General features: G+C 71.7%; 47 protein-coding genes and 1 pseudogene (1 of these 48 running past the window's edge). 36 read left to right on the top strand and 12 right to left on the bottom strand.

Features of this window, described 5'->3' with window-relative positions; all coding sequences use genetic code 11:
- Positions 1-911, top strand: partial view of a flavin reductase gene (locus IEX37_RS06710; RefSeq protein WP_188755494.1) — the 3' portion only. It extends 253 nt beyond the left edge of the window; 911 of the gene's 1,164 nt are visible here — the last part of the coding sequence; its start codon lies beyond the left edge, outside the window; the stop codon is at positions 909-911.
- A gap of 17 nt (positions 912-928) precedes the next feature.
- Here IEX37_RS06710 and IEX37_RS06705 read toward each other — a convergent pair whose 3' ends face one another.
- Together IEX37_RS06705 and IEX37_RS06700 are read right to left on the bottom strand one after the other, a co-directional pair.
- Positions 929-1,861 carry a Ppx/GppA phosphatase family protein gene (locus tag IEX37_RS06705; RefSeq protein WP_188755493.1) on the bottom strand — a complete coding sequence of 311 codons (933 nt, stop codon included), beginning with the start codon at positions 1,859-1,861 and terminating at the stop codon, positions 929-931.
- Between the two features lie 140 nt (positions 1,862-2,001).
- The gene (locus tag IEX37_RS06700; protein ID WP_188755492.1) at positions 2,002-2,562 is read right to left on the bottom strand and encodes a flavin reductase family protein; all 561 of its coding nucleotides are present in this window, start codon (positions 2,560-2,562) and stop codon (positions 2,002-2,004) included.
- 295 nt (positions 2,563-2,857) lie between these two features.
- Here IEX37_RS06700 and IEX37_RS06695 point away from each other — a divergent pair, with 295 nt between their 5' ends.
- From IEX37_RS06695 to IEX37_RS06650, 10 genes are all read left to right on the top strand, one after another.
- Positions 2,858-3,835, top strand: a complete 978-nt coding sequence (locus IEX37_RS06695; protein ID WP_188755491.1) for an ABC transporter permease — start codon at positions 2,858-2,860, stop codon at positions 3,833-3,835.
- Positions 3,832-4,749 (top strand): ABC transporter permease, encoded by a 918-nt coding sequence (locus IEX37_RS06690; RefSeq protein ID WP_188755490.1) that lies wholly within the window; start codon positions 3,832-3,834, stop codon positions 4,747-4,749. Before IEX37_RS06695 ends, IEX37_RS06690 begins: the two co-directional genes overlap by 4 nt.
- A complete protein-coding gene (locus tag IEX37_RS06685) occupies positions 4,749-5,654 on the top strand; it encodes an ABC transporter ATP-binding protein (RefSeq protein WP_188755489.1) in 906 nt (301 codons plus the stop codon). Before IEX37_RS06690 ends, IEX37_RS06685 begins: the two co-directional genes overlap by 1 nt.
- Positions 5,651-6,475, top strand: a complete 825-nt coding sequence (locus IEX37_RS06680; RefSeq protein ID WP_188755488.1) for an ABC transporter ATP-binding protein — start codon at positions 5,651-5,653, stop codon at positions 6,473-6,475. The genes IEX37_RS06685 and IEX37_RS06680 overlap by 4 nt, the downstream gene beginning before the upstream one ends.
- Before the next feature lie 65 nt (positions 6,476-6,540).
- On the top strand, positions 6,541-7,221 hold the full coding sequence (locus IEX37_RS06675; protein ID WP_188755487.1) for a helix-turn-helix domain-containing protein: 681 nt from the start codon (positions 6,541-6,543) through the stop codon (positions 7,219-7,221).
- Positions 7,222-7,375: 154 nt separating this feature from the next.
- Positions 7,376-8,962 carry an ABC transporter substrate-binding protein gene (locus IEX37_RS06670; protein ID WP_188755486.1) on the top strand — a complete coding sequence of 529 codons (1,587 nt, stop codon included), beginning with the start codon at positions 7,376-7,378 and terminating at the stop codon, positions 8,960-8,962.
- Positions 8,963-9,005: 43 nt separating this feature from the next.
- Complete coding sequence (locus IEX37_RS06665; RefSeq protein WP_188755485.1) at positions 9,006-10,145, top strand: hypothetical protein; 1,140 nt, start codon at positions 9,006-9,008, stop codon at positions 10,143-10,145.
- Between the two features lie 46 nt (positions 10,146-10,191).
- Positions 10,192-10,731: a UGSC family (seleno)protein gene (locus IEX37_RS06660; protein WP_188755484.1), complete on the top strand. Its 540-nt coding sequence runs from the start codon at positions 10,192-10,194 to the stop codon at positions 10,729-10,731.
- Positions 10,731-11,888 carry a hypothetical protein gene (locus tag IEX37_RS06655; RefSeq protein WP_188755483.1) on the top strand — a complete coding sequence of 386 codons (1,158 nt, stop codon included), beginning with the start codon at positions 10,731-10,733 and terminating at the stop codon, positions 11,886-11,888. The genes IEX37_RS06660 and IEX37_RS06655 overlap by 1 nt, the downstream gene beginning before the upstream one ends.
- Positions 11,888-12,160: a hypothetical protein gene (locus tag IEX37_RS06650; RefSeq protein WP_188755482.1), complete on the top strand. Its 273-nt coding sequence runs from the start codon at positions 11,888-11,890 to the stop codon at positions 12,158-12,160. The genes IEX37_RS06655 and IEX37_RS06650 overlap by 1 nt, the downstream gene beginning before the upstream one ends.
- A gap of 8 nt (positions 12,161-12,168) precedes the next feature.
- Here IEX37_RS06650 and IEX37_RS06645 read toward each other — a convergent pair whose 3' ends face one another.
- Positions 12,169-12,855, bottom strand: coding sequence for a helix-turn-helix domain-containing protein (locus IEX37_RS06645; RefSeq protein WP_188755481.1), 687 nt, complete (start codon positions 12,853-12,855; stop codon positions 12,169-12,171).
- Between the two features lie 173 nt (positions 12,856-13,028).
- On the opposite strand from IEX37_RS06645, the gene IEX37_RS06640 reads away from it, so the two are divergent.
- Both IEX37_RS06640 and coaA read left to right on the top strand, forming a co-directional pair.
- A complete protein-coding gene (locus IEX37_RS06640) occupies positions 13,029-14,312 on the top strand; it encodes an acyl-CoA dehydrogenase family protein (RefSeq protein ID WP_188755480.1) in 1,284 nt (427 codons plus the stop codon).
- A gap of 32 nt (positions 14,313-14,344) precedes the next feature.
- Complete coding sequence (gene coaA, locus IEX37_RS06635; protein WP_188755479.1) at positions 14,345-15,304, top strand: type I pantothenate kinase; 960 nt, start codon at positions 14,345-14,347, stop codon at positions 15,302-15,304.
- Positions 15,305-15,417: 113 nt separating this feature from the next.
- Here coaA and IEX37_RS06630 read toward each other — a convergent pair whose 3' ends face one another.
- From IEX37_RS06630 to IEX37_RS06620, 3 genes are read right to left on the bottom strand one after another with little or no spacing between them, the layout of a single operon-like run.
- Positions 15,418-16,611 (bottom strand): Dyp-type peroxidase, encoded by a 1,194-nt coding sequence (locus tag IEX37_RS06630; RefSeq protein ID WP_188755478.1) that lies wholly within the window; start codon positions 16,609-16,611, stop codon positions 15,418-15,420.
- A complete protein-coding gene (locus tag IEX37_RS06625) occupies positions 16,608-17,375 on the bottom strand; it encodes a hypothetical protein (RefSeq protein WP_188755477.1) in 768 nt (255 codons plus the stop codon). The genes IEX37_RS06630 and IEX37_RS06625 overlap by 4 nt, the downstream gene beginning before the upstream one ends.
- On the bottom strand, positions 17,372-18,715 hold the full coding sequence (locus IEX37_RS06620; protein WP_188755476.1) for a right-handed parallel beta-helix repeat-containing protein: 1,344 nt from the start codon (positions 18,713-18,715) through the stop codon (positions 17,372-17,374). The genes IEX37_RS06625 and IEX37_RS06620 overlap by 4 nt, the downstream gene beginning before the upstream one ends.
- 329 nt (positions 18,716-19,044) lie before the next feature.
- Between IEX37_RS06620 and IEX37_RS06615 the strand changes: the two genes are divergently transcribed.
- From IEX37_RS06615 to IEX37_RS06565, 11 genes and pseudogenes are all read left to right on the top strand, one after another.
- Positions 19,045-25,872 (top strand): SdrD B-like domain-containing protein, encoded by a 6,828-nt coding sequence (locus IEX37_RS06615; RefSeq protein ID WP_188755475.1) that lies wholly within the window; start codon positions 19,045-19,047, stop codon positions 25,870-25,872.
- A 180-nt stretch (positions 25,873-26,052) separates the two neighbouring features.
- Positions 26,053-28,731: a helix-turn-helix transcriptional regulator gene (locus tag IEX37_RS06610; RefSeq protein WP_188755474.1), complete on the top strand. Its 2,679-nt coding sequence runs from the start codon at positions 26,053-26,055 to the stop codon at positions 28,729-28,731.
- A gap of 2 nt (positions 28,732-28,733) precedes the next feature.
- Positions 28,734-30,017: an MFS transporter gene (locus tag IEX37_RS06605; protein ID WP_188755473.1), complete on the top strand. Its 1,284-nt coding sequence runs from the start codon at positions 28,734-28,736 to the stop codon at positions 30,015-30,017.
- 10 nt (positions 30,018-30,027) lie between these two features.
- Positions 30,028-31,881 carry a glutamine--fructose-6-phosphate transaminase (isomerizing) gene (gene glmS / locus IEX37_RS06600; protein ID WP_188755472.1) on the top strand — a complete coding sequence of 618 codons (1,854 nt, stop codon included), beginning with the start codon at positions 30,028-30,030 and terminating at the stop codon, positions 31,879-31,881.
- Positions 31,882-32,232, top strand: a pseudogene (locus IEX37_RS06595) (holo-ACP synthase); the annotation flags it as partial. It lies immediately after the preceding gene.
- A 125-nt stretch (positions 32,233-32,357) separates the two neighbouring features.
- Positions 32,358-33,464: an alanine racemase gene (gene alr, locus IEX37_RS06590; RefSeq protein WP_188755632.1), complete on the top strand. Its 1,107-nt coding sequence runs from the start codon at positions 32,358-32,360 to the stop codon at positions 33,462-33,464.
- Positions 33,461-33,940 (top strand): tRNA (adenosine(37)-N6)-threonylcarbamoyltransferase complex ATPase subunit type 1 TsaE, encoded by a 480-nt coding sequence (gene tsaE / locus IEX37_RS06585; RefSeq protein ID WP_188755470.1) that lies wholly within the window; start codon positions 33,461-33,463, stop codon positions 33,938-33,940. The genes alr and tsaE overlap by 4 nt, the downstream gene beginning before the upstream one ends.
- 86 nt (positions 33,941-34,026) lie before the next feature.
- On the top strand, positions 34,027-34,671 hold the full coding sequence (gene tsaB / locus IEX37_RS06580) for a tRNA (adenosine(37)-N6)-threonylcarbamoyltransferase complex dimerization subunit type 1 TsaB (RefSeq protein WP_188755469.1): 645 nt from the start codon (positions 34,027-34,029) through the stop codon (positions 34,669-34,671).
- Entirely contained in the window at positions 34,668-35,162 is a 495-nt protein-coding gene (gene rimI, locus IEX37_RS06575) for a ribosomal protein S18-alanine N-acetyltransferase (RefSeq protein ID WP_188755468.1), read from the top strand. The genes tsaB and rimI overlap by 4 nt, the downstream gene beginning before the upstream one ends.
- Positions 35,159-36,310, top strand: a complete 1,152-nt coding sequence (gene tsaD, locus IEX37_RS06570) for a tRNA (adenosine(37)-N6)-threonylcarbamoyltransferase complex transferase subunit TsaD (RefSeq protein WP_188755467.1) — start codon at positions 35,159-35,161, stop codon at positions 36,308-36,310. The genes rimI and tsaD overlap by 4 nt, the downstream gene beginning before the upstream one ends.
- Positions 36,307-36,765: a hypothetical protein gene (locus tag IEX37_RS06565; protein ID WP_188755466.1), complete on the top strand. Its 459-nt coding sequence runs from the start codon at positions 36,307-36,309 to the stop codon at positions 36,763-36,765. The genes tsaD and IEX37_RS06565 overlap by 4 nt, the downstream gene beginning before the upstream one ends.
- 116 nt (positions 36,766-36,881) lie before the next feature.
- Here the strand turns inward: IEX37_RS06565 and IEX37_RS06560 are convergent, their stop codons facing one another.
- On the bottom strand, positions 36,882-38,111 hold the full coding sequence (locus tag IEX37_RS06560; protein ID WP_188755465.1) for a class I SAM-dependent methyltransferase: 1,230 nt from the start codon (positions 38,109-38,111) through the stop codon (positions 36,882-36,884).
- Positions 38,112-38,323: 212 nt separating this feature from the next.
- Here IEX37_RS06560 and groES point away from each other — a divergent pair, with 212 nt between their 5' ends.
- The 3 genes from groES (at position 38,324) to IEX37_RS06545 (ending at position 41,216) form a co-directional block, all read left to right on the top strand.
- Complete coding sequence (gene groES / locus IEX37_RS06555) at positions 38,324-38,620, top strand: co-chaperone GroES (protein WP_039394204.1); 297 nt, start codon at positions 38,324-38,326, stop codon at positions 38,618-38,620.
- Positions 38,621-38,802: 182 nt separating this feature from the next.
- Complete coding sequence (gene rarD, locus IEX37_RS06550) at positions 38,803-39,729, top strand: EamA family transporter RarD (RefSeq protein WP_373286257.1); 927 nt, start codon at positions 38,803-38,805, stop codon at positions 39,727-39,729.
- 236 nt (positions 39,730-39,965) lie between these two features.
- Complete coding sequence (locus IEX37_RS06545) at positions 39,966-41,216, top strand: ABC transporter substrate-binding protein (RefSeq protein WP_188755464.1); 1,251 nt, start codon at positions 39,966-39,968, stop codon at positions 41,214-41,216.
- A gap of 91 nt (positions 41,217-41,307) precedes the next feature.
- Here the strand turns inward: IEX37_RS06545 and IEX37_RS06540 are convergent, their stop codons facing one another.
- Genes IEX37_RS06540 through IEX37_RS06525 form a run of 4 tightly spaced genes read right to left on the bottom strand, consistent with a single transcriptional unit; the run spans position 41,308 to position 45,381 of the window.
- Positions 41,308-42,078, bottom strand: coding sequence for an ABC transporter ATP-binding protein (locus tag IEX37_RS06540; RefSeq protein ID WP_188755463.1), 771 nt, complete (start codon positions 42,076-42,078; stop codon positions 41,308-41,310).
- The gene (locus IEX37_RS06535) at positions 42,075-43,058 is read right to left on the bottom strand and encodes an ABC transporter ATP-binding protein (RefSeq protein ID WP_188755462.1); all 984 of its coding nucleotides are present in this window, start codon (positions 43,056-43,058) and stop codon (positions 42,075-42,077) included. The genes IEX37_RS06540 and IEX37_RS06535 overlap by 4 nt, the downstream gene beginning before the upstream one ends.
- Positions 43,048-44,025: a branched-chain amino acid ABC transporter permease gene (locus IEX37_RS06530; RefSeq protein ID WP_188755461.1), complete on the bottom strand. Its 978-nt coding sequence runs from the start codon at positions 44,023-44,025 to the stop codon at positions 43,048-43,050. Before IEX37_RS06530 ends, IEX37_RS06535 begins: the two co-directional genes overlap by 11 nt.
- 3 nt (positions 44,026-44,028) lie before the next feature.
- The gene (locus tag IEX37_RS06525) at positions 44,029-45,381 is read right to left on the bottom strand and encodes a branched-chain amino acid ABC transporter permease (protein WP_229663120.1); all 1,353 of its coding nucleotides are present in this window, start codon (positions 45,379-45,381) and stop codon (positions 44,029-44,031) included.
- A gap of 271 nt (positions 45,382-45,652) precedes the next feature.
- Between IEX37_RS06525 and guaB the strand changes: the two genes are divergently transcribed.
- The 8 genes from guaB to IEX37_RS06485 all read left to right on the top strand — a co-directional run bounded on the left by guaB (position 45,653) and on the right by IEX37_RS06485 (position 55,394).
- On the top strand, positions 45,653-47,155 hold the full coding sequence (gene guaB, locus IEX37_RS06520) for an IMP dehydrogenase (protein ID WP_188755459.1): 1,503 nt from the start codon (positions 45,653-45,655) through the stop codon (positions 47,153-47,155).
- Between the two features lie 512 nt (positions 47,156-47,667).
- Complete coding sequence (locus tag IEX37_RS06515; RefSeq protein ID WP_188755458.1) at positions 47,668-48,783, top strand: GuaB3 family IMP dehydrogenase-related protein; 1,116 nt, start codon at positions 47,668-47,670, stop codon at positions 48,781-48,783.
- A gap of 118 nt (positions 48,784-48,901) precedes the next feature.
- Positions 48,902-49,708, top strand: a complete 807-nt coding sequence (locus tag IEX37_RS06510; protein WP_188755630.1) for an SURF1 family cytochrome oxidase biogenesis protein — start codon at positions 48,902-48,904, stop codon at positions 49,706-49,708.
- Positions 49,709-50,204: 496 nt separating this feature from the next.
- The gene (locus tag IEX37_RS06505) at positions 50,205-50,738 is read left to right on the top strand and encodes a DUF3817 domain-containing protein (protein ID WP_188755457.1); all 534 of its coding nucleotides are present in this window, start codon (positions 50,205-50,207) and stop codon (positions 50,736-50,738) included.
- Entirely contained in the window at positions 50,735-52,345 is a 1,611-nt protein-coding gene (gene guaA, locus IEX37_RS06500) for a glutamine-hydrolyzing GMP synthase (RefSeq protein ID WP_188755456.1), read from the top strand. The genes IEX37_RS06505 and guaA overlap by 4 nt, the downstream gene beginning before the upstream one ends.
- Before the next feature lie 216 nt (positions 52,346-52,561).
- The gene (locus tag IEX37_RS06495) at positions 52,562-53,833 is read left to right on the top strand and encodes a sensor histidine kinase (RefSeq protein WP_188755455.1); all 1,272 of its coding nucleotides are present in this window, start codon (positions 52,562-52,564) and stop codon (positions 53,831-53,833) included.
- On the top strand, positions 53,821-54,498 hold the full coding sequence (locus IEX37_RS06490) for a response regulator (protein WP_188755454.1): 678 nt from the start codon (positions 53,821-53,823) through the stop codon (positions 54,496-54,498). Before IEX37_RS06495 ends, IEX37_RS06490 begins: the two co-directional genes overlap by 13 nt.
- Positions 54,495-55,394: a hypothetical protein gene (locus IEX37_RS06485; protein WP_188755453.1), complete on the top strand. Its 900-nt coding sequence runs from the start codon at positions 54,495-54,497 to the stop codon at positions 55,392-55,394. Before IEX37_RS06490 ends, IEX37_RS06485 begins: the two co-directional genes overlap by 4 nt.
- A gap of 62 nt (positions 55,395-55,456) precedes the next feature.
- On the opposite strand, the gene IEX37_RS06480 is transcribed toward IEX37_RS06485, so the two are convergent.
- On the bottom strand, positions 55,457-56,374 hold the full coding sequence (locus tag IEX37_RS06480) for a Bax inhibitor-1/YccA family protein (protein ID WP_188755452.1): 918 nt from the start codon (positions 56,372-56,374) through the stop codon (positions 55,457-55,459).
- A 154-nt stretch (positions 56,375-56,528) separates the two neighbouring features.
- On the opposite strand from IEX37_RS06480, the gene IEX37_RS06475 reads away from it, so the two are divergent.
- Positions 56,529-57,554, top strand: coding sequence for a glycerophosphodiester phosphodiesterase family protein (locus tag IEX37_RS06475; RefSeq protein ID WP_188755451.1), 1,026 nt, complete (start codon positions 56,529-56,531; stop codon positions 57,552-57,554).
- Positions 57,555-57,671: the final 117 nt, after the last annotated feature.

The raw sequence follows: 57,671 nt of genomic DNA, 5'->3' as shown, positions 1-57,671 counted from the left end.
TCAACGTGCTCGCGGAGGAGCAGGCCTGGATCGCGCGCCAGTTCGCCGGCAAGGGCGACAAGTTCGCGGGCGTGTCCTACCGGCTCTGCGAGCGCACCGGCGTGCCGCTCCTCGACGGCGCCCTCTCGTCGCTGGCGTGCGAGGTGACGGAGACGACCACCGCCGGCACCCACACCGGCTTCCTCGGCACGGTCCGCGCGTCCACCGAAAGCGGGGGCCGCCCGCTCACCTACTACCGCGGATCCTTCGGTCGGTGGGAGCGGCTGCGCGAGCACAACACGTACGACCAGGTGCGCCGCTTCGTGCTGCAGCGCGAGGTGCCGCTCGGCGGAGAGCTCGACGTCGCCGCGCTCGCGGCGACGTTCGACGCCCGGCCCGACGACGTGCACAACGCGCTGATCAAGCTCACCACCGAGTCGCTCGTCGAGCGCCGCGCCGACGGCGGGTTCGAGCCGGCGCCGCTCCACCTCGACCTCATCGAGAACCTGTACGAGGCGCGCGCCAGCATCGAGATCGGCGTCGTCGCCAACCACGTCGGCCGCGTGCCGGAGGGCGTGCTCGCGCAGCTCGAGGCGATCGTGGTGCGCATGGACGCGCTGCGCCGTGCGCCGGTGCCCGACCCGGCCGAGTTCCTCTCCCTGCACACGGCGTATCACGCCGCGCTGGTGGAGCTGTCCGGATCCAGCCAGCTGATCGAGTCGTACCAGCGGCTCAGCATCGCGTGGGTGTGGCGGTCGGTGTGGGCGGAGATCGGCTGGGAACGCGTGCTCACCCCTCGCCACCTCGACGACCTCACGGTCGCCCTGCACGCCGGCGACCTGGCCGGCGCCGTGCGGGCGATCCAGCAGTACCACGAGGAGGCGAAGGAGATGGCGCGCATCGCGCTCGACCGGCGGGGCGGCGTGCTGTAGTCGCCGCCCGCGGGCGCTCAGCCCCAGCCGAGGTCCTCGATGTAGCGCAGCATGACGCCCTCCCGCAGCGCCCAGGGCGACACCTCGAGCTCCGCGACGTTCATCGCCTTCATCGTCTCGTGCAGCACGACCGCCCCCGCGGTGATCTGCACCGTGCGCTCGGGCGTGATCCCGGGAAGCTCCTTCCGCACCGCCGCGGGGATGCGTGCCAGCCGCGGGATCCACTGCCCCAGGGCCTGCCGCGGCAGCACCATCCGGGGTGTGCCCGACCAGCCCGGCCGCGGGAAGCCCGCGAGCTTCGCGAGCGAGCGGATCGTCTTGGACGATCCGACGACGTGATCCGGTCGCGGCGTGCCCTTGAGCGCCGCGCGGATCGGATCGAGGGCCTCGGCCGCGTGCGCACGCAGCGCCGCGACCGCCGCCTCCCCGGGCGGATCCTCCATGAGGTACTCGAGCGTCATCCGGCCCGCCCCCAGCGGCACCGACACGGCGTAGTCCGGCAGCTCCTCGTCGCCGGCGGCGACCTCGAGCGAGCCGCCGCCGATGTCGAACAGCAGGATGCGTCCCGCCGACCAGCCGAACCAGCGCCGCACCGCGAGGAACGTGAAGCGGGCCTCCGTCTCGCCTCCGAGCACCTGCAGCGACGCGCCCAGCGCCTCCTCGATCCGGTCGATCACCTCGGGGCCGTTGGTGGCCTCGCGCACCGCCGAGGTCGCCGTCGCGAGCAGCTCCTCCACGTTCTCGCGCTCGGCGAGATCTCGCGCGTGCACCACGGCCTCGACGAGCGCGGCGACGCCGTCCTCGGAGATCGCGCCGTCGGGTGTGAGGTAGCGCATGAGCCGCAGGACCGTGCGGTGGCTCGACGCCGCGAGGGGCCTCCCGCCCGGATGCGCGTCCGCCACGAGCAGATGCACGGTATTGGAGCCGATGTCGAGGACGCCCAGACGCACGGACCAAGGCTAGCGGGGTTGAGGCGCCGGTCCGGACGGGAGGCGTTTCGACTCGCTTCGCTCGCTCAACGAGCAGAAGGTGCTCCGCTAGCTCGGCGAGCAGAGGTGGTTCGCTCGCTCGGCGAGCAGAGGGGCGCGGGTCAGGGGAGGGGGGCGTCGGGGCCGCCCTCGACCGCCAGGCGGTGGTAGCCGCCGCGGTAGAAGACGAGGGGGTCGCCGTCGCCCGACTCCGACCACGCGGTCGCGCGGGCGACGACGAGCTCGTGGTCGCCCGCGTCCGTCATCCACTCCACCGTGGCGTCGATCCAGCCCAGCGCGTCGGCGATCACGGGGTGACCGGCGGGGCTCAGCCGCCACTCGCCGATCCCGAAGCGGTCGACGTCGCGCCGCGAGAACAGGCGCGAGACGTCCGTGTGGCAATCGCGCAGCGTCGAGATCGCGAACCCGCCGACGGGACGGATCTTCGCCCATGTCGTGCTGGTGAGCATGGGGCAGAACGACACGAGCGGCGGATCCAGCGACACCGACGTGAAGGAGTTGACCGCCATGCCGACGGGGCCGTCATCCGTCATCGCGGACACCAGGACCACGCCCGTGGGATAGCGGCCGAGGGCGTCGCGGAAGCTGCGCTGGTCGCTCGGCGCGGTGCGCTCGAGCCGCGGCCACGCGGCGCTGACGGGGCTGATCTGCGTGTCGGTCATGATGAGGCCTCACATTCCTCGGCGTCGTTACCGTGCTTCGAGCGTAAGAGCGTATCAATATAAACACAAGCCGTATTCTATGGATACGCAAACGGTGAGGGGGCGTTGCCCCGAGCGATGAACTCGGGGTTGGCGCAGCCCTCGTCCGACCGTATAGTGCTAACCAATGTGATACAGAGAGGTATCGCATTTAAACACCAACGCTGGTGGAGGCCTCCTCGATGACGACGATCCCGTCCCCCGAACCCGGGCGCGCGCAGACGCGGCCCCCGTGCCGCCGCAGCGGTGACCGCCGATGAAGGCGCTGGTTCACTACGGCAAGCTGCTCGGCTCGTCGATCCTGCTGCTGTACATCGTGATCACCGTGCTGTTCCTACTGCTCGAGCTCGCCCCCGGCGACCCCGTGCAGTCCCTGGTGGGCGAGAACCCCGTGACCGACGCGTACCGTGCCGAGCTGACCGCGACGTTCGGTCTCGACCGCCCCCTCTGGGAGCGGTACCTGATCTACGTCGGCAACGTCTTCACGGGCAACCTCGGCGTCTCCTTCGGCACGGGAACGCCCGTGCTGGAGCTCATCATGGGGCGCATCGGCAACACGCTCATCCTCGCCTTCCCGTCCTTCGTGATCTCCACGATCGGCGGCGTGCTCGTCGGGGCCATCGCGGCGCGCACCCGCAACCGCTGGCTCGACGGCTTCCTCTCGGGCGGCTCGGTCGCGCTGTTCTCGATCCCGAACTTCTGGCTCGGCATGATGCTCATCACGGTCTTCTCCGTGTCGCTCGGATGGCTCCCCTCGCAGGGCATGAGCTCCTACGGGGCGCAGGGGGTCGCGATCCAGTACCTCGTGCTGCCCGTCTTCACGATGGCCACGAGCGAGCTCGCCTACAAGGCGCGCATCATGCGCTCGTCGATGATCGAGTCGCTCGGCCAGGACTTCATCGACACCGCCCGGTCCAAGGGCGTGTCGAGCCGCCGCGTGCTGTGGCGCCACGCGATGCCCAACGCGCTCCTGCCCATGGTGACCGTCACCGGCTACAGCCTCGGCTTCGTCGTCGCCGGCTCCGTCCTCGTCGAGCGCGTCTTCGGCTGGCCGGGTATGGGCCTGCTGCTCTTCGACGCGATCCAGCGTCAGAACAACGTGGTCGTGCTCGGCATCGTCATCGTGATCACCGTCGCGATCCTCATCATCAACATCCTGACCGACGTCATCTACGGCATCGTCGACCCGCGGCTGCGGGCGCGGCTCGCCCAACCTCTGAGGAGTGCCTCATGACGATCCAGCGCGATACGGCCGTGGCGGATCCGATCGTCACGACCAACCCCACACCGCCGCCCGAGCGGGGCGCGCGCCGCCGCGCCTCGGGAGCGGTCGCGCGGGCGTTCTTCCGGAAGCCCGTCACGATCGTGTTCCTCACGCTCCTGGTGGCGATGGTGCTGCTCGCGTTCGTCGGCCCGTTCTTCGCCGGCAACCCCGTGGCGTCCGTGCACCCCGTGCTCGTCCCCCCGGGCACGGAGTTCCTGCTCGGCACCGACCCGCTCGGACGCGATTACCTGGCGCGCGTGATCCACGGCGGGCAGACCTCGCTGCTGGTGGGCTTCAGCGTCGCCCTGCTGTGCATGACCCTGGGGCTCGTCTTCGGAGGGCTCGCCGGCTTCTACGGCGGGTTCGCGGACGCGCTGCTGGTCAAGGTCGCGGAGTTCTTCCAGATCCTCCCGGGCATCGTGCTCGCGCTCGCCGCGGCCGCGCTGCTCGGCTCGAACATCGGCATCATCATCGCGATCCTCGCGATCACGATGTGGCCGGGCGTGGCGAGGATCGTCCGCGCCGAGGCGATGCGCATCAGCCAGCTGGGGTACGTGGAGTCGCAGCGGGCCGCGGGGTTCCGGGGCCTGCGCATCCTGTGGTCGGACGTCCTGCCCAACGCGATGCCGCCCGTCCTGGTCGCCACGACCATGTCGGTCGGGCGCGCGATCCTGGTCGAGTCGGGTCTGGCCTACCTCGGCATCGGCGACGCGAACCGGCCCAGCTGGGGCGCGCTGCTGAACTCCGCGCAGGAGCACATGACCTCGGGCTGGTGGCTCGCGCTGTTCCCCGGCCTGTGCATCTTCATCGTGGTGCTCGCGGTCAACATGCTCGGCGACTCCCTCAACGACGCGCTGAACCCGTCGATCGGAAAGGTCAAGTGATGACTGCCGAAGCCGAGGAGACCGCCGTCCCCCTCCTGGAGGTGCGCGATCTCGCCGTGAGCCTGCCCACCGGCGTCCGCACGGCGGTGCAGGCGGTGAACTCCGTGGACCTGCGCGTCGAACGCGGCGAGCGGGTCGGCATCGTGGGCGAGTCGGGGTCCGGGAAGTCGGTCACCGGCCGCGCGGTGGCGGGCCTGCTGCCGACGTCGCCCCGGGTGCGCGTGAGCGGCTCGATCCGCTTCTCGGGGACCGAGATGGTGGGGGCGCCGGACCGGGCGTGGGATGCGGTGCGCGCCCGCCGGGTCGGCATGATCTTCCAGGACCCGCTGACGTACCTCAACCCCGTCATGAAGATCGGCGAGCAGGTGCGCGAGTCCGTGCCGCCCGAGCGCCGCGGCACGGGCGACGAAGAGATGCTGAAGTTCCTGGATCTCGCCGGGCTGAGCGACGCGCGCGCCGTCGCCGGGAGGTTCCCGCACGAGCTCAGCGGCGGCATGCGGCAGCGAGTGCTCATCGCGATCGCGATCGCCAAGCTGCCGGAGCTGATCGTCGCCGACGAGCCCACGACCGCGCTCGACGCCACGGTGCAGCGGCGCGTGCTGGCGACGCTCGACGACACCGTGTCCCGGCTGGGGACATCGCTCATCCTCATCTCGCACGACCTCGCGGTGGTGGCGAGCATGACCGACCGGATCTACGTGATGTACGCCGGTCGCATCGTGGAGTCCGGGCCCACGCAGCAGGTGCTGTCCCGCCCGGAGCACCCGTACACGCGCGCTCTGCTGCGCAGCGTGCGCAGCCTCACCGACCCGGACCTCGAGCTCTGGGCGATCCGGCCGTCGCTGCGGCGGGAACTCGATCAGCTCGTCGCGGGCGGCGCGCGAGCGCAGGGAGGAGACCAGTGATCCTGGAAGCGCGATCGGCCGGCAAGACGTTCCGCGCCCGGCGGGGCGGGGGCGCGGTGCACGCCGTCCGCGACGCGAGCCTCACGGCCCGTCCGGGGGAGTTCATCGCGATCGTGGGAGAGAGCGGCAGCGGCAAGAGCACACTCGCGCGGATGCTCCTCGACCTCATCCCGGCCTCGTCCGGCGCCGTCGAGTTCAACGGGGTCGCGCTGAGCGAGATGAACGGGGCGCAGCGCAAGGAGTTCCGCCTCAGCGTCCAGGCGGTGCTGCAGGACCCGGCCGGGTCGCTCAACCCCCGCAAGACCGTGGGGCGCGCGATCGGCGAGATCGTCCGGCTGCACGGCGTGGCCTCCGGAGGGGCCGCCGTGCGCGGCAAAGTCATCGAGGCGCTGCAGCAGGTCGGGCTCAACCCGCCGGAGTCCTACCTCGACCGTTTCCCCCACGAGCTGAGCGGCGGGCAGCGGCAGCGCGTGCTGATCGCGCGGGCCCTCGTCCTGGACCCGCAGATCATCGTCGCTGACGAGGCCGTGTCGGCCCTCGACGCCTCGGTGAAGGCCGGCGTGCTCCGGCTGCTGAGCGACCTCAAGGAGCGACTGGGGGTCGGGTACGTCTTCATCACCCACGACCTGCCCGTCGTGAAGAAGGTCGCCGACTTCGTCTACGTGATGAAGTCGGGCGAGATCGTGGAGCGCGGGCCGAAGGAGCGCATCTTCACCGATCCGCAGCATCCGTACACCGCCCAGCTGCTCGACGCGGCCCTCGAGCTCGATCTGCCCGGCACGGCGGAAGACCTCGAGCGGGATCCGCTTCCCCTCGGGTAGAAGGGGCGTGGCTTCCCGCGCTTCGTTCACATACGGTACACATATGTACTGCATTGGTGTGTGCGATGAGGGTTGAGGGGTCGACGACGGTAGATCGGAGCGTGCGCCTGCTGTTCGAACTCGCGCAGCACCCGGAGGGGCTGACGGTCACCGAGCTGGCCCGCCGGCTCGGGACACAGCGCCCTCCGCTGTACCGGCAGCTGCGGACGCTGCTGGACGCGCGGCTGATCCGCCGCACGGAGGGCAAGCTGTACCGGCTCGGCGTGGGCGTGCTCGAGCTCGCGCGGGCGTTCTCCGATCCGCTCCTCGAGCGCGCCCGCCCGCTGCTGCAGTCCGCCGCGGACGCCACGGGCTATTCCGCGATGCTCAACGTCGCGGAGGGTGACGCGCTGGTGCTCGTGTGGTGCGCCACCCCGCGGGCGCCCGGGATGCACCTGACCACGCCCATCGGCTTCCTCTACCCAGACGGGCTCATCCCCCCGCGCGTCGCGATGATGGCGAGCCGGCCCCGTGACGCTGAGGAGCCGCTCGTGGTCACGGAGGCGCGTGAGCGCGGATACGTCGGCACGGCGACCATCGGCAGCCGCTACGGCTTCGTGGGCGTCGCGGTGCCGCTGCGCTCGCGCGGCGCCTTCGGCAGCCTCGCCCTCGCGCGGGGTGTCGGCCCCCTCGATGAGGCCGACGAGCGGTCTCTCGCGCAGGTCGCCCAGGCCGCGGCTCGCGAGATCACGGACTCGTCTCTCTGAAGCCCTCCCGGCCTGCCACGACCGGCGTCCGCGCCGGCCGTCGGCGGAGTGCGCGATAAGTACTTGTACATATGGACTACGTCTGGGTATCGTATCCGTACATCCGAATCGCCTCGACGACGAGCGCGAGGGACTACAGAGAGGTAGTGAAACGGTGCGTACACCACGACGTATCTGGAGGGCTGCGGCGCTCGCCGGGGCTGCCGTCCTGGCAGTGACGGGCTGCGCGGCCGCCGGCGGCGAGCAGGGCGACGTTGAGCGCCTCTACGTCGAGGCCATCGGCGGCGACCCGCCCATGCTCAACCCCCAGTTCACGAGCAACCCCATCACCCAGCGCGTGGCGCACAGCATGCTCGAGCCGCTGGTCGGCATCACGGGCGACCTCGAGCTGTTCCCCGTGCTCGCGGAGGAGTGGGAGTTCAGCGACGACAACCAGCAGGTCACGTTCTCGCTCCGCGAGGGCGTCACGTGGCACGACGGGGAGCCGTTCACGGCGGAGGACGTCAAGTTCAACTTCGAGGAGATCCTGCCCTTCGACGTCGTCGGCGCGGCGCTCGCCGAGCGGGTCGTGGCGGTCGAGACCCCCGACGACCACACGGTCGTCGTCGACCTCGACGGAGAGTACGGGCCGCTGCTCGAGACGCTCGCGACGCAGTTCATGCTGCCGAAGCACGTCTACGAGGGCACGGACTTCCTCACCAACCCCGCCAACCTGGCGCCCGTGGGCACCGGTCCGCTCGTGTTCGACTCCTTCACCTCCGGCGAAGAGGTCGTGGTCGTCAAGAACGAGAACTGGTGGAAGGGCCCGACCGAGGTCGACCGCGCCGTCTTCAAGGTCATCGGCGACACGAACGCCCGCGCGCTGGCGCTCTTCTCCGGTGAGCTCGACCTGTCGACCGTGCCGCCGTCCCAGCAGGACGAGGTCGAGGCGAACCCCGACACCGAGCAGCTCGTCGACGGCTACTTCCCCGTGTGGATGTACGTGTCGATGAACACCCGCAGCGGGCCCCTGGCCGATCCCGCCGTGCGCGGTCTGGTCTACTCCGCGATCGATCGCGAGCGCATCACCGAAATCGCGCTGAAGGGCATGGGCACGCCCGCGACATCCTTCATCCCGCCCGCCATGGACTGGGCGGTGCACCCGGACATCGACTTCGATGAGCTCTTCCCGCTCGACATCGACGCGATCAACGAGGGCCTGGACGAGGCCGGCTACCCCGTGCAGGGCGACGGCACCCGCTTCACGCTCGACGTGCGCGCGATCACGGGCATCGTCGACATCGATCCCGCGATCGAGATCATGCGCTCGACCATGGAGACCGTCGGCATCCGCCTCAACGTCGTCACGGGCGTCAACGCCGTGTACACGGAGTCGGTGTTCACGCAGCACGACTTCGACCTGTCGATCCAGCGCAGCACGCTCGGCGCCGATCCGAGTCTCGGGATCACCCACTGGTTCACGTGCAACCCCGACAGTGTCGCGGGACGCAACCCCACGGGCATGTGCGACGAGCAGATCGACGCCGCCGCGGAAGCGGCGCTGACGGCCGCGGACCGCGACGTACGCGCGCAGCACCTGTACGACCTGCAGGAGCGGGCCGCCGAGCTGATCTTCCACGCGCCCATCGCCTGGAGCCTGGCGACCCACCAGACGATCAACACGTCGCGCTGGCAGGGGATGGACAACCCCGATCGCGCCGCCGGGACCATCGACTGGGGCGGCATGACATGGGTGGGCTGATGAGCCCGCAGGCCCACGAAATCACGAGGAAGACGGAGGATTCATGAGCACGGTCGTCGAGGAGCTGGACGGGGTGGTGGACCCCACGGGCGCCCCCGCTGCGGCGGGGGAGGAGCCGGGCGCGCTGCGGGACGCGCGCCAGGTCGCCGAGTACTACTACCAGCGCGGCTGGACCGACGGGCTTCCGGTCGCGCCGTGCACCGAGGAGGCGATCGAGCAGTTCCTCGCGCGCACCTCGCGGGACCCGGACGAGCCGGTGCTGGTGATGGCGCACCTCAACCGGATGTGCACGGTGCGCGAGGCCGCGATCAACGCGATCATGGCCGGCTGCCTGCCCGAGTACTTCCCGGTCGTCCTCGCCGCGTGGGACTCCCTCCACGCGCTGGGGGTGGGCCCCAGCGCGCTGTGGCAGAGCACGTCCGGGAGTGCGCCGTTCCTGGTCGTGAACGGACCCGTCATCGACGAGATCGGGATCAACGCGGCCGGCAACGTGTTCGGCTCGGGGTTCCGCGCCAACGCGACGATCGGGCGCGCCATCCGCCTCGCGACGCTCAACGTCTTCCAGCTCAAGCCGCACCTGCTCGACCAGGCGACGCAGGCGTCCCCCGCCAAGTACACCTGCTGCATCGGGGAGAACGAGCCGCAGAACCCGTGGGCGCCGTTCCACGAGGAGTACGGCTTCTCGCGCGAGGACAGCACGGTCACGGCCATGCTCATCCGCGGAACGCTCTACATGGAGGCGCGCCACACGTCCGACCCGGAGCAGCTGCTCGCCGACTTCGCCGACAGCCTCTCGCGCACGGGGCGCAACGCAGGGCAGTCCTGCCTCGTGCTGAGCCCCGGCCACGCGCGGGTCCTCGCCGAGGCGGGATGGAGCAAGGCCGACGTGCGCGAGTACCTGCGCGACAACGCAGTGCGCCCCATCGCCGACATGGACCGCGCGGGGAAGGGCGGGGTGTCGCGGCAGCGCGGCTACCTGCTCCCCATCGAGCACCCGGACGCGATGAATCCCGGCGGCAAGCGCGAGCCGTACCGGTTCGTGCGCCAGCCCGAGGACGTCTTCATCGTCGTCGCGGGCGCGGACAACGCCGGCGTCTCGACGATCGTCGAGATCATCGCCCCCAACTCGACGAGCGGCACCGGCCGGCAGGCGCCGGTGCCCGTCAAGGTCGAGACCGCCTAGGCCGCCGTCGCGCGCCGAGAACGACAAGGAATCAGAGGAGAGACTGATGGCACAGATCGAGAAGCTGTTCGACCCGACGGGAGCGGCGGTCGACGTCGCGGAGGCGGCGCTCGCGCCGCGACCCACGAGCCTGAGCGGGCTGACGGTCGGTCTGCTGGACAACACCAAGCCCAACGCGACCGTGCTGCTCGAGGAGCTGGCGGAGGTGCTCAAGCGCGACCACGGCGTCGCCGCGACGAAGCTCTACACGAAGGACTACTTCGGCACGCCGATGACGACCGAGCTGCGCGATCAGCTCGCGGCCGAGTGCGATGTCGTGGTGACCGCGATCGGCGACTGCGGCTCCTGCAGCGCCGCGACGGTCGCCGACGGCATCCTGCTGGAGCGCGCGGGCAAGCCCGCCGCCAGCATCTGCACCGACTCCTTCTCGCCCAGCGGGAACGCGATGGCCGAGGTGCAGGGCTTCCCCGGGTACGACTTCGCGACCATCGCGCACCCCGTCGCGAGCCTGGACGTCGAACAGATCCGGAGCCGGGTGCAGGAGGCGCTCCCGCAGATCCTGCGCATCCTGGGCGTGGAGCGGTGATGCCCGCGCCCGTCGACACCGAGCAGGAGGCGGAGGCTGAGGCGCCGATCGACCCGGCCCGGGTGCGCGACCTGCTGGAGTCCTACTTCCAGCAGGGGCTGACCGACGGACTGCCCGTCGTGCCGATCACGGCGTCGTACGTCGAGGAGTTCCTCGCGACCGTGAGCCGGGGCCCGGGGGATGTCCTGTTCGAGATCCCGCACCTGAACCGGCGGCTGACCGTGCAGCTCGCGGCCGCCAACGCCGCCATGGCCGGGTGTCTGCCCGAGTACTTCCCCGTCGTCGTGGCGGCGTGGGAGGCGGTGGCGCAGGAGCCGTATCCGAAGGCCGGCATCTGGCAGAGCACGACCGGGCCCGCGCCGCTGTTCATCGTCAACGGGCCGATCCGAGAGCGCCTCGGCATCAACTCCGCGGGCAACGTGTTCGGTTCCGGGATCCGCCCGAACGCGACGATCGGCCGGGCGATCCGGCTCGGTGCGATCAACGCGTTCGGGCTGGCCCCGCACAAGCTGGACCAGGCCACCCAGGCGACGCCGGCCAAGTTCAGCGCGTGCTTCGGCGAGAACGAGGAGGCCAGTCCCTGGGAGCCGTTGCACGTCGAGCACGGCTTCGCGGCGACGCAGAGCACGGTCGCCGCGGCGACGATCCGCGCGGTGTCGCACATCGAGGCACGGCACACCGTCGTGCCCGAGCAGCTGGCGCGGGACCTCCTCACCACGATCACACGCAGCGGTGCGCTCATGCACGAGTTCACCAACGCGATCGTGGTGCTGAGTCCCGAGCATGCGGCGGTGTTCGCCGACGCAGGCTGGAGCAAGGCCGACCTGCGGACGCACCTGTTCGAGGGCGCCGTGGTCTCGCGCGAGGAGCTCCGCTCGCTCGGCAAGGAGGCGGTCTCGCGGCACACGCGGTGGCGGCTTCCCGCCGATCATCCGGACGCCGTGCCCGACCGTGCGGCCGAGTCCGGCGAGACGCGCGGCGTGCGCGTGCTCGAGCGGCCGGAGTCGGTCCAGGTGGTCGTCGCCGGGGCGAACAACGCCGGCGTGTCGGCGGTCGCGGACATCTTCACGTCCGGCTCGATCGACCCCGAGGTGCCGCTGTCGCTCAGTCCGGTCGACGATCGGGCCGCCACGACGAATCAGGAAGGAGCCCGCTGATGGCCGGGACCGACAACGCGGCGTCCGTCGACGAGGCGCTCAAACAGTTCACCGACATGATGGCGGCCGACGGGTACGTCCTCAGCTGGTCGCCGACGGACGAGGACCGCATCGTCGTGCGCATCGACGCGACAGCGGACGCGTGCGCCGATTGCCTCGTGCCGCAGCCCGTGATGGAGGCGATCATGGCCTCGGCGCTCGAGCCCACGCCCTATCGGCTCGACCACGTCGTGCTCCCGGGGCACGCGGGCGGGGCGTCCGGCTCGGCCTGAGGTCCCGGCTACAGCCCGGAATCGAGGATCTGTCGCGCTGCGGCGGTGGCGTGCTCGGCGAGCCGCGCTTCGTCGGCCTCGCTCTGCGGGCCCGGCCCCATGCCCGTCACGAGCGCGATGCTCCCGTGCATGCCCCGCATCTCCAGGGGCACCGCGACGCCCACGATGCCCGTGTGGGTCGGGAGGGTGAAGGTGCCGATGTAGCCCCGCGCGCGCGTGGCGGTGACGACCTCGTCCTCGTCGGGGGCCGGCGGCCGCGCGGCGAGCATCGCGACGCGCGGGGCGATCGGCCCCTCGGGGTAGACGAAGCCGACCGGGGTCGACAGGTGCATGCCCGCCGCGCGCGGCGTCGCGCTGAGCGCGAGCACGAGCGCATCCCCCTCGGCGAAGTTGAGCATCGCGGAATGTCCCGTCGCGTCCGCCGCCTGCTGCAGCGCGGGGCGGGCGCGCTCGGTGAACGGGTCGGCGAAGGCGCGCGCGAGCTCCAGCACCCCCACGCCCAGTTGGTAGAGCTTGTTCTCCGTGCGACGCACGAGGCGCGCCTCCATGAGCGAGCGCAGCTGGCGGTACAGCGGCGGGCGCTGAGTGTCGAGGCGGCGGGCGAGCTCCGAGACGGTGAGGCCGTCGGGGTGCTGAGCGAGCTCGAACAGAAGTCGGATGCTGCGGTCGACAGTGGTCGAGCTCTCTGCGGCCATGCGGGTCCTCCCTGCGCCGGGCTCACGAAAGCCCGCCAGGTACACAGATTACGGCCTCGGCCTTTGCCCCCCCGGACCCGCCCGGGTAGTATCTGTGTCAATAACGTACACACCCGTATCGCAATATTACATTTACCCGCGGTACGCTCACCCGCATCACGGAGGGGCCCCTCATGTCCATCACCGCTCCCACGTCCGAGGTGGCCCCCGAGGCCGAGTTCACGGACGCCCGCCCTCGGCTCGTCGACATCGCCCGCGGCTTCGAGGAGAAGATCCTCGCCGCGGAGGACTACCTCGAGACGGAGCGCCGCATGCCCCAGGAGCTCGCCGACGAGCTCTACGACGCGGGCATCTTCCGTGCGCTCATGCCGCGCGAGATCGGAGGGCTCGAGGTCCACCCCGTCGAGTGGCTGGAGGCCATCGAGGAGCTCTCCCGCATCAACGGCTCCGTGGGCTGGCTGGGGATGCTGCACTCGGGGGGCACCTTCGCCGCGCCCGAGGCGATGCGCAAGATCCTCGAGAAGGACCGCTGGATCACCGCGGGAAACCTCGGGCGCGCCGCGGGCCGGGCGGTCCGGGTGCCGGGCGGGTACCGCGTCACGGGCAAGTGGCCGTTCTGCAGCGGCTCACCCGAGGCGACGTGGCTGTACGGCCGCTCGATCCTCTACACGGAGGACGGCGAGCAGGTCGTCTCGCCCGTCGACGGCAACCCGTGGTACCTGGTCGGCTACTTCCCGCGCTCCGAGGTCACGCTCCACGACACGTGGGACGGCCTGGGGCTGCGCGGCACGGGCAGCGGGCATATCGAGGTGAAGGACGTCTTCATCCCGCGCGAGCTCGCGAACGAGAAGGGCATCCACTTCCGGCAGTACGACCGCCCGCTCTTCCGCGTCGGGTTCAACGTCATGGCCCATGCCGCGCACTCGCTCGGCCTCGCCAAGGCGGCCATGGAGGAGTACACGAAGCTCGTGCACCAGTCCGCGCAGCACGGATCACTGCGCCAGGCACGCCTGGGCCGCGAGCAGGTCGACCAGCTCGCGATCGGCGAGGCCGACGCTCTCGTGCGCGCCGCGCGACTGTTCGCATGGAACGCGACCGAGGAGGCGTACGAGAACGCGCACCATCAGGCCCCGATCGAGTACGAGCTGCGCGTGCGGCTCCACGAGGCCAACGCCTTCGCCGTGCACTCCGCCAAGAAGGCCGTGGACCTGATCTTCGCGCGCGCCGGATCGCCCGCCGTGTTCCGCGGCAGCCGCCTCGAGCGCATCTACCGGGACATCTCGGTCGCCGCCCAGCACACGCTCGTGTCGCACGCGTCGCTCGATCGCGTCGGCCAGTTCCTGCTCACGAAGGACATGGAGGGCGGCCCGCAGATCGACACCACCGGGACCGGGCACATCCAGGGCCCCCACCCGCAGTTCGCCGCCGCGAGGCTGCCGAAACTGCCCGAGCACTGAGAGGGGCCGCGGGGGCCGATAGCATGGGCCGGATGAGCGCCGTGTCCGTCCCGCCCGCCCCGCTCTCGCTGTACCGCGAGATCCCGCGCGACGAGTGGTCGCGGCTCGCGGCTGGCATGGACCAGCCCCTCACCGAGCCCGAGGTCGTGCAGCTGCGCGGCCTGGGCGACCGGCTGGACGTCACCGAGGTGCGCGAGGTCTACCTGCCGCTCAGCCGCCTGCTGTCGATCTACGCCCGGACGATCCGGCGGCTCAGCGAGGACATCGGCGACTTCCTCGGCATGCCCGACAAGAACGGCGATCAGGCGACGCCCTTCGTCGTGGGCGTGGCGGGATCCGTCGCCGTCGGCAAGTCGACCATCGCGCGCCTCCTGCGCGAGCTCATGAGCCGCTGGTCCGACACCCCGCGGGTCGAGCTGGTCACGACCGACGGCTTCCTCTACCCCAACGCCGAGCTCGAGCGGCGCGGGCTCATGGACCGCAAGGGCTTCCCGGAGTCGTACGACCGACGGTCGCTGGTCGAGTTCGTCACGAAGGTCAAGAGCGGCGCCGAAGAGGTGCGCGCGCCCTTCTACTCGCACATGAAGTACGACATCATGCCCGACGCGAACGTCGTCGTGCGCCGCCCGGACGTCGTGATCGTCGAGGGCCTCAACGTGCTGCAGCCGCCGCCCGCTCCCAACGACGTCGCGGTCAGCGACCTGTTCGACTTCTCGATCTACGTCGACGCCGACGCCGCCCACATCGAGCAGTGGTACATCGACCGCTTCCTCGCGCTGCGTCAGGCGGCGTTCTCGAACCCCGCGTCGCACTTCAACGTGTTCGCGCACCTCACCGATGCGGAGGCGACCGAGACCGCGCGTGGGTACTGGGACGACATCAACCTGCCCAATCTGATCGAGAACGTGCTGCCCACCAAGCACCGCGCATCCCTCGTGCTGCGCAAGGGCGCCGACCACTCGGTCGAGAGCGTCCTGCTCCGCAAGCTGTGACGGCGCGACCTAGGTAGACCGGTATACTGCTCGGGTGGCGCACCCCCCGCCGCCACGCGAACAGCCCTCACGCACGGACCCGTCCGTGGCGTGGGGGCTGTTCACCTGGCGCGTCAGAACAGCGCGGCGCCCAGTGGATCGTCGCCGGTGCGGCCCGGCAGGACGAGGAACGACGCGCTCGCGGTCGTGGTGACGAACCGCATCAGGTCGTCCGTCTCGTCCAGCCGCAGCTGCGTGCGGACGAACGTCTCGAGGTCGCGCTGGAAGCAGACGAACAGCAGCCCCTCGTCGGGCTCTCCCGCCGTCCCGTTGCTGTAGGCGTAGCCGCGGCGCAGCATGAGCGCGCTGTTCGTGAACGACGGGTGCGCCGCCCGCACGTGCGAGCGGAGCGGCACGAGGAACTCGCCCTCGGGCGTCTTGGCGGTCAGGTCCGCCTCGTCGTGCAGCGAGCCGCCCGACAGGGGCGCGCCGCTGCGGTGCTCCCGTCCGATGACGTGATCGCGCGCCTCGGGCGCGAGCGAGCGGAACGCGGCCACGTCCAGGCGCAGCCGACGTACCACGGCGATCGTGCCGCCCGCGGCCGGGCCGTCCGGGATCCACACGTTCGCGTCGAGCTCGGCGTCGCCGTGCGGCACGATGACGCCGTCGTGATAGCCGAGCGGGTTGCGCGCCACGGTGCCCTCGCCCGCGCCCCGCGTGCCGGACTGGCCCCAGCGGCGGCGGGCGCCGGGAATCGCGTCCAGCACGGCGTCGGTCACGAGGGCCAGGGGCGCCGCGTCGGTCGCGCAGGCCGACACGAGCAGGTCGCCGCCGACGACCTCCGGGCCGATCAGCTCGTCACCCGCGAAGGCCGGGAGCGGATCCGCACCGGGCAGGGCCGGGTCGATCGCACGCACGAGACGCGGCCCGATCCCGATCGTGATCGTCAGGTCGCCGGGCCCGTCGGGCAGGACATCGGGATCCGCGCGACCCGGATCCGTGAGCGCGTCCACCGCGTCGCCCGCGGCCGCGAGCGCCGCCCGGACGGCCGCGGCGTCCGGCTCCCCGTCGAGGTCGGCGACGACCAGCACCGTGTGCCGCTGCGGCGTGTCGGGACGCGCGATCCCCGCCTGGTGCCGGCCGCGCGCGGGGACCGGCCCCGCGCCCTCGCCGGCGGTCGGGAAGTCGTCGCCGGGAGTCGTCGTCGCGCGGGCGCCCAGCAGTCCCGCGAGACCCCCGGCCGCGAGGCCCAGGCTCGCGCCGACGCCGCCTCCGACGAGCAGGCCGCGGCGGCTGATGGTCGGGCCCGACCCGTCGCCGGGCGTCACGGCCCCGCTCCCGGCTCGCCCTGCGCGAACGGGTCTCCGAGGACGACGCCGTCCGCATCGCCGTAGCGGATCGTCGTCCACGCCGCCTCTCCGCCGAGTCGCACGTCCACACGGCTGGCGAGCCCCGACTCGTCGAGCCAGTACCGCGTCGTCGCGGCCTCCGGGTCCGCGGTCGCGCCCGCGACGTCCTCGACGGGCCCGGAGAAGACCGTCAGCTCCGCGCCGTCCACCGTGCGCTCGCCGAGCCACAGGGCGCCGGCCTGCTGAAGCAGCAGCGGGTTCTCCGGCCGATCCGCGCCGAGCGCCGCGACGACCGCCAGGACCGCGTCGAGACGGGAGGCGGCCGGATCCAGCGCGGAGCCGCGCCACGCGGTCGCGAGCGCATCGACGTCCGGGATCGGCAACGGCGCCTCGTCTGCGCCGTCGGGGAGCGCCTGTTCGCCCGCGACCTCGCCGTTCCACAGCAGCAGGGTGGGCACCTCCGCGTCCGTGAGCAGGCCGTACCCCGTGCCGGTCTCGTAGTCGAACCAGCCGTCGAACGACAGCTCCGAGGACTGCTCGACCACGGCGAACGCGACGGACCGGGTCCCCTCCGTGAGGTTGCGCAGGCGCACCGCGGCGAGCTGCTGCGCCTCCGACGACGTGATGGCCCGCGCGTCGCCCGCCGGGAAGTCGTCGCCGGCCGGCTGCGTCGCGCATCCGGCCAGTGCCGCCAGCAGGGCCGCGCCGAGCAGCGCGCCCCACCGGCGCGCACCCCGCCTCATCGGCGGGACCTGTCCGCGAGCAGCCCGGCGTCGGGCACCGCGATGTCACCCAGCTCGGGCGCCCCGATGGTCGAGGGCAGCGTGCGCGCCGGAGCCTCCGGATCCGCCACGCCCGGCTGCGACGGCGGCGCCGGAACGCGCAGGAAGCTCATGCCGGGCGGCACGTCCACCGCCGGCAGCTCGGCCGACGCTGTCGACGTCTGGGGCGCGGCATCCGTCGCGTCGGGCGCGCAGCCGGCCACGAGCTCCGACGCCAGGACCTCGGGAAGCGTCGTGACGGCGTCCCCGTCGAGGCAGGTGCCCCGTGCGGGGGCGCGGTCGGACGCGACGTTGGCGATGTCCACGCCGTTGCCGCCGAAGAGCGAGCCGCGCAGGGCATTCCCGAGGGGCGCCAGGTCCTCCGTGCTGCTGAGCAGCACCCCGGCGACCGGGTTGTCCTCGATGCGGTTCGCCAGGAACTCGTTCTCGGTGCCCGCGCCGATGCCGATGCCGATCCCGAACCCGCCCTCCGCATGGGCGGGGGACTCGGCCTCGGCGTTCCCGGAGACGACGTTGCCCGCGACGACGTTGCCGCGCTGCGGCACGAACGCCTCCTGGTAGTTCGACAGGAACGTCATGCCCACGCGGTTGCCGCTGAAGCGGTTGCCGACGACGTACACGCTGTCGCTCGCGTTGGCGTTCTCGAAGCCCACCGCGTTGTTCTCCGCGACGTTGCCGGTCACGAGGATGTCGCACTCCCGGCACTGGCCCACGTAGATGCCGCTGTCGGCGGAGCCCGAGGCGTACGAGTCGCGGATCACGCCGTGCCGGGCGTTGAAGGCGTACAGGCCGTAGAGGCCGTTGTTGTACGCGGTGACATGGCTGATGGAAAAGCGCTCCAGGGGCGGGAACTGCTCCGGATCGAACGTACTGTAGCCGTCGCCGCCGTGGGCCGTCGGGCCGTTCTCATCGTGGAGACCCGTGACGAGCACGCCGTAGAACGTCGCGCCGGTGACCGTGAGGTTCTCCACGCTGACGCCGTCGGCGATCGCCACCACGCCGAAGGGGCGCATGCCGCCGCCGTCCACGACCGTCTCGTCGCGATCCAGGCCGCGGAGGGTGATCCCCGGAGTGTCGATCAGGACCTCCTCCTCGTACACGCCCGGCGAGACGAGCACGAGCCCGTCCTCGGCGACCGCCGCGACCGCCTCCGAGATCGTCGCCGCGTCCGCCGGCACCCGCACGACCGTGGGGGCCTCCTCGGGGGCTTGGGCCCCGCAACCGACGAGCAGCCCCGCCGTCAGCGCGCAGGTCATCGCGGCCAGGAGGGCACGGCGGAAGGGGGGGAGTTCGCGGGGCATAGGCCGGATGGTAGCAACGCCGGAAGAGAGGCATCTGGCGGCCTGACCGGCATATCGGGAAAAGGGTGAAACGCGGTGTGAAAAGGCGCACAACCGTCAGGGGGCGTCCTCGCGCGTACGACAGCGTGTCATCTCGACCGTGCGTGTAGCGATCCCGACGCCACGCGGTCAACCTGGCAACAGCGCCGAGCACCCACCAGCCGTCACACCCCACGGCGGCTGGTGGGGTGCGTGCGTGCGCGTGCCCGATCACCAGAAGGGTCGAGTGCATGAATCATCCATGGAGCAAGCGCGGGCGCGATAGCGCACTGAGAAGACTGCGCACGGCGGTGTCGACGCTGGCAGTGGCGACGCTGCTCGGCGGAACGCTCGCCGTCGTGCCCACCGCCGCAGCCCAGGCCGCGTCCGGTGCCGTGTCCGGCACCGTGTTCCGCGACTTCAACGGCAACGGCGTCTACGACCGCGGGAACGAACCGCGCAGCGGCATCGCGAACGACGAGGGCATGCCCCGCGTCGTCGTCACGGCGACGGACGGCTCGGGCGACTTCACGGCGTCCGCAACGACCGGCCCCGACGGCTCGTACGTCATCGACACGTCCGACGTCCCCGACGGGACGCCCCTGCGCCTGCGGTTCTCCGGCTGGCCCGCCGGCTATGAGCCGTCCGGCACCAGCGCGGCGGGCACGAACGGCACGAGCGTCCAGTTCGTCGCCGCAGGAGACGAGCGCGCGGACCTCGCCCTCAACATCCCCGTCGACTACGCGCAGGACAACGCCCCCCTGGTGACGGCGATCCAGCGATCGGGATCCCCCTTCGCCTCGGAGGGCGGCTTGCCGGCGTCGATCAACGAGCCCGCGATCGCCGGTAGCCGCTACGACAGGAACTACACCGGCCCGCAGGCGCCCGGCTTCCCGGGCCGCGTCACGCTGGCGACCTACGGCGAAGTGGGTGCCGTCAGCGGCGTCGTGTACCAGAAGTCGAGCAACAGCCTCCTGGCGCTCGCGACGTACAAGCGCCAGAGCGGCCTCGGCCCGCTGGGCCTCGGCGGGATCTACCGCGTCACCGATGTGCTCGACGCGAGCGGCAATCCGTCCGGCGCCGGTGACGTCGAGCCGTGGGTCGACGTGACGACGCTCGGGGTCGACCTCGGACAGGCTCAGACGAACGTCGAGCGGGGTCTTGGCAGCGCCACCCAGCCGGCACGGGACCCGCACGGCTTCGAGAACGCCGGCAAGATCGGCTTCGGCGGCAGCACGCTGAGCGCGGACGGCAAGACCCTCTACTTCGTGAACCTCCACGACAAGCGCCTGTACGCGCTCGACGTGTCGGACCTGGACCGCACGCCGACCGCCGCGGACATCCGCTCGTGGGACCTCGGCCTGACGCACGGGGATCGCCCCTGGGCGGTCGGGATCAACGGCGACCGCATCTACGTCGGCTACGTCTACAGCGGTGAGACCGCCGCCGGCGCACGGCCGGGTTCCTCGGCGCAGGTGCTGGGCATGGCCGCGCACGTCATCGCCGCGCCGCTGAGCGACATGGACAACTGGACGCCCGTGCTCACCGGCGACCTCGGTTACAGCAAGGGCGACGTGTACGACAACGTCCTGGCGCCGCAGTCGCATCGTTGGAACAGCTGGACCGACACGTGGGCCTGGTCCGGTGGCCGTGTGGCGCAGCCCAACGGTGGCTGGCACATCTACCCGCAGCCCATCCTCAGCGGCTTCCACTTCGACGAGGACGGCTACCTCACCCTCGGCTTCACTGACCGCACGGCCCTGCAGGGCGGCAACCGTAACTGGTCCACCAGCTCGACCTACCCCGGCTTCTACGAGACGGGCTCCAGCGGCGACATCCTCATCGCTGCCCCGCTCGGCGACGGCACCTTCGTTCTCGAGCACAACGCGCACGTCGGCGACCGCGTCGGCACGACCGGCGGAGTGAATGAAGGCCCCGGCGGTCGCGAGTTCTACAACGACCGGATCAACGTGGGCGTCGGCAGCACACACCGCGAGATCGCGCTCGGCGCCGTGACCGGCCAGCTCGGCACGCGCACCGTGGTCAGCACCGCCTACGACCCGCTCGCCGGCATCCGCCTCTCGGGCCTGGCGTGGTACAGCGTCAACAACGGCCGTGCGCTCGCCGGCTACGAGCTGACGGTGGACGGAGGGCCCACGGCGAGCCCCGACGGCAACTTCCAGAAGGGCGGCGGCCTCGGCGGCGTCGCGCTGCTGGCGGCCGAGGCGCCCGTCGAGATCGGCAACCGCGTCTGGTTCGACGCGGACCAGAACGGGCTGCAGGACGCGGACGAGCCGGGCGTCGCGGGCGTGACGGTCGAGCTGCGGGACGCCTCCGGCGCCGTCGTCGCGACCACGACGACCGACGCCGCCGGCGAGTACTACTTCCGCTCGAACGACGCCACCCAGCCCTTCGACCCCCGCGGCGACTACACGGTCGCCTTCGTCCTGCCCGAGACCGGCACGCTGAACCTCGGCGGGCCGTTCGGCGAGATCCCCTGGGAGTCGATCCGCTTCACCCAGCAGAACGCGGGGACACCGGACATCGACTCCGACCCCGTCGCGGACCCGGCCTCGCCGCAGTACGGCACGGTCGGGATCACGATCGGCGGTCCGGGGTACAACGACCACCGGATCGACGCGGGCCTGATCGCGAACGTCGCGTTCGACATCGCCAAGCAGGTGACCGTCGGACAGGCGGGAGCGAACCAGGAGTTCGTGTTCGACCTCGAGGCGCGGGACTTCCGCGGGGCGGCCTACGCGCTGAACCCGGCGTCCGTGGCGGTCGCCGCAGGTGACGTGTCCGCGCCCGTGACGGTGCCCGCAGGGACGGCCGTCAAGGTCACCGAGCGCGCCGACGGCTCCGTGCGTCAGGTGAGCATCACGGCCAGCGGCACTCCTCAGGACGGCTACTACCGCGTCGTCGCGGGCGGCCAGGCGTTCCGGTTCACCGCCGAGAACGAGCTCTACCGCCCCGGCACGTTCACGGTCAGCAAGGCCGTGACGGGCGCCGATCTGACGTCTCCCGACTTCGCGGACACGAGCTTCGTGGTCGAGTACACCTACCCGGGTGGCGCGACGCGCACGCTGAACCTCACGGCGGCGAACGGCTGGACCCAGACCTCGGTCGAGATCCCGCACGGGACGGTCGTGACCCTCGAGGAGACCGCGGTGTCCGACGCGCCGGTCCGCTACGGCTTCGACGTGAGCCAGGCGAGCTGGAGCGGCACGGGCGTGACGCCCGGTGCCGACGGCACCGCCACGCTCGTGATCGGCGACGGCACGGACGCGCGGATCACGCTCACCAACGAGGCGACCGAGCGACTCGGCACGTTTACGGTGACGAAGCACGTCGTCGACGCGGAAGGCCGCGTGCCGGCCGGAACGCAGTTCGGCATCGAGTACCGCGTCAAGGGCGCGACCGACTGGATCCCGCTCGGCCTCGTCGGCGACGGCGAGACGACCCCGGCCAGCCCCGCGCTGCCGGTGGGCACGGTCGTGGAGCTCCGCGAGGTGGTTCCGGCGGCGACGCCCGGCTTCGACTGGGGCGCTCCGGCCTTCTCCGGCCCCGGCGTGGTGCAGAACGGCGAGTTCGCCGAGCTGACCATCACCGACACGGAGCCCGTGCAGGTGCAGTTGACGAACCCGACCGATCCCAACAACGGGCGCTTCAGCCTGCTCAAGGAGGTCACGGGCCCCGCTGCGCCGCTGCTGGACCCGGCCACGGAGTTCCACATCGAGTACAGCTACCCCGGTGGCGACAACATCGCTCCGGTGGTGCTCCGCAACGGTGGCATCACCCCCGGCGACGGTCAGGCCTGGCTCTCGCCGGCCCTGCCCACCGGCACGGTGGTGACGATCGTCGAGCAGCCCCTGCCGAGCGACCGCGCGGGCCTGCCCGACGGCGCCCGCTGGCTGACGCAGGAGTTCACGCTCGAGGTGGACGGCGTCATGCGCGCACCCGGTGACAACACCATCGTCATCGGCAAGGACACCACCGTGGAGGTCGTCGTCGTGAACCCGACGGACACCGATCCCCGCGTCGAGATCTCGAAGGGTGACGGCGATGCCGCGACCGGCGTGATCGAGAACGAGGCGGACACGGTCGCCGACGGCGAGACCTATCTCCCCGGCGAGACGCGCGACATCGTGATCCGGGTCACCAACCCGGGCCCCGAGCCGCTGCGCGAGGTGGAGCTGCGCGACGAGACGCTGGCGGGCGAGGTCATCCGCGACCTTGTCTGGAGCATGCCGGACGGCTCCGTCGTGCCCGCGACGCTCGACGGCGGCGTGTGGACGGCCCGATGGGCCGCGACCTTCGGCTCGGGCTCGGGCGTGTGGCAGGTCGGCGACGAGATCGTCGGCACCGCGACGCTGACGCTCGAGGCCGCCGACTCGGCGCACCGCGACCGCGTCAGCGTCACCGCCACGGCCGCCTTCTCGGGTCGTCCGGTGGAGGATGACAACGAGTACAACGCCTTCACGGGCGACATCCAGGTCATCAAGTACGACGGCGAGAAGGCCGATCCCGAGGTCACCGACGCGAACGGCGCCTGGGTCACCCCCGCCAAGCCGCTCGTCGACGCGGAACAGGACGCCAACACGGCGCAGACCGGCGTGAAGTACCCGGTCGACCTGACCCAGAAGGTGCGGTGGGTGGTCACCAACACCGGCACGACGTGGCTGACGAACATCAGCCTGGTCGACGACACGCTCGCGGGTCCGGCCATCGGCGACGACTGGACGGCGGACCTGTCCGCCCACGGCGGCCCCGCGGACTACTCGTTCGTGAACGACGGTCCGTGGCAGGGGCTGCTCGCCCCCGGCGCGTCCTTCTTCGCGGAGGGCACGCTCACGCTGCCCGCGCTGACCTCCCACGCCGACGAGGTGCGGGTCGTCGGGACGGTCGTCGTGCCGCGGACGGATCAGCAGGGCAACCCGACCGACGAGCCCGCGCTCAACGGCGGCGACCCCGTCATCGCGTTCCGCGACGGTGAGCCGTTCACGGTGAGCGACGACGACCCGTTCCACGCGTGGACCGGCGTCGGCCCGATCGTCGAGATCGAAAAGGGCGACGGTCAGGGCACGACCATCGTGAACGACGCCGACACTCTCGCGGACGGCCAGGCGTACACGCCCGGCGAGACGCGCACGATCGTGTTCGACGTGGTCAACGCGGGCGACGAGACCCTCGTCGACATCGTGCTGACCGACGAGACGATCTCGGGGGGCGTCGTGCAGGCGCTCGCGTGGACCCTGCCCGACGGGCGCCACCTCGCCGCGACGCAGAACGGCGACGACTGGACGGCCTCGTGGGCCGGCCCGTGGCAGCCGGGCGAGCGCATCGTCGGCACCGCCCTGCTGACGGTCGGGGAGGGCGTCGCGCCGCACGTGAACCGTGCGACCGTGACGGCCACCGGCCAGGCGTCGGGCAAGCCGGTCACCGACCAGGACGACTACAACGCCTACACGGGCGCGATCCAGGTCATCAAGTACGACGGGAACAAGGCCGACCCGGCCATCGGGAACGCGACGGACGGCTGGGAGACCCCCGGCAAGCCGCTGCTCGACCCCGCGCAGGACGCCAACTCGGCGGACACCGCGGTGGAGTACCCCGTCGGTACGGACAACCGCGTGCGCTGGGTCGTGACCAACACGGGCACGACGTGGCTCACCGACATCACGCTGACCGACACGACCGACCAGGGCCCCGCCATCGGGGACGACTGGACGGCCGACCTCTCGGCGTTCGGCGGCCCGGAGGAGTACTCCTTCACCGAGCACGGTCCGTGGGGCGGTCTGCTGCCGCCCGGTGCGTCCTTCTACGCGGAGGGCACGCTGACGCTGGACCGCAACGAGCAGCACGCGAACACCGTCGACGTGGTCGGCACGGTGGTGGTGCCCGAGCAGGGTCCGGACGGCGTCCCGACGGGGCAGCCGCGCACCGAGAACGGCGAGCCGGTCATCGCGCTGCGCGATGGCGAGCCGTTCACGGTGAGCGACGACGACCCGTTCCACGCCTGGACGGGCGAGGGACCGTGGGTCGACATCGAGAAGGGCGATGGTCGGGGAACGACGATCGCGCACGATGCCGACACCATGCGCGAGGGCGAGCTGTACGAGGTCGGCGAGACGCGGACCATCGTCTTCCGGGTGCAGAACACGGGCGACGAGGACCTCGTGGACGTCGTGCTGACGGACACCACGGTCTCGGGCGGCTCGGTCGAGGGGCTCACCTGGACGCTGCCCGACGGCTCGGCGCTGGCCGCCGAGAAGGTGGACGGCGTCTGGACCGCCGCGTGGGACGGCCCGTGGAAGCCGGGTGAGTGGATCACGGGCTCCGCGACCCTCACGGTCACGGGCGGCGAGCCGCACGTGAACCGCGCGGGCGTGACCGCCACGGGCATCGCCAGCGGTATCACCGTGACCGACCGGGACGACTACAACGCGTTCTCGAGCGGCATCCAGGTGATCAAGTACGACGGCGCCAAGGCCGACCCGCAGGTGAAGGACGGCGACGGCAACTGGATCGTCCCGGCCAAGCCTCTCGTCGACGCCGCGCAGGACGCCAACACGGCGGACGACGCGGTGCGGTACGAGGCCGGCACGCCGGGAACGGTGCGCTGGGTGGTCACCAACACCGGCTCGACCTGGCTCACGAGCGTCGACCTGAGCGACGTGACGGACGCCGGGCCCGAGGTCGAGGCCTGGACGGCCGACCTGTCGGCCTTCGGCGGGCCCGCGGCGTACGACTTCGTCGCCAACGGGACGTGGCACGGCCTCATCCCCCCGGGTGCGTCGTTCTTCGCCGAGGGCCGGCTGACCCTCGCGGCGGGCGACCGTCACGCCGACACGGTCACCGTCGTGGCGACCCCGGTCGTCCCGGCCGTGGACGGGGACGGAGTGCCCACGGGCGATCCGGCCTTCGACGCGAACGGCGCCCCGGTGCTCGTGCTGGACGACGACGGCGCCCCCGTGCGCATCGCCGACAGCGACCCGTTCCACGCGTACGCACCGCCGTCCTCCTTCCTGTCACGGACGGGGATGGACGGGGCGGCCCTGTGGATCGGCGCGGGAGCACTCATCCTGCTCCTGGCGGGCCTGGCGCTGCTGCGGCTGCGCCGGCAAGCCCGGAACTGAACGGTGACGCCGCCCGTGGCTCCTTCCCGGAGCCACGGGCGGCGTCCTGTCCCCTCGGGAGCGTCCTGGATGTCGTATAACAAGCTCGGGAAGCGATATACCGCGCGCCCTCGTATACTGCGACGGCATGCGCCACTTCCCGCGCGCAGTGAACCGACCCGCAGGAGGTGGTGAGGAGTCGTGTACTCGATCCCGCCCTCCGGTGCGGTAGGCGCCCCGCGCCTGCCCCCCGGGGTCGTGCCGCGCCCCCGTCTGCTCTCCCGGCTGGACGAGGGCGCTCCGCTGTGCGTGGTGCGCAGCGCGGGCGGGTCGGGGAAGACGACGCTGCTGTCGCAGTGGGCGGCCGGCTCCGAGCATCCGGCGACCGCGGCGCTCGTGTGGGTGAGCCGCGACGGCGGGACGCAGTCGCGCAGCGGCTACTGGCTGCGTGTGCTCGCCCAGCTCCACGCGGGCGCACTCATCGACGACGCCACGCTCTACCGGGAGATGGCCTCCATCGCGGACGGCCCGGCCGCGATCCCGGGAGCCCTGCGGCGCATCGTGAACGGCCTGGGGCGCGAGCTCGTGCTGCTGCTCGACAACGTCGGCTCGCCCGAGCCCGGCGATTTCTGGGCGGAGGTCTGCGACGACATCGTCGCGCTCGTACGGGACTCGCCCACGACGCGCTGCATCGTGGCGGGCCGTTTCCCCACGCTTCTCGAGGCGCCCTCCGTGCACGCCACCGTCGAGACCACGGTCCTCGGGGACGCGGAGATGGCGCTCGACGACGACGAGATCGGCGCGATCGCGCGCCGCGCGGCCGAGGGCATCGACTCCGCGGCGGAGGACGCGCTGCGCCGGCACGGGTCCTCCCGACACGCCATGTCGCTGCGGTACACGCTCGACCTGCTGCGCCGGTCCCCCGGCACCCTCGGCCGGCTCGCCGAGGGCGACATCGACGCGGCGCTGCGCGACGTCGTCCGCCACGACCTGCTCAGCCGGGTGCGTGACCCCGCCGCGCTGGATTTCATCGGCGCGACCGCGCAATCGCCCGCGGTGGACGTCGAGCTCGCCCAGCGGCTCAGCGGGCGCGACGACGCGGAGCGGCTGCTGAACGATCTGGAGCGCGCCGGCGCGGGGCACTGGACCACCGTGGAGGGGGGCGCCCAGGTCTTCTCCTACAGCGACCACCTGCGACAGGCGGCCGCCGAGGACTACGCCGAGCGCCATCCCCAGCGGGTGGCCGAGCTGCGCCCGACGATCGCGCGGTGGCTGTGGGAGGTGCGCGGCGACGGCCTGGCCGCGTTCGAGAACGCGATCGCCACGGGTGATCTCGACTACGCCACGCACGTCCTGCTGCGCGCACACCCGCTGTCGCGGGAGGACGACCTGCGGGTGTCCGCGCTGCTGCGCACCCTGCCGGCCAGCCAGATCCACCGGCACCCGTTGCTCGCGCTGCGTTACGCGCTGATGCTCAACACCCGGGCCGAGACGCAGCGGAAAGCGGCGGAGTTCTTCGTCTCGGCCGCGACGATGGGCAGGCTGCGCTCCTCGTCCACCCCGCCCCAGGAGCGCGCGATCCACCTGGCGATCGAGAGCGCCGTCTGGCGGCTGCTCGGCCAGGAGCGCCGCATGCGCGACACCGCGGGCCGGGCGCTCGAAGTGCTCGAACAACTCGTCGACGAGGAGCGCGACAACGGGCTGGACGGCATCATGCTCGAGGCGCTCAGTCAGTGCGGCATGAGCCTGTTCTACGCGGGCGAGTACGACCGTGCGCTCGAGGCGCGGCGCGCCCACGCCCGCATGGCCGAGACTCTCGGGCAGCAGCACCTCCGCAACATCGCGTTCGCGAACATCGCCCTCATCCACGCGCTCCGGGGCCGCCTTCACACCGCACGCGAAGCGCTTACGCAGATCCGCCCCGAGCACACGCCGGAGGCCTGGCGCGACGGATATCCGATGGCGCCCGAGCACATCGCGCGCGCCTGGCTGCACCTCTCCAACGGACAGCCGGAGGAGGCCCGCGCCGCGCTCCGGAGGCTCGACCCCCACTTCGACTCGATCGAGCACTGGGAGCTCATCATCAACCCGCTCACGCTCGCGGAGGCGTTCCTCGGGCGTGGGGGCGAAGCGATGTACCGGCTCGAGCGCGTGCTGCACGAGCGCATCGGGCGGCGCACGCTGCCGTCCGTGCGGGATCGGGCCCTGGTGGGCCAGGGGATCGCGAAGCTCGTCTCGGGCACGCTGCGCGGCTCCACCCGGCCCCGCATGCGCGAGAAGGGGCAGGGGCTCGACGCCGTGCTCGGCGCCATCGCCGCCGCATACGACCGCGACGGCGAGCGGGCCGTCACGTTCCTGGCGGAGGCGGAGCGCAACGCGCGCTCGCCGCTGCAGTCGATGTGCGCCGCGGCGGCGGGCATCATCGCGGCCCGCCGCGCGGCGGCCGGGCTCGATCTGGTCGGCTACGGCGTGCGGCTGAGCGTGATCGTCGGGGAGGAGGGCCTCCGCTGGCCCCTGGTACTGCTGCCCGCGGGCGACCGCGAGGCGCTGCTGCACGCCCTCGAGGACACCGGGCGGAGCGACGCGGCGGACAGGCTGCGCGCATCCTTCGCGCTCGTGCCCGCGCTCGTGCCCGACGAGGGCGGCGCGAGCGTGCCGCAGCTCACGCCGCGCGAGCGGGAGGTGCTGCTCGCGCTCGTGAGCACCGACAGTCGAGCGGAGATCGCCGAGCGGCTCTTCATCTCGCTGAACACGGTCAAGAGCCAGTTGCGCAGCGTGTACGCGAAGCTCGGTGCGAGCAATCGCGAGGAGGCCCTCGCCCGCGCCCTGTCGTTCGGGCTCATCGGCGCCGACGACGACGAGCCCGGGCGGGAGGGTTGACCATGCGCCGCGTCGTCGTGCTCGCCGTGATGCAGTGCGCCGCCCTGGGCGCGCTCACGGCGCCCGTTGTCGTGGGGCTCGCGCTCATGATCAGCCGCATGACGGGCGAGGAGGCGGCCCCCGCGACGCTGGCGGCGGTGGGCAGCGCCGGCAGCGTCGCCGCGATGATCGCCAACCCGCTGTTCGGATGGTGCGCCGACCGCACCGGCGGGCGGCGCTGGTGGCTGATCGGCGGCGCGCTCGCGGGCGTCGCAGGAAGCGCCGCACTGCCGCTCGCGCAAGATCCGTTCACGCTGGGGGCGCTGTGGGCGTTCACGCAGGTGGCGTACAACGCGTGCTTCGGGGCCATCAACGGCCTCGTCTCGATCGGCCTCGCGCCGTCCGAGCGCACGCGCGCGGCCGGTCTGTTCGCCGCGGCGTCCTTCATCGGCACGCTGCCGGGGATCGCGGTGGCCGCGCTCTTCCCCACCTCGGTCGTCGCGCTGTCGATCACGATCCCCGCGGTGACGGCCGTCGTCGTGCTCGTGCTCGCGCACCGGATCGACGAGCCCGAGCGGACGAAACGGGCGGAGGACTCCGTCCAGGCGCGCTGGGCCGGGGTGCGGGAGACGATGAGCCGCCCGTTCGCCGCCGTGATGGCGATCCGCTTCGTCATCTCGGTCGAGGTGACCGCCGGGCTCCTGTTCGCCCTGTTCCTCTTCACGTCCCGCTGGGGGATGGCCGAGGATGACGCCGTGCGTCTGGTCGCGCTCTCGACGCTGATGGGCGCGATCGGCGTCGTGCTCGGCTCGCTCGCCCTGGCCCTGACCCCCGCCGCGCGCATGGACGCCCGGATCCTGCTCGCCGGCGGGCTCGTCCTGCTCGCGGCGGCCATGGTCGTCCGGGGGCTCGCGGCGACGACGACCCTGTTCGTGGTCGGCACGTTCGTCGCGGGCGTCGCGATCGGCATGGCCACGACCGCCACGCGGTCGCTGGCCCACGGCGTCCTGCCTCCCGAGGACTCGGGGCTCGGCCTCGGCCTGCTGGGCTTCGTGAACTCGTTCGGCACGGTCGTCGCGCCCGCCATCGCGGGAGTCCTGCTCGTCGCGGGCGGCGGGCTCGGCCTCATCGACGCGTACGGCGGGATGTACGTGCTGCTCGCGGTGCCCGTGCTGGCCCTGCTCCTGCTCGTGCGTCCCGCCGGGGCCCGCGTCGCGCACCCCGAGGCCGATCCCGGTGCCGCACCCGAGGCGGCGGCGTCCGGCACGCCGGGCCCTCGCGGCGGGGACCCAGGCGGCGGACTCTAGGATTACCCGCATGTGTGGAATCGTCGGATACGTCGGCCCTCGCGACAGCCAGGACATCCTGCTCGCCGGCCTCGCGCGGCTCGAGTACCGGGGCTACGACTCGGCGGGCATCGCCCTGATCGACGGGGACGGCTCGCTCCACAGTGCGAAGAAGGCCGGCAAGCTCGCCCGCCTCCGCGACGAGCTGCTGTCCCACCCGATCGCCGCGGGCACGACCGGCATCGGACACACGCGATGGGCGACCCACGGCGGGCCCACCGACGTCAACGCGCACCCCCACCTCGCCGACGACGACCGCCTCGCGGTCATCCACAACGGCATCATCGAGAACTTCGCCGAGCTCAAGGCGGAACTCATCGCCGAGGGCCACGCCTTCCGCAGCGAGACGGACACCGAGGTGGCCGCCGTGCTGCTCGGGCGCGAGTACCGCGCGCACGGCTCCGACCTGGTGGCGGCCTTCCGCGCCGTGGCCCGCCGCCTCGAGGGCGCGTTCACGCTGCTCGCGATGCACCAGGACCACCCGGGCCTCGTCGTCGGCGCGCGCCGCAACTCGCCGCTGGTGATCGGCCTCGGCGACGGCGAGAACTTCCTGGGCTCCGACGTCGCCGCGTTCGTCGAGCACACGCGCCGGGCGGTCGCGATCGGCCAGGACCAGATCGTCGCGATCACCCCCGACGGCGTCACCGTGACCGACTTCGACGGCGCGGAGGTCGAGTCCTCGCCCTTCGAGGTGATGTGGGATGCGTCCGCGGCGGAGAAGGGCGGCTGGTCGAGCTTTATGGCCAAGGAGGTCGCGGAGGAGCCCGAGGCCGTCGCGAACACCATGCGGGGCCGCGTGCAAGACGGTCAGATCGTCATCCCCGAGCTGGACGGGATGGACGAGCTGTTCGCCGGCGTCTCGCGCATCGTGATCGTCGCCGCGGGCACCGCCGCGTACGCGGGGCTGGTCGGCAAGTACGCGATTGAGCAGTGGACGCGCATCCCCGTCGAGGTCGAGCTGGCGCACGAGTTCCGCTACCGCGATCCGATCGTCGGCCCGGACACCCTCGTCATCTCCATCAGCCAGTCCGGCGAGACGATGGACACGCTCATGGCGGTCAAGGAGGCCGCGCGCCTCGGGGCCAAGACGCTGTCGATCTGTAACACGCAGGGGGCGACCATTCCCCGCGAGTCCGACGCGATCGTGTACACCCACGCGGGCCCGGAGGTCGCCGTCGCGTCGACCAAGGCGTTCGTTGCGCAGATCACCGCGCTGTACCTGTTCGCGCTGCACGTCGCGCGCATCCGTGGCACGCTGTCGCCGGAGACCCAGGCGGAGCAGATCGCCGAGCTCTCGGCGCTGCCGGCCAAGATCCAGTGGGTCCTCGACAACGAGCAGGAGCGCATCGAGCAGTTCGCGCACTGGATGGCCGATACGCGCTCCGTGCTCTTCCTCGGCCGTCACGTGGGCTACCCCATCGCGCTCGAGGGCGCGCTCAAGCTCAAGGAGCTGTCGTACATCCACGCCGAGGGCTTCGCGGCGGGCGAGCTCAAGCACGGACCCATCGCGCTCATCGAGCCGGGGCAGCCCGTGTTCGTCATCGTGCCGTCGCCCAGCGATTCGCCGGTCCTGCACTCGAAGGTCGTGTCGAACATCCAGGAGATCCGCGCGCGGGGGGCGCGCGTGATCGCGATCGCCGAGACCGGCGACGCCGCCGTGCTGCCGCACGCCGACGAGGTGCTGCGCGTCCCCCTCGCGGCGCCGCTTTTCGCGCCGATCCTCGCGGTCGTGCCGCTGCACATCTTCGCCATGGGCCTCGCCAACGCCAAGGGGTTGGACGTCGACCAGCCGCGCAACCTCGCCAAGTCCGTCACCGTCGAGTAGATGATCGTCGGGATCGGCGTCGACCTGGTCGACATCGAGCGGTTCGAGCGCAGCATGGCGCGCACGCCGCGGCTGCGGGAGCGCCTGTTCACGCCGGCCGAGCGCGACCTGCCGCTGCGCTCCCTGGCCGCGCGGTACGCCGCCAAGGAGGCGCTGATCAAGGCGCTCGGCGGATCCGACGGCGTGCGCTGGTCGGAGATCGAGGTCGCGCGCGAGGGCGAGCGCCGTGCGCCGCAGTTCGCCGTCTCGGGCTCCACGGCTCAGGTGATCGCCGCGCGCGGCATCACGGCGCTGCACCTGTCGCTGTCGCACGACGCGGGCTTCGCGCTCGCCTACGTCATCGCGGAGGGAGCCGTGCCCGTGGACGGCGCCGGACGCATCGACGGCCCCCTGCTGGTTGGGCAGGGGAGCGGCGACCCGGACGAGCTCCTCGACGTCCCCGAGCCGGAAGACCCGGAGGAGCCGAGGTGACCGCGATGCGCGAAGCGCTGATCGACCTGACCGCGATCGAGCACAACGCCCGCGCGCTGCATCGCCTCGCCGGCACACGCGAGTTGATCGCGGTCGTCAAGGCCGACGGATACGGGCACGGGGCGCTCGCGGCGGCGGGCGCCGCGCTCGCCGGGGGAGCCACGCGCCTCGCCGTGGCAGACCTCGCCGAAGCGGTCGCGCTGCGGGCCGGCGGCATCGACGCTCCGCTGCTGGCGTGGCTGCACGCTCCGGACGAGACGTTCGCGCAGGCCGTGGCGCAGGGCATCGAGATCGGGATCTCCAGCCTCGACCAGCTGTTCGCGGCAGCGGCCGCGGGCGGGGTCGCGCGCGTGCACCTCAAGCTTGAGACGGGCCTCGCACGCAACGGCATCGCGCCGCAGGACTGGTCTGCCGTCTTCGCCGAGGCCGCGCGCCTCGAGGCGGACGGCGCCCTGCGGGTCGAGGGCGTCTTCAGCCACCTGTCGAACACCTCCGCGGAGGACGACCGCGTGCAGGTGCGACGCTTCGAGGTCGGCGTCGCCGCCGCCCAGGCCGCAGGTCTGCAGCCCCGGGTGCGCCACCTCGCGGCGACGGCCGCCGCCATCGACCTGCCCGAGGCGCGTTTCGACGCCGTGAGGATCGGGATCGGGCTCTACGGGCTCTCGCCCTTCGACGACCGAGACTCGGCCGCGCTCGGGCTGCGCCCGGCGATGACGCTGCGCGCCCGCGTCGCCGCCGTGCGCCGCGTGCCGGGAGGGCACGGCGTGTCGTACGGCTACGTGCACCGGACGGAGGACGACTCGACGCTCGCGCTCGTGCCCCTCGGCTACGCCGACGGTGTGCCGCGGCAGGCGTCCGCGGCCGGCCCGGTGTCGATCGCGGGGGAGCGCTTCCGCCTCGCCGGACGCGTCGCCATGGATCAGTTCGTCGTCGACGTGGGCGACCACCCCGTGTCGGTGGGCGACGAGGTCGTGCTCTTCGGGGATCCGGCCGCGGGCGCCCCGTCCGCCACCGAGTGGGCCGAGGCCGCCGGCACGATCAACTACGAGATCGTCACGCGCATCGGACCGCGCGTCCCGCGCGTACCGGTGCGCTCCGCGGAGGACGGATGATCCCGGACGACCTGCTCGGGCGGCACGAGATCGCCACGGCCGCCGACATGGAGCGGCTGGGCGAGCGGATCGGCGCGGGGCTCGTCGCGGGCGACCTGATCGTGCTGACCGGTCCGCTCGGCGCGGGCAAGACGACGCTCACCCGCGGCATCGCGACCGGGCTCGGCGTGCGCGGCCCGGTGCAGAGCCCGACGTTCGTGATCGCGCGCACGCACCCGTCGCTCCGCGGCGGTGCGCCTCTCGTCCACGCCGACGCCTACCGTCTCGAGTCCGCCATGGAGCTCGACGACCTGGACGTCGACGTGGACCGCTCCGTCACGATCGTCGAGTGGGGCCGCGGCAAGGTCGAGGGCCTGCGCGGCCACTGGTGGGACATCGAGATCTCCCGCCCCGTGGGCGCCGTCGAGACCCCCGACGAGGCGGAGCACCTCGACGCCGACGCCCCCCGCGTCGTCACGATCACCCCCCTCCCCTGACCCGGCCCGCGGAGCGGGGGAGACGGAATCGGGGCGGGCCGCCGCGGGCGCGGCTTCCCGTCAGGGTGCGCGGATACGCTGGAGAGGTGATTCTCGCGATCGACACGTCGATCGGCTCGACCGTGGCCGTGGTCGAGCCGTCCGGTGACGTGCGCTCGCTCGCCGAGAGCGCGGATGCGCTGGGCCACGCCGAGATCATCGGAGAGCTGCTCGAGCGTGCGCTCGCCGAGGCCGGCATCCCGAGCGACGGCATCACCCACGTCGCGGCGGGCATGGGGCCGGGCCCGTTCACGGGACTGCGCATCGGCATCGCCGCGGCGCGCGCGTTCGCGCTCGGACGCGGCATCCCCGTCGTCCCCGTCGCCAGCCACACGGCGGCGGCCCTGCGCCACATCCGCGAGCACGGCGACGCCCGGCCGTTCGCGATCGTGACCGACGCGCGCCGGCGGGAGAACGCGGTCTCGGTCTACGCGGGCACCGACGAGCACGGCCTGCCCCGCCGCGTCGCCGGCCCGGAGCTGCGTCCCCGCGCGACCGACCTCGCCGCCGATCCGCTCCTCGCGGATCGTGCCGCGGAGATCGTCGAGGTCGGCGCCGTCTCGGCGGCGGACGTCGGCCGGGTGGCCGCGCTCGCCCTCGCCTCGCGCGTCGAGCTGCCGGACACGGAGCCGCTGTACCTGCGCTCGCCCGACGTGACGCTGTCGGCCGGACCGAAGCGGGTGAGCGCATGATCCGCCCCGCCGATCCGAGCGACCTCGCGGCCATCATGGCCCTCGAGCGGGCGTCGTTCCCCACCGACGCGTGGTCCGAGGCCATGATGCGGGACGAGCTGAACAGCCCCCACGGCCGCTACGTGGTCGACGAGCTCGCGGGCCGGATCGTCGGCTACGCGGGGCTTCGCGTGCTGCCGGGCTCGCGGGACGCGGACGTCCAGACGATCGCGATCGCCGAGTCGGCGCGCGGCCGCGGGCGGGGCAGGGCGCTGCTGCACGCTCTGCTCGAGGAGGCGCTCTCCCGCCGCGTGCGCGAGGTCTTCCTCGAGGTGCGGGCCGACAACCCGGTCGCGCAGGGGCTGTATGCGTCGGAGGGCTTCGCGGAGCTCGCACGGCGCCCGCGCTACTACCAGCCCGACGACGTCGATGCCGTCGTGATGCGGCTCGACCTGGAGGCGTGGGCAGCGGCCCGCACGCCGGACCCCGCCGAGGCGGGAGCATGCACATGACGCAACCGGGGATCGACAGGGGGGACGTGAGCGAGTCGTCATCCGGGCCGCTCGTGCTCGGCATCGAGACGAGCTGCGACGAGACGGGCATCGGGATCGTCCGCGGCCGCGTACCGGGAGCCTCGGGGCCGCGCGGGCGGCACACGCTGCTGAGCAACACGATCGCCAGCAGCATGGACGAGCACGCCCGCTTCGGCGGCGTGGTGCCCGAGGTCGCCGCTCGCGCTCATCTCGAGGCGCTGCAGCCGGCGATCGAGCACGCGGTCGCCGAGGCGGGCATCCGGCTGTCGGACGTCGACGCGGTCGCGGTGACCAGCGGCCCGGGCCTGGCGGGGGCGCTGATGGTGGGCGTCGGGGCGGCCAAGGCGCTCGCGGTGTCGCTGGGCACGCCGCTCTACGCCGTCAACCACCTCGTCGGTCACATCGCGGCGGACGTGCTCGACGCGGACGCCCCGCCCCTGGAGTACCCCACGGTCGCGCTGCTGGTCTCGGGCGGGCACACCTCGCTGCTGCTGGTGCGAGACCTGACCCGCGATGTCGAGCTGCTGGGCGAGACGATCGACGACGCGGCGGGCGAGGCCTTCGACAAGGTCGCCCGTCTCCTGGGCCTGCCCTACCCGGGAGGGCCGGAGATCGACCGCGCCGCCGCCGAAGGCGATCCCGAGGCGATCCGCTTCCCGCGCGGACTGTCGCGCGCGAGCGACATGGCCAAGCACCGCTACGACTTCTCGTTCTCGGGGCTCAAGACCGCCGTGGCCCGCTGGGTCGAGCAGCAGGAGGCCGCGGGCGCGGCCGTGCCGGTCGCGGATGTCGCTGCGGGCTTCCGCGAGGCGGTCGTGGACGTGCTCGTGACGAAGGCGCTGGACGCGTGCGCCCAGCACGGGGTGCCGCGGCTGCTGCTCGGCGGCGGTGTGATCGCCAACCGCCGGCTGCGGGAGGTCGCGCTCGCGCGCGCGGAGGCGGCCGGGGTGACGGTGCGCATCCCGCCGCTTCGCCTGTGCACGGACAACGGCGCGATGATCGCGGCGCTCGCCGCCGAGCTCATCGCGGAGGGCCGGGCCCCGTCGACGCTCGAGTTCGGGGCCGACTCGACGCTGCCGGTCACCCAGATCCAGGTCGCCCCCCGCGCGGTGGTGGAGGCGCGATGACCGATCCGGCCGTGCTGCAGCCGCGCGGGCTCGGCGGCCCCGCCGGGCTCGCCGGACGGGTCGCCCTCCCGACCGCCTCGGCCCGTCGCGGCGAGGCGGAGGAGCCGGCACCCGACGCGGCGTCACCGGACGCGCGTTCGGATCCCGGCGAGGCGCCCGCGCCCATCACCGGATCCGTCGCCCGCGGCAGCGCGCCGCCCCCGCGCCCGCGCCCTCTCGGTGCCTGGGCGCTCGTCGTGTCGATGTTCGCGCTGTCGCTGTCGTGGTTCGTCGGCTGGGCGCTGCCGCTCGCCGTCGCGGGCGTCGTGCTCGCGATTGTCGCGCTGACCCGTCGCGGCGTCAAGCGCGAGCTGGCCTGGTGGGCGCTCGGGCTCAGCCTCGGCGCCGTCGGCTGCAGCCTCTTCTGGATCTGGTGGGCGACGCAGGCCGTGAGCGAGACCCCCGGCGTCCTCTGACGTCCCCCGGCCCACGCGCGAGCATCCATCCCTGCGCCGACAATCCGTTCTCGCGCCGACAATGCGTGTGGTCGACGCATGCTCGGCGCGGGGACGGATTGTCGCGGGGGCGGGGGTCAGGGGCGCGGGATGCGGTCGGCGAGGATCGCGAGGCGCTTCCCGGCGACGCGGGTGAGCAGGAGCGTCGCCGCGTCGTCGCCCTTCAGCCCGAGGCGGGTGCGCAGGGCGGCCGGGTCGACGTCGACGCCGCGCTTCTTGATCTCGAGGGAGCCGATGCCGCGGGCGCGCAGCGCCTTCGCGAGCGGTTTGGTGTCGGCCGGCAGGACCTCCCGCACGCGGAACGACGACACGAACGGGCTCGTGGCCGGGGCGTCGCCCGAGAGATAGGCGATGCCGGGCGCGAGGGGACCCGCCTGCAGCGAGCGGGCGACGTCACCGACGAGCCGGGCACGGATGACCGACCCCTCCGGCTCGTGGACGAACGCGCCCAGCGGACGCACGGGCTCGTCCTCGGCGTCGGCCGGCGCGGTCAGCTCGTGCGCCTCCTCTCCGCGCAGCACGAGCGCGGAGCGGCCCACCCCTGCACGCGCGAGAATGCCCGTCCAGACGACCAGCTCGACCGTGGATCCGTCCACGCTGACCCACTGTGTCTCGACCGGGTGTTCGTCCGTCCCGTGCGGCAGCGCCGTGCGATCGTGCCCCGGCCCGAGCTTGACGCCCGCGGGCATGCGCCCCGCGACGTCGAACACCCAGTCGAGCGCGGGGGAGTACTCCGCGGCGGCCACCCGCGAGGTCTCGCGGTGCCCCGCGGTGCGACGCGCCGGATCCAGCCAGACCGCGTCGACGCCCGCGAGATCGACCTCCTCGGCGCGCGCCGCGCGCACCTCGACGCCCGCGCCGCCCGCCGTGTCCTGACGGAACGGCGCCAGGTTGTAGGCGGCCAGCGCAGCGGTGACCGGATCCGCGTCGACCGCGAGCACATCGAGGCCCAGGGACGCGAACGCGAGGGAGTCCCCGCCGATGCCGCAGCCGAGGTCGGCGACGCGTCGGATGCCGCTGTGCCGCATGCGGCGGGCATGGTGCGCCGACACCGTGATGCGCGTCGCCTGCTCCAGCCCGGCGCGCGTGAAGAGCATGCGTCCGGCGAACGGCCCGAACTTCGCGACCGCCCGCACCCGCAAGCGCGCCTGACCGACCACGGCGGACACCAGGTCGGGGGAGTACCCGGCGTCGCGCAGGCGCGACACCGCGCGCGCGACGTCGGCCGCAGTCTCGACGGGATCGAGCCCGTCCAGCAGCGCGAGCCCCTCCCGGGTGAGCAGGGCGTCGAGCTCGGCCGGATCCATCCCCCCAGCGTATTCGGCCCGCGCGCGACCGGCCGTGCCCGCGGCGTGACGGGCAGATGAATCTGTTGGCACTCGCGTTGCGCGAGTGCCAACATCCCTCCTAAACTGCTGTTAGCACTCTCGGGGTGAGAGTGCGAAGCCTCCTCATCTGGCTCGCCCAGGCTGTGGAGCAGAGTCTTCCCGTACGAAGCACAGGAAAGAAGAGGTACACCGTGTCGGTTTCCATCAAGCCGCTCGAGGACCGCATCGTCATCAAGCAGGTCGAGGCTGAGCAGACCACCGCGAGTGGTCTCGTCATCCCCGACACCGCCAAGGAGAAGCCCCAGGAGGGCGAGGTCGTCGCGGTGGGCCCCGGCCGCATCGACGACAATGGCAACCGCGTTCCGCTCGACGTCGCCGTGGGCGACCGGGTGCTCTACAGCAAGTACGGCGGCACCGAGGTGAAGTTCGGTGCCGACGAGTACCTCGTGCTCTCGGCGCGCGACGTCCTCGCCGTCGTGGTCCGCTGATCGCCGGCTGATTCAGCTCTGCGCTTCAGGGCCCGGATGCCTCGGCATCCGGGCCCTTTCGCATGCCTGAGACGATGCCCCGGCCCAGAGTGGCAGGAATCCGGCGCCTGACGGCCTGGGCCCCGCCCGGACGCTTTCCCGGGCGGGCGTAGGCTGACTCGGTGACCGTCAGCCCGCCGCCTCTGCCTGCGAACCGGCGCCGGATCGGCTCGGACGGCGCCGGGGTGATCTTCTCCCTCTCGGCGTACGGCCTGTGGGGCGTGCTGCCGCTCTACTTCGTGCTGCTCGCCCCCAGCGGGCCGTGGGAGGTCGTCGCCTGGCGGGTGCTGCTGTCCCTGGTCTTCTGCGCCCTGCTGCTGACCGTCGCGCGCGGATGGGGCCGGTTCTTGGCCGTGCTGCGCAGCCCGCGCCTGGCCCTCACGATGGGCGTCGCCGGCCTGCTGATCTACGTCAACTGGCAGACGTTCCTCGCGGCGGCCCTCACCGAGCACGTCATCGAGGCGAGCCTGGGGTACTTCATCAACCCGATCATGACCGTGCTGCTCGCGGTGCTGGTGCTGCACGAGCGCCTGCGCCCGCTGCAGTGGACAGCGATCGGGCTGGCGCTGCTCGCGGTGGTCGTGATCGTCGTCGGCTATGGAGCCGTGCCGTGGTACGCGCTCATCCTGTCGATCAGCTTCGGCGTCTACGGGCTGGTGAAGAAGAAGACCGGTGCCGACGTGGACGCCGTCAGCGGGCTCGCGCTCGAGACGCTGTGGCTCGTCCCCGTCGCCGCCGTGCAGCTGGCGATCGTCGCCTCGACGACCGGTGTCACGATGGGCACCGCCGGCCCCCTGCACACCGTGCTGCTGCTGTCGGCCGGCGTCGTCACCGCGGTCCCGCTGCTGCTGTTCGCCGCCGGCGCCCGGCGCGTGTCGCTCACCACGGTCGGACTGCTGCAGTTCATCGCGCCCATCCTGCAGTTCGTGATCGGTGCGGCCGTGCTGCACGAGCCCATGCCGCTCGAGCGGTGGATCGGGTTCGCGATCGTGTGGCTCGCCCTCGCCGTGCTGACGGCGGACCAGGTGCGCCACGCGCGCCGCCCGCGACCGCCCGTCCCCCTCGCCTGACCGGGCGGGAGCACCCGAGGGTCGCCTCAGGCCGTGCAGAACGACGGATCGAATAACGATTCGGTCCCGAAGCACCGTGCACTTTGCTCAGGAGGGCGCATTGGCGCATCGGAGGCGCGCCCGACCGGTAGATTTCCAGCATCCCGCGCACGCGCGGATTACCTCATCATCCGAAAGTCCGGCGTTCCGGGGTGCACCCGCCCGGTGACGGCACGGACCTCACACAAGGGAGCACCATGATCTCTCAGAAGGGTTCGCGATCCGCGAAGCTGCTGGCCGGCGTCGCGCTGATCAGCGCGACGGCCCTCGCCCTCGCAGGCTGCAGCAGCCCGGCCGAGGACACCCCGGGCGCGGAGGAGCGTCCGGAGAACGTCGACCTCACGCTGAACCTCGGCTCGCTGCTGCCCTCGACGGGGACGCTCTCGTTCCTCGGGGCTCCGATGGAGGCGGGCGTGCAGCTGGCCGTCCAGCAGGTCAACGACGCCGACGCCGGCATCCAGATCCAGCTCACGCAGGCCGACGAGGGCGACCTCGACAACAAGGCGTACGAGACCTCGATCTCGAGCCTGCACAGCGCGGGCATCACCGCGATGGTCGGCGCCGCCTCCTCGAGCGTCACCAAGCTGATCCTCGACGGCAACTCGGGCTCGGGCATCCTGACCGTGTCGCCGTCGAACACGTCGGCCGACTTCACGGGCATCGACCCGCTGTACTACCGCACCGCGCCCAGCGACAACCTGCAGGGCGAGGTGCTGGCGAACGAGATCGCCGAGGACGGCCACAAGACGCTCGGGATCATCTACCAGAACGACCCGTACGGCACCGGCCTGTTCGACGCCATCAAGACGACCTTCGAGGGCACCGGCGGCGAGGTCGTCGCGGAGGCGTCGTTCAACCAGGGCGACGGCCAGTTCAACGCCCAGGTGGAGGCCATCGCGGCCGAGAACCCGGACGCCGTGGCGATCGTCTCGTACGACCAGTTCGCCACGATCGCGCCGCTCCTCGGCAACGCCGGGGTCGACACGGGCTCGCTGTACCTCGTCGACGGCAACCTGAAGGACTGGCCGGTCCTGCCGGTGGACCTCGCGGGCTCCAAGGGCACGCGCGCCGGCGCCGAGCTGCCGGACGACTTCCTGGACCAGCTCAACGAGGTCTGGACCGCGGGCGGCAACGACCCGATCGACGCGGTCACGTACTCGGCGGAGGCGTACGACGCGGTGATCCTCATCGCGCTCGCCGCGCTGAAGGCGGTCTCGGTCGAGGGCGCCGACATCGCCGCCGCGCTCACCGAGGTCTCGGGCGGCAGCGGCGACGGCGAGAAGTGCACGAGCTTCGCGGAGTGCGCCGAGATCATCAACGCGGGCAACGTCGCGGACTACGACGGCTACTCGGGTGAGATCACGTTCGACGAGGACAACGACCCGAAGGGCGCCGCCATCGGGGTGTACGAGTTCGCGGACGGCAACACGCACGCGCGCATCAAGTAAGCGCATGACGAAGCGGCCCCGGCGCAATCCGGGGCCGCTTTCGTGTGCGAGCGTCAGCGCGGGCGTCGTGCCGGTGTCAGGCCTGCGGGCGTCAGGCGTCGGTGCCGAGCGTGCCCAGGTACAGCCCGATGACCTTCGGATCGTTCAGCAGGTCACGGCCGGAGCCCTCGTGGGCGTCGCGGCCCTGGTCCAGCACGTAGCCGCGGTCGCAGATCTGCAGGCAGCGCCGCGCGTTCTGCTCGACCATGATCGTGGTCACGCCGGCCTTGTTGATGTCGGAGACGCGGATGAACGCGTCGTCCTGGCGCACGGGGCTGAGGCCGGCGGACGGCTCGTCCAGCAGCAGGACGGTCGGGTCCATCATGAGCGCGCGCGACATCGCGACCATCTGGCGCTCGCCGCCCGAGAGCGAGCCGGCCCGCTGCCGGAGGCGCTGGCCCAGCTCGGCGAAGATGCCGGTGACGAACTCGAGGCGCTCGGCGTACGCCTTGGGGTTCTGGTAGAGCCCCATCTGCAGGTTCTCCTCGATCGTGAGCGAGGGGAAGACGTTGTTGGTCTGGGGCACGAACGCGACACCGCGCTGCACGAGCTTGTCCGCCTTCAGGCCGAGGATGCTCTCGCCGTTGACCGTGATGTCGCCCGCGCGCACGTTCACCATGCCGAAGATCGCCTTCAACAGCGTCGACTTGCCCGCGCCGTTCGGCCCGATGATGCCGATCAGCTCACCCTTGCGCGCGACCAGGTTCGCTCCGTTGAGGATGTTCACCCCGGGCAGGTAACCCGCGTGGACGTCCGTGAGCTCGACGACCACGTCGCCCGCGGGCGTCCCGGTCGCGCCGGATGCCTCGCTCGCACTCGTCATGAGTGATCCTCCTTGGCGATCTCGGCCTCGATCTCGGCCTCCGCCTCGGCCTCGATCTGCTCGCGGAGACGCTCGGCGGATCCCGCGGCCGGCTCGGGCACGCGCCCGGTCACCACGCCGAGGTCGACGTCCTGGTGCGCGCCCAGGTAGGCGTCCACGACCGCGGGGTCCTCCATGACCGTCTCGGGCGGACCCTCGGCGACCACGCGTCCCTCGGCCATCACCACCACCCAGTCGGCGATGTGGCGGACCATGTGCATGTCGTGCTCGACGAAGAGCACGGTCATGCCGCGATCCTTCAGATCCAGGATGTGGTCCAGCAGCGACTGGGTCAGCGCGGGGTTCACGCCGGCCATCGGCTCGTCGAGCATGACCAGGGTCGGCTCGCTCATCAGGGCCCGCGCCATCTCCAGCAGCTTGCGCTGCCCGCCCGACAGGGACGCCGCGTAGTCGCTCTCCTTGGCGTCCAGCTTGAAGCGCCGCAGCAGTTCCCTGGCGCGCGACTCGATCTCCGCCTCCTCGGCACGCCAGAGGAACGGCAGGAGGCTCAACCAGAACCGCTCGCCGCGCTGGCGCGGGGCACCGAGCTTCATGTTCTCCAGCACCGTGAGCAGCGACAGCGCCTTGGTGAGCTGGAACGTGCGCACCTGCCCCATGCGGGCGACCTTGAACGCCGGGACACCCGCGAGGTTCTTGCCGTTGAACGACCAGGTGCCGGCGCCCGGCCGGTCGAAGCCGCACAGCAGGTTGAACAGCGTGGTCTTGCCGGCGCCGTTCGGGCCGATCAGCGCCGTGATGGCGCCGCGGGGGATCTCGAGGTGCTCGACGTCGACCGCCGTGAGGCCGCCGAACCGCCGCTGGACGCCGTCGATGACCAGGATCGGATCGACCTTCGGGACGCCGGGCTCGGCCGGTCCCTTGGCCAATCCCGTGGTCCGGGGCCGCGCGGCGCGGGGCGCGACCTGCTCATCACTTGACAAAGGTCATCTCCCTCTTGTTTCCGAGGATGCCCTGCGGTCGGAAGATCACGATCAGCATGAGCGCGACGCCGATCGCGATGTAGCGGACGATGTCCGCCTGCGCCGCACTCAGCGGGATCATCCCGGACACGGCGAGCTGGTTCAGGAGGCTGCCGAGGAACGCGAACACGACCCAGAACAGCACGGCGCCGAGCGACGGGCCCAGCACCGTCGCCGCGCCGCCGAGGAGGAGTACGGTCCACAAGAAGAAGGTGAGCGACGTCGAGTAGCTGCCGGGGATGACCGCCGACGGCAACACGAACACGATCCCGCCGAGCGCTCCGATCACGCCGCCGACGACGAGCGCCTGCATCTTGTAGGCGAAGACGTTCTTGCCGAGCGCGCGGACCGCGTCCTCGTCCTCGCGGATGCCCTTGAGCACACGGCCCCACGGGCTGCGCACGAGCGCCCACACGAACAGTACCGACACCGCGAGCACGACGAGGCCGAAGATCCGGACCCAGAGGTCGTTCTCGTTGTAGGTCCACGGTCCGAAGCCGTAGGTTCCGGCGGGGAGCGGGTTGGCGTCGCGGAACCCCTGGTGGTAGCCCGAGAGGCCGCCCGCCGAGTTCGTCCAGTCCTTGAACAGCTCCGTGACGAACAGCAGTCGCACGACCTCGGCCGTCGCGATCGTGGCGATGGCGAGGTAGTCCGCGCGCAGCCGCAGCGTCGGGATGCCGAGGAGAAGGGCGAACGCGGCGCCCGCGAGCATGCCGACCAGCACGCCGACCCACCACGGGGCGCCGAACGTGAGGATCGAGATCGCGTAGCCGTAGCCGCCCACGGCCATGAACGCCGCCATGCCGAAGTTGAGCAGTCCCGTGTATCCGAAGTGCATCGCGAGGCCGGTCGCGGCGAGGGCGTAGGCGATCGTGACCGGGCTGAACAGGTAGGCCGCGGTGTTGCCGATGATGGTGCCGAAGTCCATGCGTCAGCCCAGCCTTTCCTTGCGACCGAGGATGCCCTGCGGGCGCACGAGCAGGATCACGATGAGCGCGACCAGCGCGGTGGCGTACTTCAGGTCGGTCGGGACGCCCAGGAGCGTCGACACCTCGACCGCCAGTCCGACGATGATCGATCCGATGAGCGCGCCGATCGCGGAGCCGAGTCCGCCGAGCGTGATTGCGCAGAACATCAGCAGCAGCATCTGCATGCCCATGTCCCACTTCACGCCGGGGCGGAAGTACGCCCACAGGATGCCGGAGATCGCGGCGAGGACGCCCGCGAGGATCCACACGATGCGGACGACCCGGTCGACGTCGATGCCCGACGCGGCGGCGAGCTGCGGGTTGTCGGAGATCGCCCGGGTCGCCTTGCCGAGGCGCGTCTGGGTGAGGAAGTACGCGACCCCGAGGATCACCACGAGCCCCGCTCCCATGCCGATGAGGTCGATGTAGGACAGCGAGATCGGGCCGAGGCGCATCGGCTCGGGGCTCGAGCCGGGCAGCTGGTGGGTGTTTCCGCCGATGAGGAACTGCAGCACGTAGCGCAGGGCGAGCGAGAGGCCGATGCTGACGATCAGCAGCTGCACGATCCCGAACCCGCGTCGTCGTAGCGGGCGCCAGATCCCCGCGTCCATCGACCACCCCAGCAGCCCGCCCGCGACGACCGCCGCGACGATCCCCAGCCACAGCGGGAGTTGCCAGACCGACGACACGATCAGCGCGACCACGGCGCCCCACGTCACCATCTCGCCGTGGGCGAAGTTCGACAGCCGGGTGGTGCCGTAGATCAGCGCCGCGCCCATGGACGCCAGCCCGAGCAGGAGCCCGAAGTTGATGCCCCCGACGATGCGCGACACCAGCTGGTCGGCGAACGATGTCGTCTCGCGCACGCCTTCGCCGAGGAAGAGGTTGACGATCTTCGTCCCCGTCAGACCGAACTCCACCGCGAACGAGGCCGTGGTGCCGTCGACGGGTTGCATGCCCTCCGGCAGCTGCGTCGCGTCGACGATCACCCCGTCGGGCAGCGTGTCCTCGTCGACCGTGAGCGTGTAGCTGTCACGGTCGGGCACGTACAGGCGCCACCGGCCCTCGGCGTCCGTGGTGGTCTCGGCGGTGAAGCCGCCCCCGTCGACCGAGATCGTGACGTCCGGCACCGGCTCGTCCTCGAAGGTGATCATCCCGCCGAAGTAGAAGTCGGTGACCTCCTGGCCGTCGGGCGTGACGTTGGCCGATGCCGCGGCCGGCGCCGCGAAGACGACGAGGGTGAGGGCGAGAAACAGCGTGCCGAGCGCCGCGAGCAGCCTGTGCCCGCTGCGAGACGTCGAGATCGACGGATCCACAGAACCTCCTGTCCAGTACCCAGACCCCGACGGAACTGTGTAATCGGCCTTGATGTACGACCGTACGAGCGTAATGTGTCGTGTCTGTTTCAGCCAATGCGCGGGTCGCGAAACAGTCCGCTGCCGGAATAGATCCAGCTTTCCGAGCCTTAGAATCCCATACAGGGAAGAGCGGCGCAGCGGTGGTCCCCGCCGCCGCAGGCGCGCTCGGCATCCTCGGAAGCGGCGGCCTCGGGCGGCCACCCCAGCGACAGCGGCAGGAGCACCACCCATGAGCGACTACGACCCGTTCGGCTTCGTCGGACTCACCTACGACGACGTGCTGCTGCTGCCAGGGCACACGGATGTCATCCCCAGCGAGGCGGACACCTCGTCTCGGCTGACGCGCAACATCCGCGTCGCGACGCCGCTGCTGTCCAGCGCGATGGACACCGTCACCGAGGCGCGGATGGCGATCGCGCTCGCGCGCCAGGGCGGGATCGGGATCCTGCACCGCAACCTGTCGATCGCCGACCAGGCCACGCAGGTCGACCGCGTGAAGCGCAGCGAGTCGGGCATGATCACCGACCCGATCACGACGACGCCCGACGCGACGATCGAAGAGGTCAACGGGCTGTGCGCGAAGTACCGCATCTCCGGCCTTCCCGTGATCGACGCCGACGGCCGCCTGGTGGGCATCGTGACCAACCGCGACATGCGCTTCGTCAGCGAGTTCGAGCGCACCACCACGCTCGTCAAGGACGTCATGACGGCCGACGGGCTCGTGACCGGCCGCGTGGGCATCGGTCCGGAGGAGGTCGTGGCGCTGTTCGCCGAGCACCGCGTAGAGAAGCTGCCGCTCATCGACGACAAGGGCAAGCTCGCGGGGCTGATCACCATCAAGGACTTCGACAAGAGCGAGAAGTACCCCCACGCGACCAAGGACGCCCAGGGCCGCCTCCGCGTCGGCGCCGCGATCGGCTTCTTCGGCGACGCGTGGGAGCGCGCGGAGGCGCTGCGCGACGCGGGCGTGGACGTGCTCGTCGTCGACACCGCGAACGGCCAGTCGCAGGGCGTGATCGACATCGTGCAGCGACTCAAGGCCGACCCGAGCTTCGCGCACATCGACGTCATCGGCGGCAACGTCGCCACGCGCGAGGGCGCCCAGGCGCTCGTGGACGCGGGCGTCGACGCCGTCAAGGTGGGCGTCGGCCCGGGGTCGATCTGCACCACGCGGGTGGTCGCCGGCGTGGGCGTGCCCCAGGTGACCGCGATCTACGAGGCATCGCTCGCGGCGCGTCCGGCCGGCGTCCCGGTGATCGCCGACGGCGGCCTGCAGTACTCGGGCGACATCGCCAAGGCCCTCGTCGCGGGCGCCGACACCGTGATGCTCGGCTCGCTCCTGGCGGGCACGGACGAGTCGCCCGGCGACATCGTGTTCCAGAGCGGCAAGCAGTTCAAGCAGTACCGCGGCATGGGATCTCTCGGCGCGATGCAGTCGCGCGGCAAGCAGACCTCGTACTCGAAGGACCGCTACTTCCAGGCCGACGTCCCGAGCGACGACAAGCTGATCCCCGAGGGCATCGAGGGGCAGGTGCCCTACCGCGGCCCCGTCTCCGCGGTCGTCTATCAGCTGATCGGTGGCCTGCGGCAGTCGATGTTCTACGTCGGCGCCCGCTCGATCGACGAGCTCAAGGCCCGCGGCAAGTTCGTACGCATCACGTCGGCCGGCCTCAAGGAGTCCCACCCCCACGACGTCCAGATCGTGGTCGAGGCCCCCAACTACAAGCGGTAGCGTTCCCCTCCCCGGTGCGCGTCGCACCCGGTTTCGACTCCGCCGCTGCGCGGCTCCGCTCAACCCGTTTCGACTCCGCGGCTGCGCCGCTCCGCTCAACGACCGGGACTAAACCCCGCTCGTTGAGCGGAGCGAAGCGAAGTCGAAACGGGTTGAGCGAGCGAAGCGAGACGAAACCGAGCTCTACCCGGTCCTCTCCCCCCACCCCTACCCGGTGCGAGCGCGTAGCGCGAGCGTGCGGGCGCGAGTGCGCCCGCCACCAGGCGCGCAGCGCCGGCGCGCGGAGCAAAGCGAAGCGCCTCCCTCGCGGAGCGGCCCCTCGGGGCCCGACGCGTGGGAGAAAAAGAAACGAGCGCGTAGCGCGAGCGTGCGGGCGCGAGTGCGCCCGCCAACCAGGCGCGCAGCGCCGGCGCGCGGAGCAAAGCGAAGCGCCTCCCTCGCGGAGTGGCCCCTGGGGGCCCGACGCGTGGGAGAAAAAAGAAAGCGCTACACGGGAAAGATAGAGTGAGACGGTGAGTGAGATCGAGCTGGGCCGCGGGAAGCGCGCGCGACGCGCGTATGCGTTCGACGACATCGCGGTGGTGCCGTCGCGGCGCACGCGCAATCCGGAGGACGTCTCGACGGACTGGTCGATCGATGCGTTCCACTTCGGTGTGCCGGTTCTCGGCGCGCCTATGGACTCGGTCGTGAGTCCGCAGACGGCCATCATGCTCGGTCACCTCGGCGCGCTCGGCGTGCTGGACCTCGAGGGACTGTGGACCCGGTACGAGGACCCGGAGCCCCTGCTCGACGAGATCGCGTCGCTGCCCGACGAGGTCGCGACCAGCCGCATGCAGCAGCTCTACGCCGAGCCGATCAAGCCCGAGCTCGTGACGGCGCGCATCAACGAGATCCGCGCCGCAGGTGTGACGGTGGCCGGCGCGCTGACGCCGCAGCGCACGCAGGAACTCTACGAGACGGTCGTCGCGGCCGGGGTCGATCTGTTCGTCATCCGCGGCACGACGGTGTCGGCCGAGCACGTGTCGAGCGTCGCCGAGCCCCTCAACCTCAAGAAGTTCATCTACGACCTCGACGTGCCCGTCATCGTCGGCGGCGCCGCGACGTACACGGCGGCGCTGCACCTCATGCGCACGGGCGCGGCGGGCGTGCTGGTCGGCTTCGGCGGCGGCGCGGCCTCCACGACCCGCGCGACCCTCGGCATCCACGCGCCCATGGCGACCGCCGTCTCGGACGTGGCGGGGGCGCGCCGCGACTACCTCGACGAGTCCGGCGGGCGGTACGTGCATGTGATCGCCGACGGCGGCGTGGGCACCTCCGGCGAGATCGTGAAGGCGCTCGCGATGGGCGCCGACGCGGTCATGCTGGGCGTCGCCCTGGCGCGCGCGACGGACGCTCCCGGCCGCGGCTTCCACTGGGGACCCGAGGCGCACCACCCGATGCTGCCGCGCGGACGCCGGGTGCGGGTGCCCCAGGTCGGCACGCTGGAAGAGGTGTTGTACGGACCCGCGCCGGTGGCCGACGGCACCGCCAACCTGATCGGAGCCCTGCGCAAGTCGATGGCGACGACCGGTTACTCCGACCTCAAGGAGTTCCAGCGCGTCGACGTCGTCGTCGCCCCGTACCACTAAGAGGAGACGGATGCGCGACGACGAGGCAGACCGGTCGGCGGAGCCCCGTGGCGCCGCTGTGCCCGCCGACGCGACCGAGCTCGAGCCGCTCGTCTTCCCGCCGACGCTGCGGGAGGTCATGCTCCGGCCCCGCTGGATCGCGATGCTGCTGCTGGCGCTCGTCGTGGCCGCGATCTTCGCGTGGCTCGGGCAGTGGCAGCTCGGACACGCCATCGACACGGATCCGGTGCCGGAGGGCGTCACCGAGGAGGTCCGCCCGATCGAGGCGGTCGTGCAGCCGGGCGAGTACCTGCCGGAGCCGTTCGTGGGTCAGCGCGTCGAGGTGGAGGGCCGTTGGGTGCCGGGGGACTTCCTTCCGGTCTCCGGGCGCTACAACGACGCGGTCGAGGGCTTCTGGGTGACGGGGCAGCTGCGCGTCGAGGGCGCCGCGGATCCCACATCCCTCGCCGTCGCGATCGGCTGGGCGCCCACGCGGGAGGCGGCCGAGGCGGCGATCGAGGCGCTCGACGCGGCGGCCGCGGTCTCCGCGGACGCCGACCCCGTCGCCCTCGCCGGGCGCGTGATCTCGGATGAGGGTCCCGGCATGCCGCCCGCGGGCGGCGCTCCCACCGACGTGACCCGGATGTCGCCCGCGGCGCTGCTGAGCCAGTGGCACGATTTCGACGGCACCGCGGCGGAGGGGGTCGACGTCTACCGCCCCTACCTGGCGTCGACCGATCCCACGGGCGGGATCGCGGACGCCGGGCTCGACGCGATCTCGTCGCCCGCCCCGCTGGTGTCGAACGGCGTCAACTGGCTCAACGTCTTCTACGCCGTCGAGTGGGTCATCTTCGCCGGCTTCGCCTTCTACATCTGGTACCGCCTCGCGAAGGACGCCTGGCAGCGCGAGGTCGAGGAGTTCGAGGGCGGCGGCGAGGACGAGTGAGGTCTCTCGCGGCTGGTTGGGTCGACGTGGGTTTGGACTCCGCCGCGTTTTCTTTTTCTCCCACGCGTCGGGCCCGGAGGGGCCGCTCCGCGAGGGAGGCGCTTGCGCTGCGCTCCAGCGCGCCGGCGCTGCGCGCCTGGTTGGCGGGCGCACTCGCGCCCGCACGCTCGCGCTTCGCGCTCGTTTCTTTTTCTCCCACGCGTCGGGCCCCCGAGGGGCCGCTCCGCGAGGGAGGCGCTTGCGCTGCGCTCCAGCGCGCCGGCGCTGCGCGCCTGGTTGGCGGGCGCACTCGCGCCCGCACGCTCGCGCTTCGCGCTCGCACGGGGTTGAGGTGGGTGGGTAGGGGTAAGGGGCGTTCGGTCGCTCGTTGAGCGGAGCGGCGGAGCCGCGGAGTCGAAACGGGTTGAGCGAGCGAAGCGAGACGAAACCGAGCTCCACCCCGCCGGCGGGTGGCCGTTGGATCGGACGCTCAGCCGTGCCGATCTAGACTGGACGTATGCCCGCGCCCAAGCTCGCCACGTTCCCGCAGATCCGAGGCGCGCTGAAGTTCTACCAGATCGCATCCGTGATCACGGGCGTCGGACTTCTGCTGCTCGTCGCCGAGATGATCCTCAAGTACACGCCGCTGCACGTGGAGCTGTTCCTGGGCGGGTCCGGCGGGTTCCTGTGGTTCGCGCCCGTCATCGCGAGCCCGGAGTGCCTGTGGTGGTCGCAGTTCGTGCCCAGCGCGACCGCGTGCGAGATGATCTCCAGCGGCGACGGCATCAACCTGTCGCTGGGCATCCTGATCGCGCACGGCTGGTTCTACGTCGTGTACCTGTTCGCCTGCTTCCGCGTGTGGAGCCTGATGCGCTGGCGGTTCCCGCGCTTCCTCCTGCTCGCCGGCGGCGGCGTCGTCCCCTTCCTTTCGTTCTTCATGGAGCACCGCGTCGCGCGCGACGTGAAGCGGTACCTCGCCGAACGAGAGGCCAAGGCCGCCGCCCGCGCGGCCGGCAACCCGCCCGCTGAGACACAGGAGGTCGCTTCGTGAGCGAGTCCCCCGTTCCCCTCGAAGCCGACGTCTCCGCCGACACCGCCCAGCGCCCGGTCCTCGTCGTCGACTTCGGCGCGCAGTACGCGCAGCTGATCGCGCGGCGCGTGCGCGAGGCGGGCGTGTTCAGCGAGCTGATCCCGCACACCGCGACCGCCGAGGAGATCGCCGCGCGCAACCCGGTCGCGCTGATCCTGTCGGGTGGACCGTCGTCGGTGTACGAGCCCGGGGCTCCCACGATCGACCGTCGCGTGTTCGACCTCGGCGTCCCGACGCTCGGCATCTGCTACGGCTTCCAGGTGATGGCGCAGGCTCTGGGCGGCGAGGTGGCGAACACCGGTCTGCGCGAGTACGGCGCGACCGGCGCGGCCCTCGTGGGCGACGGCGGCGTGCTGCTGGGCGGGCAGCCGGCCGAGCAGAACGTGTGGATGAGTCACGGCGACCAGGTCTCGCGCGCTCCCGACGGCTTCCAGGTGCTCGCCTCGACCGCCGCGACCCCGGTCGCCGCCTTCGGGAACGACGAGCGCTGCTTCTACGGCGTGCAGTGGCACCCCGAGGTCAAGCACACCGACCACGGGCAGGAGATCATCGAGAACTTCCTGCACAAGGCCGCGGGCCTGCCGGCCGACTGGAACGCCGGCAACGTCATCGCCGAGCAGGTCGAGCGCATCCGCGAGCAGATCGGCTCCGCGCGCGTGATCTCCGCGCTGTCGGGCGGCGTGGACTCGGCGGTGTCCACCGCGCTCGTGCACCGCGCGGTGGGCGACCAGCTCACAGCGGTGTTCGTTGACCACGGCCTGCTCCGGAAGGGCGAGCGCGAGCAGGTGGAGAAGGACTACGTCGAGTCGACCGGCGTGCGCCTGATCACGGTCGACGCCGCGGACACGTTCCTCGGGCACCTCGCGGGCGTCACGGACCCCGAGGAGAAGCGCAAGATCATCGGGCGCGAGTTCATCCGCGCCTTCGAGAAGGTGCAGAAGGACCTCATCGCGGAGGCGGCGGCCGAGGGTGAGCCGATCCGCTTCCTCGTGCAGGGGACGCTGTACCCGGACGTCGTCGAGTCGGGCGGCGGTGCCGGCACCGCGAACATCAAGAGCCACCACAACGTCGGCGGGCTGCCCGAGGACCTCGACTTCGAGCTCGTCGAGCCGCTGCGCACGCTGTTCAAGGACGAGGTGCGCGCGATCGGCCGCGAGCTCGGCATCCCGGAGGCGATCGTCGGCCGCCAGCCGTTCCCCGGCCCGGGCCTCGGGATCCGGATCATCGGCGAGGTCACCCGGGAGCGCCTCGAGATCCTGCGCGAGGCCGACGCCATCGCCCGCGAGGAACTCAGCGCCGCGGGGCTCGACGGCGAGATCTGGCAGTGCCCCGTCGTGCTGCTGGCGGACGTCCGCTCGGTCGGCGTGCAGGGCGACGGCCGCACCTACGGCCACCCCATCGTGCTGCGCCCCGTCTCGAGCGAGGACGCCATGACGGCCGACTGGACGCGCCTGCCCTACGACGTGCTCTCGAAGATCTCCAACCGCATCACCAACGAGGTGCGCGAGGTCAACCGGGTCGTGCTCGACGTCACGTCGAAGCCCCCGGGGACCATCGAGTGGGAGTAGTCCTCTCGGGCACCGACCCCACGTGAAAGGCCGCCCCACCGCCATCCGATGTCCCAGTTGTGGTCGGTATGGGTACTGCATTCCGGCCGGAAGTGGGACACAGACGTCGGGTTTCCGGCACGAGATGGGACACGGTCCGTCGTTTCGGGTTATCCCGAACGGATCCGTCGGGATCGCTCGGCGGTGCGCGGAGGGGGCGCGGCCTAGCGTGGAGCCATGACCTCACAGCCCGCCCCCTCACCGCGCCGGCGGCTACCGGCGCATTCCTCTCCTGCCGTGCTCGCCGGCGCGGCGGTGCACCTCGCCGCCATGGGCCTGCTCGGGCCGATCGCGCTGCCGATCCTCGGCATCCTGCTCGGCCTCGGCATCGGACTGCTGCCCGTGTTCGGCATCGGTTTCGTCTTCCTGCTCGGCTTCGTCTACCTGCTCTTCGCGATCGGCTGGGCCGAGACCGCGCGCATCGACGGCCTGTACGACGTCGACCTGCCGCCGCTGAAGGCGCGCCGCGCGGATCGTCCCGGCTTCGGCGGCTTCCTGCGGATGGTGTGGCGCCAGTTCATCGATCCGTCGATGTGGCGCGCGGTGGCGAACGCCGCGATCTCGGCCATCCTCGGAACCGTGCTGCTCGGCAGCGCGAGCGCGCTCGTGACGTCGGCGGCCTTCGCCTTCGCGCCGCTGTACTCGCAGGACGGGTGGGCGCGCCTCTTCGGCTTCGACATCGCGGTCGGCTGGGCGCCGGTCGTCGGCATCGTCGTGTTCCTCTGCGCCGCAGCCGTGATCGTGGGGCTGGCCATCCTGCACGGGATGCTCGCCCGCGTGATCGTCGTGCCGACGCGCGAGGCGCAACTCGTCGAGCAGGCGCGGGTGTCCGATGTGCAGCGCGCCGGAGCCCTCCGCGCCTCCGAGGTGGAGCGCACGCGCATCGAGCGCGACCTCCACGACGGCGTGCAGCCGCGCCTGGTGTCCGTGGGCATGACGCTCGGACTGGCGCAGCAGAAGATCGACGAGGACCCCGCCACCGCGAGAACGCTCATCGCCGAAGCGCACACGTCGACCAAGGCGGCCATCACGGAACTGCGCCAGCTCGCGCGCGGGATCCACGCGTCCGTGCTCGACGACCGCGGCCTCGACGCGGCGCTGTCGGCGCTCGCCGGCCGCTCCCACATCCCGGTGCACCTCGACGTCCGCATCGACGGACGCTGCAGCCGGGACGCCGAGACGGCCGTGTACTTCGCGATCGCCGAGTCGCTCACCAACGCCGCCAAGCACTCCCGGGCCAGCGAATGCCGGGTCGTGGTGCGACGTCGCGACGACGGCACCCTGTGGGCCCGCGTAGAGGACAACGGCCTGGGCGGCGCGCGCGTGCTGCCCGGGGGAGGCCTGGACGGCATCTCCAACCGCGTGCTCGCCGCCGGCGGCAGCATCCGACTCGACAGCCCGCAGGGCGGGCCGACTGCTCTGGAGGTGAGCGTGCCATGCGGATCCTGATCTGCGAAGACTCGGTGCTGCTGCGCGAGGGGCTCGTGCGCCTCGTGGAGGACGGCGGGCACACGGTCGTCGCGGCCCTGCCCGACGCGTCCGAGCTGTTCGCCACCGTGGCGGAGACCGACCCCGAACTGTGCATCCTGGACGTGCGGCTGCCTCCGACGTTCACGGACGAGGGCATCCGTGCCGCGCTCGAGCTGCGAGCGAAGCGGCCCGAGCTGCCGGTCCTGGTCCTGTCGCAGTACGTCGAGGAGCGGTACGCCAGCGAGCTCATCACGAGCCAGGGCGGCGCGCTCGGCTACCTCCTGAAGGACCGCGTCGCGGACGTGTCCGAGTTCCTCGACTCGCTCGCCCGCATCGGACAGGGCGCCACGGTGCTGGACCCGGAGGTCGTCGCACAGCTGCTGACGCGGCGCACGCAGGACGACCGGATGGCGCGCCTCACCGAGCGGGAGCGCACCGTGCTCGCGCTCATCGCCGAAGGGAAGTCCAACCAGGCGATCGCGGGCCTGCTCTTCCTCTCGGAGGCGAGCGTGGAGAAGCACATCACCGCGATCTTCCAGAAACTCGGCCTGGAGCCCGACGAGTCCGGCAACCGCCGCGTGCTCGCAGCCCTCGCCCATATCGAACGCAGCGGCGGATCGCCGCAGACAGGAACGGCACGATGAACGACAGTCTGACCCCGCCCCCCGCCCCGCCGAGCCAGGGCACCCCTCCTCCGGCGGCCCCTGGGAACCCTCCCGCGCCCGCCGCCCCCGCGCCGCACCAGCCTCGACCGGGCGGTGCCGGCAAGGTCGTCTCGGTGATCGCCATCGTCGTCGGCGCGCTCGTCCTGATCGGCACGATCTGGGGCTCCGTCCGCGGCGCCGTGGCGGACGCGTCGAGGGGCGATTCGACCCTCACCGCCAGCGCCGCGGGCGTGACATCCCTGCGTGTGGACGCGGCCGCGGCGCGATTCGAGATCGAGTTCGACGACGTGGACGAGGCCGTGCTCGACGTCGTGGGCGGCCGCGGCGGCGCGTGGACCCTCGAGCGCCGCGACGGCGAGCTGCGCGTGACGAGCCCCGACCGCGGCTGGGGCTGGTTCGGCGTCAACCGCGGCGACGAGCGCGTCGTGCTGACGCTGCCCGAGCGGCTGGAGGACGCCCGACTGGATGCGGATCTGACGCTCGCTGCGGGCGAGCTGCGGGCGACAGGCGCGTTCGGAGCGCTCTCGCTGGATGTCGGCGCGGGCGGCATGGACGTGCGCGGCGCGGCCGAATCGCTCGACGTCAGCGTGAGCGCCGGACAGGCGCAGTTTGACCTCGCAGACGTCTCCGACGCGAACCTCTCGGTCGCGGCGGGCCGCCTGATCGGGACGCTGACGGGCGATGCCCCGGACGACGTCACGGTGTCGGTGAGCGCCGGCGAGCTTGACGTCGAGCTGCCCCGCGGCGCATACGACGTGCGCTCCGACGTCTCCGCCGGATCCTTCGACAACCGCCTCGACGTGTCGCGGGGTGCCCGCTCCACGGTGGACGTCGAGGTGGCCGCTGGACGGGCGGTGCTCAGCAACGCCCGATGACATCCCCGCGGAACGACGAAGGGCCCGTCATTGTGACGGGCCCTTCGCTGTGGAGATATGCGTCAGTTGTTGCCGCGCAGGATCGCGATGATGCGCAGGATCTCGACGTACAGCCAGACGACCGTGACCATGATCGCGAAGGCCGCGCGCCAGCCGAACTTGCGGGGCGCACCGTTGCGGACGCCGTTCTGGACCATCTCGAAGTCCATCACGAGCGAGTACGCGGCGAGGAACACGACCAGCACGCCGATGACGAGGCCCAGCGGGATGCCCATGATCGTGGCGGAGTGCAGGCCGAACATCATGTTGCCCGGAAGCACGCCCGTCCACATCAGCACGAGGTTCAGCAGGCTGAACACCATGTAGCCGATGATGGCGATCATGAAGATCTTGCGGCCGCGCGGGGACGTGCGCACCTTGCCGCTCGCGAAGAGCGCGAGGGTCACGCCGACGACCGCGACGGTCGCGAGCGTCGCCTGCATCACGATGCCGGGGAACAGCACCTCGAAGTAGGCGGAGATGCCGCCGATGAACAGGCCCTCGAACGCGGCGTAGGCCAGGATCAGCGGGACGCTCGGGTTCTTCTTGAACGAGTTGACGAGGCCGAGGATGAACCCGCCGGCGAGGCCGACGATCCACGGGACGAGCGTCACATCGCGCGGGTCGCCCGAGGCGAGCGCCGGCGCGAGCGTCCAGTTCCAGGACACGACGGCGAGGACGAGCATGACGGCGAAGAGGCCGACGGTCTTCCAGATCGTGTCCTCGACGGTCATGCGGCCCGTCTCGGTGGCGCCGGCCGGAGGAGCTGCGAACGCGCCCTCCATCTGCGCCTGCGAAGCGAGGTTCACGCCCATGTGCGAGTACTGACCCGCCTGGGCCGGGCCGCCGAGCCCGGCGGCCTGGGGTCCGCCCGGGTAGGTCTGCACCGCGCGCGGATCCTGCTGCTGGAAAACGGGACTGTTGAAACCGGGGCTGGCCATGATGGTCACACTCCAAGATCGGTGAGCCGGCGCCTCTCCACGACGCCGTGCTACGTCCACGATACCCCGCATCCTTATGCGGCTGCTGGGGATTCCGGCATCCCCGGCGAAGCCTCGCACGGTCGGGGAAGGCGCGGGTCATTACGCTGAGGACATGCCCCGCCGCCGTCCGCTCGTGATCGGCCACCGCGGCGCGCCCGGGTACCGTCCCGAGCACTCGCGCTCGTCCTACGACCTGGCGCTCGAGCTGGGCGTCGACGCGGTCGAGCCCGACGTGGTCGCCACGCGCGACGGCGTGCTGGTCGTGCGGCACGAGAACGAGATCTCGGGCACCACGAACGTCGCGGACCGCCCGGAGTTCGCCGATCGCCGCACGACCAAGACCGTCGACGGCGTGAAGCTGACGGGCTGGTTCACCGAGGACTTCACGTGGGAGGAGCTGTCCACTCTGACCACCCGCGAGCGGATCCCGGCCATCCGCGCCGCGAGCGCGACGTTCGACGACGCGCAGCCGATGCTGCGGCTGACCGACGTGCTGGAGCTCGTGCGGTCGGCGTCGCTCGCGCAGGGCCGCGAGATCGGCGTGGTGCTGGAGGTCAAGCACGCGACGTACTTCGCCGGAATCGGCCTGGATCTGGTGCCGCTGGTCGTCGCCGACCTGCGCGCAGCGGGCTGGGCGTCGGGGGAGCTGTCGCTCGTGATCGAGTCGTTCGAGTCGACCGTGCTGCACCGCCTGCGCGAGCAGGGAGTCGCTGCGACGTACATCTATCTGCTCGAGTCCCGCGGCAAGCCGTTCGACCTGGTGGCGGCGCACGGAGACGACGCCCCGACTTACGCCGCGACGGCACGCCCGGGTGGTCTCGATCGGCTGGTGGGCGAGGTGGACGGGATCAGCGTCGACAAGCGGATGATCCTCGCTCCCGATCGCCTCGGCCGCGCGACGGGCCCCTCACCGATCGTGGCGGACGCGCACGCGCGCGGGCTCCAGGTCTACACCTGGACCTGCCGGCCCGAGAACGCGTTCCTCACCCCCGAGTTCCGGACGTCCGGCCTCGGCGGGAGAGCGGGCAAGGCCGCGTTCGGCGACTACGAGGCCGAGTGGGACATCGTCCGCCGCTCCGGCGTGGACGGCGTCTTCGTCGACCACCCCGACCTCGGCCTGGCGTTCTTCCGCGGTTGAGCCCCCGCGTCCCCACCCCGGGTCCGTTGACTAGCTGTGGTGTCCAGGTAGGTTGTTGAGTCTGCTGATGGGCGGGGCTCCGATGGCGGAGTGGCGCCTGTGGTGATTGTAGAAGTG

This window comes from Microbacterium album, from assembly GCF_014643695.1.
GTDB classification, from domain to species: domain Bacteria; phylum Actinomycetota; class Actinomycetes; order Actinomycetales; family Microbacteriaceae; genus Microbacterium; species Microbacterium album.
The sequence above is the reverse complement of the archived record's forward strand: the minus strand, read 5'-3'. Positions and strand labels throughout refer to the sequence as shown.

What these genes read in the sequence shown, in the direction of transcription:
- IEX37_RS06700 (WP_188755492.1), bottom strand. Translation starts at nt 2,562, where the DNA reads ATGACCGACACGCAGATCAGCCCCGTCAGCGCCGCGTGGCCGCGGCTC.
- IEX37_RS06695 (WP_188755491.1), top strand. Translation starts at nt 2,858, where the DNA reads ATGAAGGCGCTGGTTCACTACGGCAAGCTGCTCGGCTCGTCGATCCTG.
- IEX37_RS06690 (WP_188755490.1), top strand. Translation starts at nt 3,832, where the DNA reads ATGACGATCCAGCGCGATACGGCCGTGGCGGATCCGATCGTCACGACC.
- IEX37_RS06685 (WP_188755489.1), top strand. Translation starts at nt 4,749, where the DNA reads ATGACTGCCGAAGCCGAGGAGACCGCCGTCCCCCTCCTGGAGGTGCGC.
- IEX37_RS06675 (WP_188755487.1), top strand. Translation starts at nt 6,541, where the DNA reads ATGAGGGTTGAGGGGTCGACGACGGTAGATCGGAGCGTGCGCCTGCTG.
- IEX37_RS06665 (WP_188755485.1), top strand. Translation starts at nt 9,006, where the DNA reads ATGAGCACGGTCGTCGAGGAGCTGGACGGGGTGGTGGACCCCACGGGC.
- IEX37_RS06660 (WP_188755484.1), top strand. Translation starts at nt 10,192, where the DNA reads ATGGCACAGATCGAGAAGCTGTTCGACCCGACGGGAGCGGCGGTCGAC.
- IEX37_RS06655 (WP_188755483.1), top strand. Translation starts at nt 10,731, where the DNA reads ATGCCCGCGCCCGTCGACACCGAGCAGGAGGCGGAGGCTGAGGCGCCG.
- IEX37_RS06650 (WP_188755482.1), top strand. Translation starts at nt 11,888, where the DNA reads ATGGCCGGGACCGACAACGCGGCGTCCGTCGACGAGGCGCTCAAACAG.
- IEX37_RS06645 (WP_188755481.1), bottom strand. Translation starts at nt 12,855, where the DNA reads ATGGCCGCAGAGAGCTCGACCACTGTCGACCGCAGCATCCGACTTCTG.
- IEX37_RS06640 (WP_188755480.1), top strand. Translation starts at nt 13,029, where the DNA reads ATGTCCATCACCGCTCCCACGTCCGAGGTGGCCCCCGAGGCCGAGTTC.
- coaA (WP_188755479.1), top strand. Translation starts at nt 14,345, where the DNA reads ATGAGCGCCGTGTCCGTCCCGCCCGCCCCGCTCTCGCTGTACCGCGAG.
- IEX37_RS06625 (WP_188755477.1), bottom strand. Translation starts at nt 17,375, where the DNA reads ATGAGGCGGGGTGCGCGCCGGTGGGGCGCGCTGCTCGGCGCGGCCCTG.
- IEX37_RS06620 (WP_188755476.1), bottom strand. Translation starts at nt 18,715, where the DNA reads ATGCCCCGCGAACTCCCCCCCTTCCGCCGTGCCCTCCTGGCCGCGATG.
- IEX37_RS06605 (WP_188755473.1), top strand. Translation starts at nt 28,734, where the DNA reads ATGCGCCGCGTCGTCGTGCTCGCCGTGATGCAGTGCGCCGCCCTGGGC.
- glmS (WP_188755472.1), top strand. Translation starts at nt 30,028, where the DNA reads ATGTGTGGAATCGTCGGATACGTCGGCCCTCGCGACAGCCAGGACATC.
- alr (WP_188755632.1), top strand. Translation starts at nt 32,358, where the DNA reads ATGCGCGAAGCGCTGATCGACCTGACCGCGATCGAGCACAACGCCCGC.
- tsaE (WP_188755470.1), top strand. Translation starts at nt 33,461, where the DNA reads ATGATCCCGGACGACCTGCTCGGGCGGCACGAGATCGCCACGGCCGCC.
- rimI (WP_188755468.1), top strand. Translation starts at nt 34,668, where the DNA reads ATGATCCGCCCCGCCGATCCGAGCGACCTCGCGGCCATCATGGCCCTC.
- tsaD (WP_188755467.1), top strand. Translation starts at nt 35,159, where the DNA reads ATGACGCAACCGGGGATCGACAGGGGGGACGTGAGCGAGTCGTCATCC.
- IEX37_RS06565 (WP_188755466.1), top strand. Translation starts at nt 36,307, where the DNA reads ATGACCGATCCGGCCGTGCTGCAGCCGCGCGGGCTCGGCGGCCCCGCC.
- IEX37_RS06560 (WP_188755465.1), bottom strand. Translation starts at nt 38,111, where the DNA reads ATGGATCCGGCCGAGCTCGACGCCCTGCTCACCCGGGAGGGGCTCGCG.
- IEX37_RS06545 (WP_188755464.1), top strand. Translation starts at nt 39,966, where the DNA reads ATGATCTCTCAGAAGGGTTCGCGATCCGCGAAGCTGCTGGCCGGCGTC.
- IEX37_RS06540 (WP_188755463.1), bottom strand. Translation starts at nt 42,078, where the DNA reads ATGACGAGTGCGAGCGAGGCATCCGGCGCGACCGGGACGCCCGCGGGC.
- IEX37_RS06530 (WP_188755461.1), bottom strand. Translation starts at nt 44,025, where the DNA reads ATGGACTTCGGCACCATCATCGGCAACACCGCGGCCTACCTGTTCAGC.
- guaB (WP_188755459.1), top strand. Translation starts at nt 45,653, where the DNA reads ATGAGCGACTACGACCCGTTCGGCTTCGTCGGACTCACCTACGACGAC.
- IEX37_RS06510 (WP_188755630.1), top strand. Translation starts at nt 48,902, where the DNA reads ATGCTCCGGCCCCGCTGGATCGCGATGCTGCTGCTGGCGCTCGTCGTG.
- IEX37_RS06505 (WP_188755457.1), top strand. Translation starts at nt 50,205, where the DNA reads ATGCCCGCGCCCAAGCTCGCCACGTTCCCGCAGATCCGAGGCGCGCTG.
- IEX37_RS06495 (WP_188755455.1), top strand. Translation starts at nt 52,562, where the DNA reads ATGACCTCACAGCCCGCCCCCTCACCGCGCCGGCGGCTACCGGCGCAT.
- IEX37_RS06490 (WP_188755454.1), top strand. Translation starts at nt 53,821, where the DNA reads ATGCGGATCCTGATCTGCGAAGACTCGGTGCTGCTGCGCGAGGGGCTC.
- IEX37_RS06485 (WP_188755453.1), top strand. Translation starts at nt 54,495, where the DNA reads ATGAACGACAGTCTGACCCCGCCCCCCGCCCCGCCGAGCCAGGGCACC.
- IEX37_RS06480 (WP_188755452.1), bottom strand. Translation starts at nt 56,374, where the DNA reads ATGGCCAGCCCCGGTTTCAACAGTCCCGTTTTCCAGCAGCAGGATCCG.
- IEX37_RS06475 (WP_188755451.1), top strand. Translation starts at nt 56,529, where the DNA reads ATGCCCCGCCGCCGTCCGCTCGTGATCGGCCACCGCGGCGCGCCCGGG.